We start from the raw sequence: 53739 nt of genomic DNA, 5'->3' as shown, positions 1-53739 counted from the left end.
GCCTGGGTGATCGAGCTTTCCAGACTGGAGAGCGCCAAGTAGGTATTGGCCGTGTGCTCGAACAGCTCGGCGAGCAGGCCGAACAACTCGAAATCGTAGGCGTTTTTAGCTCCCAGTTGCTGATTGGCCAGGCAGATTTCCTTCGCCCGCGCCATTTTCGGCAGGATCTCGCGCGAGGCGCTCAGGCGCTCAGCGTACTCGGTTTTCCAGTACGGGTCGTACTCGACATCGTCGCGGGGAAGGTCCGGGAGGTGGGTCTTGCCGACCTCTCCCCAGTGCCAGACTTTACGCTCGAACGAGCTCATGTAGAAATAGCTGGCCCGGTTGAGCAGTTCATATAACTCGCGCACATCGCTGCTTTGCCCGCCGTAGTAGCTGACAAAAAACTTGTCGGTAAACTCGTCCAGCCCGGGGTTTGCGCCGCTCCACGAGTACTCGGCGGCGGTGATGTAACGGAGCATCCAGCCCTGGTTGTGCACGCCGGAGCAGTTCCAGGACGTGGAGATCATCCCCTCGAATTTTCCGGAGAGCGCCGCCGGGGCGAGCCGCCCGTAGGACCTTTCCAGATGAGAGCCGTACTGGTTGTATTCTGTCTCGCGGTAGAAATAGGGCAGGAACAGGTGCTCGATCCCCGGGTTCGGGTCATAGATATAAAACGGGTAGCCTTTGGCGAGCGCTTCCTTGTCCAGTTCCTCATTGTAACCGCCCGGGGTCATCAATCCTTTCACCGGCTTCACTTTCTCCTCGGGCTGATACCCCCCGGCCCAGGAAAGGGGCTTTCGGCCCAGCTTTTTAACATAGGCGGCGATCCGGTTGATATAGATTGCCTTCAGCCCGTAGCGGCCGACCTCCTCCATTTTCGCCTTGCAGCCGCACTCCACTCCTTTACCCAGCACGTAGGTCTCATCGCAGCCGATATGGAAATACCCGGAGCCGGGCGTGGCCTCGATAGCCTCTTTGATCAGGTCGAACTCCATCTCGTAGGTGCCCTCGCGCAGCGGGCAGAACCCCCAGTTGTTGGCGGGCAGCTCGCGAAGGTGCCTGTTTTCGGGATGTTTCAGGATAAAGCTGACATGGCCCAGGCCCTGCACCAGCGGGACGATCTGGATATGGTACTGGCGGGCGTAGCGGGTAAGCTCCTGCATCTCCTGCTTGTTAAACGCTCCGGGCGCGCCGACTTCCGGGTGGCTTTCGTAGGCGAACTTGTCTTCCCACTCCCAGATCAGCATGTTGATTTTGTAGCGGGCCAGGGTGCGGATGAAATTCCGCACGCAGTCCGTTTTCTCCTGAAAATGCTTGGTGTCGTAGTGCACCGCCCTGAGCCTGATATCCGGCCAGTCGGTGATTTTCACGCCCTTCACCACCCAGCCATCGCGTGCGGGCTGAATTACCTGCGCCAGAGTCTGGACTCCATAGAACAACCCCTGCGGCGTATTGGCCCGGATCACCACGCTGTCGGCAAAAGTCTCTAACCGGTAACCCTGCTCGCCTAATTCGGCTGGCGCAGCGGAGGTTGTGAGGCGAACAAGCGGGCTGGAACCTGAAGTTGCCGTCTCAGCGCCGAACTCTTCGCGCAGGATGCGTCCCAGTTCCCCGGCGGCGAACCGGACCTGGCTGCCGGCATCGCTGTCAGTCGCGATATAGACCCTTGCGTCGAACTCGAAAGCAGCGCCCCCGGTTTCGACCTGCCGGGGATATGGGATCAGCGGGATACCGGACTGCCACAGTTCGGTTGATGACGCGCCGATGAGGCTGGAGAATGCGGTGAGAAGTACAACTGAAAGAGCGAGCAGAAGCCTGTTCATGGTTCACCTTCCTTTGGTTTATTGGATCTGAAGCACAACCTCCAGCTTGCGTCCCGGCTCGACCGGACCGGATTGCCAGCTTTCACCCCGGTAGTTGACCTCGATAGTATGAACTTCCGTACTCAGAGTCGTGAACGCGAACTTGCCGGTCTCGTCGGTCTGGGCCGGCAGCCAGCCATCGACTGTAACCAGCGCCCCGGCGATCACTCCCCCGCGTCCATCGCTGATCCGCCCGGCGATAACGCCCGACTGCGCGCGGCCGGCGCCGAAATAGCGGACAACGGCCTCGAATATCGACAGGGCTTCGGCCCGCTGACCCGCGGGGGCGGCCAGCAGCTTTTCCGCCACGGGGTCCTCCACCGATGCGGCCCGGACCCAGACAGCGGGAGCCGACACCTGCTGGATTATCCGCTCGTAACCCTGGACTGCGCCGGACCATGGCCGCCCGGCGAATCCCTTGAGCGACGACGCTATCTCGCCGGCCAGCCGTTGCCCGTTCACACTGCCGGGATAGTGGTGGACCACAGTCGGCGGGACCGTATTTTTGCCGGGCCTGCCGCCGTGATTGATCGAGATCAGGATATCGCCGTCGTGGTTTTCCGTGCGCCAGGCCCGTTCCCATGCTCCCGGCGAGTCCTCGCCGCCGCGGGTCAGGGCCGCCTCGGCTCCGGCACGGCGAACGTAGTCGGCCAGCAGATTCGCCACCGCCAGGTTGATATCGGCCTCGCGGGTCCCGTCGCGTCCGACAGCGCCCGGATCGGCGAGTCCGCCGGCGGGGTCGATCACGACTTTTCGGCCATGGAGCACACCACCCAGCGCGCGCTCCAGCGAGACCTGCACCAGACTGGTCCGGCCGGGAGTAAGGGCAACCGTCTCGGTACGGGGGACATAGCCCCTGCGACTGAGAGACATTTCAATTTCCCCGCTGTCGAAACCCTCCAGGCTGAGGTACCCGTCAGACGAGGTTTTATACATACCCGCACCATCAAGGCGCACGTTTACGCCCTCCAGCGGAGCATCTTCCGGGTCGGTCACCTGCAAGACCAGCACCGCCTGTCGCGGTTCGCCGAGGGGGACAGTTATATTCTCGCTGAGGTCGCCGCAGGATACCTCGACCGTGAAATCGCGGTTGGCCGCCGGGGTAACGACCACCGACGCCTGTCCGCCCCGGACCGGGACCGCGCGGGTGGGAACGTTGGGGTCGTTGAAGACGAACAGCACCTCCGTGCCCTCGGCCACCGGGCGGCCCCACATGTCCCCGACCACGGCGGTTATCCGCAGCGGGGTGAGACCATCGAGCGGGGCGCGGCTGAGACTGGATGTCAGCCTGATCCAGCCCGGCGGGACAGTGACGTAAAAATCTATTTCCGCCTGACGGGCGGCGTTGCCGCGAAGGTTGCGGGCGCGTACAACCGCCCGGTGACGGCCATTGGCCAGCGGCTGCGAGGGCCGGGCGCGCAGGGCGCCGCTGCGGAGATCATAGTCCGCAGGCACATCCCGGCCATCGATTTCCACTTCCACGCGCTGCGGGTCCACGCCGACACCGGTGCTCTGGTCGTAGACCCGGGCCACCAGCTGCGGCCAGGGGTCCTGGACCGGGCTGGAACCCTCGAACATCAGGCTGTCCACCATCGGTACGCCGCCGGAGAGGTAATCGACAATCCCCAGCAGATAGGCGTAGGCCTCGAGCTGACGGGCGTTTTGTCCGGAGAGTTTCTTTTCCACGCCCGGATGGCTTAGGTAGCTGGCCTCACCCAGGACCGCCGGGTGACGGTTGTTGCGCAGGACGTAGTAGTTGCCGGGCAGGATATATGAGCGGGGCAGGCCGACACTGCGGATCATCTGGCGGTGGATATAACGGGCCAGGTCCAGCGAGGGCCCCAGGTCGCCCATCTTATAGTAGATTTCTGTCTGGTTGTGTCTCGTATCGGGTGTACCGAGGTTGTTGTGATGGATCGAGATGAAGATCGCCCCGGAGGCGAGACTGTCAGCGACGGTAACCCGTGCGGCGAGATCATCGCGAAGGCTGCCGCCGCTCTCGGGCAGGAGGTCAATATCTCCGGTGCGGGTCATGACCACGCGTGCCCCGTAGCCGGCCAGCAGGTTACGCAACGTGTGCGCAACAGCGAGATTGACCTCTTTCTCGGTAAGCCCTCCCCGCCCCACGGCTCCTGTGTATTTGCCGCCGTGGCCTGGATCGAGCACGATCACCTGGCCCTCGAGGACCGAGAAATCCACTCCCTCGTAGCTCAGCCCACGGCCCTCATAGCCCGCCGGATCGCCTTTCTGGAGCAACGCGCAACCGGTTAAAAGCAAAACAAGCGCCATGCATACAACCAGGCTTGAACCGAAGAAGGTAAAAAGTCTCATTGTGGCTCCGTCAAGCGGGGACTCCGATCTTTTATTCATAAACAGAGTTTAAACTTAAGTCCGCCACTGTGGGGGTGCAAGAGATGGATTGAGCTAACCTTTCGTTTGCCGTATATTTCAGCAGTAACGTCACTCTGCGCGGAAAAGAACGGAGGCCGGTCTGCACACCGCGACAAACAGTAAAATTCGCAAATGGCTGGCGCTCAACCGCCCGGGCCTGCTGATCGCAGTTCCGGCGCTGGCGCTGCGGGTATGGTTCGTACTGGCCATGCGCGGCCACCCGCTGTTCGAGCCGCTGCTGCCGGGCTACGACATGAGCGTGTTTCACGAATGGGCGGTCAGGCTCTCCGGGGGTGCGCTGTCCGACGGGCGCGCATTCTACCAGGCTCCGCTGTATCCATATCTGCTGGGCGCGTTATACGCGCTTACCGGCCCGAATGTACTCGCGGCCAAGCTCTGCCAGGCCGTTCTCGGCTCGGCGACCGTCATGCTCACCTACCTGCTCGGTTGCCGGCTTTTCAGCCGGCGGGCCGGCCTGATCGCGGCCGGGCTGGTTGCGGTTACGCCGATTTTCCCGTTCTACGAAATTTTCCTGCTGCGCGCCACGCTGGTGACTTTCCTCAACGTTACGTTCCTGTTGGCGCTCTATCGTTTCGACCCGTCGCAGCCGCTGCGGACATCGGCTGTGGCCGGGGCGATATTGGGAATCGGTGCGCTGGCGCGGGCCAACATGCTGGCGCTATGGCCGGTGGCGGCGGCGTGGGTCTGGCTGGGGTCCGGGAACCGTCGGCGCGGTACGTTGGCCGCGCTTGCTCTGAGTCTGGCCGGCGTGATTGTTATTTCCCCCGCGACCCTGCACAACAGATTGATCGGCGGCAAATGGGCGTTGATCTCGACTAATTTCAACGAGAACTGGAAAATTGGCAACAGCTACGACTCCAGCGGCGGGTTCGGCTATCCGGCAAAAGAACTGGTGCCGGTGCTTTCAACGGATTTCGTGAAGCTTCAGGTTAAGAAGGCAAAAATTCTGCTCGCCGATTACGAGCAGCCGAACAATGTCAATTTCTATCAGCTTCAGGCTGACAACCCCTTGCTCGCTCTGGGAAACGTGCTGTCCTGGGGCTTTTATCTGGCGTTCGGCCTAGCGGGGATTGTGCTGACCCGCGGGCGCTGGCGGCAACTTTTTCCGCTGTACTGTTATCTTCTGCTCTACGGCGGCACGCTGGTGCTGTTCTTTATTACCAGCCGCCTCCGGGTGCCGCTGTGGCCGGTGCTGATTCTATTCACCGCGGCGGGCCTGGACAGGGCGGCGGAGAAGTGGCGGCTTAGAAAACTGCTGGAACCGTTGCTGGCACTGGCTCTGGCCGCAGTTCTCTCGACCGCTTTGATCCTTGCCAACCCCCGGACGGTCCAGCCCCATTACTGGGACAATCTGGCCGAAATTTTCGAGCGAAAGGGGGAGTGGGACCAGGCGGTGGACGTGATGCAAGCCAAGCTGCGAGTGCATCCTGCCGACCAGGCAGCGCTGTGGAAGCTGGCATACTACCTGCAGAAACAGGAGCGATGGCAGGAGTCGGCGGCGCTTGTCGAGCATTTGCTGGTTCTGGTCGACTACCGATCCGACATTCTCAGGGAAGCCGGTTTGCTGGATATTCGCTTGGGACGGAGCGCTCGGGGAGTGGAGCGATTGCGCAAATACCTCGCGGCCAGTCCCGCCGCCCCGGACAGCAACCGGATAGCAGATTTAATCATAAAATACGACTCAGCCAAAAAATAGGGAACGCACTCCTTTGCGCAACTTGCCGTTATTGCTCGCGCTGCTGATTGTATCAGCTACGGGGCTGCTCGCCGCCACCGCCGAACGGCCGAATATCATCCTGCTCACGGTGGACAGTTTCCGCCCCGACCGCCTGGGCTGCTACGGCTGCGCGCGCGCGGTGACGCCCAATATCGACAAGCTGGCAAGCCGGGGAGTAACGTTCACCAACGCGTTCAGCACGGCGAGCTGGACCAACGCCTCGCTGGTCAGCCTGCTGACCGGGCTCTATCCCGGAGTTCACGGAGTTCAGCGGCGGGGCCAGAGTGTGCCGCCGGGGCTGACCACACCGACCGAGCAGCTGCGCGAGGCCGGCTGGCTGGTGCCTCAGGTGAACTACATGTTCCCGATGCCCAACTACCTGAATCTCGGGTTCACCCCCAACAGGCGCCTTCACCTGCCCGAGTTCCTGGCCGAGTACGCGGACACGACTTTTCTGGCCTGGTATCACTACCACGGGCCGCACCTGCCCTACAACCCGCCGGATAAATGGCTGAGGACATTCCTGCCCGGCGGCGTGGACACCTCGGCCGTGACCGGGATCACCAGCAGCGTGGTGATGCCGTTCGGGGAAACTGAGTTCAGTGCCGAGCAGATCCGGATAATCAACGCGCTGTACGATGCCGAGGTGGCCGCCCAGGACGAGGAACTGGGCGAGGTGATCGCGGTGCTCGACAGCCTGGAGCTGTTCGACAGTTCGATCGTGGTCCTGACCGCCGACCACGGCGAGGAACTGTTCGACCACGGCTGGGTGGGCCACGCTTCCACCAGCCTCGAAGGCACTCTGTTCGACGAAGTGGTGCGGATTCCGCTGATTATCTGCCTGCCCGGCGGCGGGAGTGCCGGCAGGCGTTACGACGGGCTGGTGCAGACGGTGGACCTGATACCCACCCTGTTCGCCTGTCTCGGGCTCGAACCGGCCGCTCCGGTGCAGGGAAAGTCATTGCTCGATGTGCTCAGGGGCGCGGACGGCCCGGTACGCGATCACCTGTTTTTCGAGACCAGCACCTGCGGCTACCAGTGCCCGGACAGCGTGGAACTGACCTGGCTGCGGGGTGTGCGGACTGAACGCTGGAAGCTGATCCAGCGCCGCGAACCGGCTGCGGAACCAACCTACCAACTCTACGACCTGCGCAGCGACCCGTCCGAGCAAACCGATGTGGCCAACGACCGCCCGCAGGAGCTGGTCAGGCTCAAGGGTCTGCTGGCCGCCGACATATTCGCCAACCTGGCGGCGCTGGGGCAGGTGGAGAAGCAGCTTGCCCAAACCGGCGCCGGCAGCCGGATTGCACCCTCCGAAGCGGTGGAGGTGCTGTTCCCGGCTGAAAGCGATAGCCTGGCCCACGGGGATGACAGCGGGACGATCACGGTCCGCTGGAGCGGTCCGCCGCAGGCCGCCTACAGGATCGACTACGAGGTCGGGTCCGGCAGGTACCACCTGACCGGCTCGTTTATTGTCGAGGGCAATTCGCAGAGCTACGGTCCGTTCACCAGGATGTTCTGGCGGGCCTTCCCGCAGTACAACCCTTGGCGCTTCCGGGTGGTCCCGGTGGGGAAACCTTCTCTGGCCAGCCCGTGGCGGACATTCGCGTTCCGTTGAGACAGGCGGAGCGTTCTTTCATTCAGTGAGTGAATGATATATATTCCGGCTATCGACAAGGACTTAGCGCGCAATTCAACTATCCGGCAACTTACAGGTTTGAAAGGAATATTTGTTGAGCGGCAAACTTAAAATCGCGGCGGTGGTGGGTGCCCGGCCCAACTTCATGAAAATAGCGCCGCTGGCCGCGGAAATAGCAAAATACCCGGACCGGTTCGAGTTCGCGCTGGTACATACCGGGCAACATTACGACAACCTGATGAACGACGTGTTTTTCAGCGAACTGGGTATCCCCGAGCCGGACGTCCACCTGGGTGTCGGTTCCGGCAGCCAGGCCGAACAGACCGCCAGGATCATGCTGGAGTTCGAGAAAGTGGCCTCCGGGATCGCTCCCCACGTGGTGGTGGTGGTCGGCGATGTCAACTCCACGATCGCCGCCGCGCTGGTGGCCGCCAAGCTTGGTATCGCCGTGGCCCATGTGGAAGCCGGCCTTCGCAGCCGGGACCGCCGCATGCCCGAGGAGATCAACCGGGTTGTCACCGATGCGCTCGCCGATATCCTCTACACGCCCAGCCGCCTGGCCGACAGGAACCTGCTTGACGAGGGCGTGGCGAAGGAGAAAATCAGCCTCGTGGGCAACATCATGATCGACTCGCTGATCGGTTTCCTGGAACCGGCCGGCAAGCGCAAGGTGGCGGCTGAACTCGGCCTGCCCGCCGATGGCTACGGGCTGGTGACGCTGCACCGGCCCGCCAATGTCGATAACCGGGAGATTCTGGCGGAAATTGTCGCTGCGCTGGTCGAGGTCAGCCGCAGCCTGCCGCTGGTGTTCCCGGTCCACCCCCGCACGGTCAAGATGCTGGCGGAATCCGGACTGGATTCGGCGTTGCAGAACGCCGAGGGCATCAGCCTGATCGAACCCCTGGGTTACCTGGACTTCCTCTGCCTGATGAAATCCGCCCGGCTGGCGATCAGCGATTCAGGCGGGGTCCAGGAGGAAACCACTTACCTCGGAATACCATGTATCACCCTGCGCGAGAACACCGAGCGGCCCGAAACGATCCTGGAGGGCACGAACACGCTGGCCGGCCACAACCGCGAGTTGATTGTCCGCCTGGCGAGCGATGCGGCCGAGGGCCGGGGCAAGACCGGAGGTAACCTGGAGTTCTGGGACGGCAAGGTCGCCGGGCGGATAGTCGATGATCTGGAGCAGCGCCGCGCCTGGCTGATGACCCCGCATGACCAACGGGTGGACCGGGCCGCGATTCAGCTCGACGCTTTCAACCCTGTGTCCGGAAAAAATCAATGAGCGACGATTCAAAAAAATATTTCGCCCACGAAACCGCCTGTATCGATGATGGGGCGGTGATCGGCGAGGGAACCAAGATCTGGCACTTCAGCCATGTCATGGGCGGAGCGCGGCTTGGCCGGGACTGCAGCCTGGGCCAGAACGTGGTGGTTCATTCGACCGCGATTGTGGGCGATGGGGTGAAAATCCAGAATAACGTATCGCTTTACGACGGCGTAATTCTGGAGGACTATGTGTTCTGCGGCCCGTCGATGGTGTTCACCAACGTGGTCAACCCCCGCAGCCACACGCCGCGCAAGGACGAGTACAAGCAGACCCTGGTCAAACAGGGCACCACTATCGGGGCCAACGCCACCGTGGTCTGCGGCAACACGATCGGCGTCCACGCGTTCGTGGGCGCGGCCTCGCTGGTCACCCGCGATGTTCCCGACCATGCGTTGGTTTTCGGTGTTCCGGCCAGACTCCAAGGCTGGATGTGCACCTGCGGCGTGCGCCTGGAACTGGGAATCGATCCCGAAGGCGCCGAAGAGACCGTCTGCGCTGCTTGCGGACGGAGCTTTTCCCGCAAGGGTCGCGTAGTCCGCAAACAGCCCACGCGGGAAGCCGGGGAATAAACCATGTGCGGGATAGCCGGAATCGCCGACAGCAGCGGAGTGCCGATCGAGCAGCAACTGCTGGGTGCAATGGCCTCCGCGATTGTCCATCGCGGACCGGACGATGACGGTTTTTACCGTAACCCGGCCGCCGAAGGTACGGGTGACGGCGGAGCTTCGGCCGGCCTGGCGTTCCGTCGTCTGAGCATTATCGATGTTGCCGGCGGCCGGCAGCCGCTCGCCAGCGAAGACGGTTCGATCAAGCTCGTGTTCAACGGCGAGATTTATAACTACCTCCAGCTTACAGAACAACTCGAGGCCGCCGGCCACCGCTTCGCCACCCGCTCTGACGCCGAGACGGTTATCCACCTCTACGAGAGCCACGGGATCGACGGGGCCTGCCGCAGGTTGCGCGGGATGTTCGCCTTCGCGCTCTGGGACCAGAACCGGGGCGAGCTGCACCTGGCCCGCGACCGGGCGGGCAAGAAGCCGCTGGTTTATCATCGGGCCGGCGGCAGGATATCGTTTTCCAGCGAGCTGGCCTCCCTGCTGACCGACCGGCGGATCGAAAGACGGATCGACTGGAGCGCGATTTCCCATTTCCTGACTTTCATGTGCGTACCGGCTCCGCTGACCGCGTTCGATGGCGTATGCAAGCTGCCGCCCGCCCACTGGCTCAGCTGGCGCGACGGCCGGATCCAGACAGGCCGCTACTGGGAACTCTCCTACGGTCCCAAGCTGAATATCAGCCGCGAGGAGGCCTGCGAGGCAATCCGCGAGAAACTACTGGAGGCCACCAGTCTGCGGCTGATGAGCGAGGTGCCGCTGGGCGCCTTTCTCAGCGGGGGGATAGACTCCAGCGCCGTGGTGGCGGCCATGAGCCGGGCCGGCGGTGGACGGGTTAAAACGTTCAGCATCGGCTTCGAGGAGAAGAAGTTCAACGAGCTGCCGTACGCGCGGATGGTGGCACGGGCCTACGACACCGAGCATGAGGAGTTTATCGTCCAGCCGAAAGCCCTGGAGGTGCTGCCGCTGCTGGTCAGACACTACGGCGAGCCGTACGCGGACAGCTCGGCGATCCCGACATTCTACCTCTCGCGAATGACCCGCCGTCACGTGACCGTGGCTCTCAACGGCGATGGCGGAGACGAGTCGTTCACCGGTTACCGCAGGCACTACGCCATGCACATGGCCGACCTGTTCCACTCTCTGCCCTCTCCTGTCAGAAAACTGGGCAGCGGCGTGCTGGGGCTGGTCTGCCCCAGGGCGCACGAACGCACGAGTCTGGCCGCCGGCCTGCGACGGTTCGCCGAGGCCGCCAACCTGCCGCGCACAGAGCGTTACGCCCGCTTTATCGGGTTTTTCTCCGAGGACAGTAAACGGGAGCTGCTTAGCGCCACGGCGCTGGATGCCGCGGGAAGCACAAATTCGGTTGAGCTGCTGCGCCCCCTGTTCGAGCAGGCGCGGGAGCTTGACGGTTCCGAGGCGGCCGCGTTTGTCGACACCATGTTCTACCTGCCCAACGACTTGCTGGTCAAGGTGGATATCGCCACGATGGCCAACGGCCTCGAAGGCCGCAGCCCGCTGCTGGACCACGAACTGATGGAACTGGCCGCCCGCCTGCCGGCCGCCTACAAACTGCGGGGCCGCAAGCTGAAAGCGATCCTCAAGGAAGCGGTCAGCCCCTGGCTGCCGCCGGAAGTGCTGTCCAGGCGCAAGTGGGGGTTCGCCGTACCGATCGGGAGCTGGTTCCGCGGCGAGCTGCGCGAGTTCGTTGCCGACCATCTGCTGGGCGATTCTTTCGCCAATCGCGGATTTTTCAACCCGGAGAAAGTCCAGGCGCTGCTGGAGCAGCACTGGGAGGGGCGCCGCGACCGTGGCCACCACCTGTGGATCCTGCTGATGTTCGAGTTGTGGCTGAGGGAATTTTTCGACGGGCAGGACGGATGACTACCAGGGTAATGTATATTAGTTACGACGGACTGCTGGACCCGCTGGGCCAAAGCCAGGTCCTGCCCTATATCCGTGAACTCGCCCGCCGGGGTGTGAATATCCGGGCGATAAGTTTCGAGAAACCTGAACTTGCCGCTCCCCGGGCAATCGAAAAAACAAAAGCGGAACTGGCCGCGGCCGGTGTCCGGTGGCATCCCCTGCCCTACCATCGCCGACCAACCCTGCCGGCCACCGCCTGGGATATCCTGCGGGGGATTTCACTGGCCCGCTCACTGGCGAAACGCGAGAGCGTGGACCTGGTCCACGCCCGCAGCTATATCGCCGGGATAATCGCGCTGGCGGCCTGCCGCAGGACAGGCGCGAAATTTCTGTTCGACATGCGCGGATTCTGGCCCGATGAGCGGGTGGAAGGCGGCGGCTGGAAAAAAGACGGCCTTCTTTACCGCAGTTTCAAGGCAATCGAGCGCAGGCTGCTCGCCGGCGCCGACGGGATAGTCTCGCTGACGCGCCGGGGGGCGGATATCCTGGAGCGCGATATGCTGCCGGCCGCGCGCGGGGACTCTCCGCCCGTGGCGGTGATCCCCACCTGCGCCGATCTCGATCGCTTCCTCCCCGTGGAGAGGCAAAGATCCGGAGTTGACAACGTAAGGCTGATTTATCTGGGCAGCCTGGGAAGCTGGTACATGCTGGAGCAGATGCTCGCGTTCTTCTCCGTGCTCAGGAAGCAGGCGCCCGGCAGCACATTCCGGATCCTGACCGGTTCCGATCCCGGAATGGTGGAGCGTTCGGCGGAAGCCGCGGGGATCGGCCCCGATACGCTGGCGGCTGTCAGCGTGGAAACCGTGCCCCACGAGCGTGTGCCGGAGAAACTGGCCGCGGCCGACTGCTCCATCTTTTTTATCAGGCCGACATTCAGCAAACAGGCCTCATGCGCCACCAAGTTCGCCGAAAGCCTGGCCTGCGGCGTCCCGGTGGTGATCAACTCAGGGGTCGGCGACCATGACCGCCATGTCCGCGGCCCCCGTACCGGAGTAGTGCTCGATTCACTGGATGAAGAAACCTACCGCACGGCGGCGGTGACGCTTACGGAACTGCTGAAAGACCCCGACACGGCCTCGCGCTGCCGGACTGTCGCGGAGGAAAGTTTCTCCCTGGCCGGAGCGGTGGAACAATATTTAGGTCTTTACGAACGGCTGACCGACGGGAAGAGGCGATGAAAAATATCCTGTTTATCGTCCCCTACCCGCCCCAGGGGGCCAGTAACAGGTTCAGGGTACTTCAATTCCTGCCCGGACTTGAGAAGGAGGGTATCGGCGCCAGGGTCCGGCCGTTTTACAGCCAGGCCTTGTGGCGAATTCTCTACCGTGAGGGAAAAGTTTTCCGCAAATTACTGCTCGGACTCGGCTGCGCTGTCAACCGACTGCTTGATTTGTGGCGTGCATTGGCCTACGATATGGTATTCATCCACCGCGAGAGCTTCCCGGTGGGTCCGGCCTGGTTCGAACGCTGCCTTCGCCTGCTGGGCAAACCGTATATCTACGATTTCGATGATGCGGTTTTTCTGCCCAACGCCGCGCGCTCGAACCGTCTGTTCGCCCGGCTGAAATGCCCGGGCAAGACCGCCGCGGTTGTGCGGATGAGCAGCCTGACAATCGCGGGCAACAGCTACCTGGCCGACTTCGCCAGGCGCTCCGGGGCGGGACGTGTGGAAATTGTCCCGACAGTGGTTAATACAGAGGTCTTCCGTCCGGCGCGCAGCCGAAGCGCTCAGGAGGCGGTGGTTGTCGGCTGGATCGGCAGTGCGACCACGATCGATTTTCTGGCGCCGTTCATCGACATCTGGCAGCGGGTGATCGAACGTATCCCCGAAGCGCGGCTTCGAATCGTGGGGGGGAGCCTGCCCGAACCGTGGCCCGCCGGCGTGGAATGTGTTGCCTGGAGTATGGATACCGAGGTTTCGGAACTTCAGCGTTTCGATATCGGGATCATGCCGATGCCGGACAACCAGTGGACCCGAGGCAAGTGCGCGTTCAAGGCTATCGAATACATGGCCGCCGGCGTTCCGGCGGTATGCAGCCCTGTGGGCATGAATCTTGATCTGATAACCCACGGGAAAACAGGTTTTCTGCCCGGTGACGAAAACGAATGGACTGAAACTATTATCCGCCTCGCCGGTGATCCGGAGCTGCGCAGCGCGGTGGGAACCGCCGGACGCAGTGTGATCGAGGAGAATTTCAGCCTCCAGGCTGTCCAGCCACGATTGCTCCGGATTATCCGGGAAGCTGCCGGATAGCACTGGATAAATCGTGCCGGAATAGCCTTCAAGCTTTAACCTTGTCGGAGAGCCGCACCGTGAAACTGATCGACGAGAAGGGACGCCTGTTCGGCCTGATCAACCTGCTTGACCTGGCTGTTATCCTGGGAGTACTGGCCGCGCTTTACGTCGGCATTTCTTCCTGGGTGGCAATCAGCCAGCCCCGGTTGCAGGCGCTGGGAATCAGACCCGCAAAAATAAGCAGCGGCGCACCCGCAAAAGTCACAGTCAAGCTGGATAACAAGCGCTATCTGCTCAGTGCCCGGCTGCACCTGATCCCGAAGTCGTTCAAGGGAAAAACTGTTTTACTCGACGGCAAAATCCCATTCAACGTTCGTGACAGTGTCCTGTTCAACGTTCCGGCCGATCTCCAGGCCGGCACTTATGAAACAGTACTCGAAGCCGTTACCATGGATGTTTTCAGACGCCAGTCGACCTATACTCTCCCGCTGGCCAAGGGGGATTTCGTGGTCAGCTCGGTGGTCAGCTCAGCGCCAAAACAAAGGTTTAAGCCGTCCTACGGCGGCCAATGCTTCTGGTCCCTTGAATTTACTTCCCTGGTGCTGAGTCAGGGGAATGAAGGCGCCGGGCTGGAGCCGGGTGACAGCCTGTTCAGTATGTCCGGTCTTGCATTTACTGTCAGGTCAGTGGATCCTCAGGTTCCGGCGGAACGTCTGTCCGCGGTGCCTGAATCCCGGCGGACACAGGTAATTGCCTCAGCCGAACTGACTGTGTCCGCCGATTACGACCGGCTGGCTGAATTTCTTGAAAACAGCGGTTCCGCTATCACCGTGGAGCACCTGGGGCAGGAATACCGGATCATGCCCGCTGCCGAAACTTCTGTTGAACTTGATATGTTGTTCTACCTGAAGGAGCCGGACCAGGTGAGCCTGCTGGACGTTCAATCGATACTCTCCGGAGATGAGGAACTGCCTCGCGCAGTTGTCAAGGTCTCATACGGCGAGGCCGACAACCCCTGGTTCAGCCGCGGTTCGGTCGATCCCGGCGGCGACGTGCTGCATGCGTTCGAAGTCGCCCGTATCAGGCTCAGCTGCCGCCTTGCCGAGGGCGGCCTGTATTTCGGACGCTCCCGGCTGGAGCCGGATCGCCTGCTGAGATTCGATGTCGGGGGCACCCGCCTGACCGGTGGAATTCTCAGCAAATCCCAGCCGGAGTTGAGAGCTGTCGTCCGCGTAATGATAGAGGCGATGCCGGCCAGGCTTGTTCCACTGCTCAGGGCCGGATTAAAAGTCTCCGACTCTAAGGGCAGCGTACAAGCCGGTGAAATCCATCGTGTTCTTGATATAGATCCCCTGGGAACTCCCGCGGCTCTGTCATATCGCAGTCAGCCGGGGTTCGGCAGAGAATTCAGGCGTGTGATTCTGGACCTGGAACTTAACTGCACGGTGTCCGGCGGTGTTCCGCGCTTTTTTAATCAGCAGATCGATTTCGGGCGCAGCCTGAATTTTGCCCTGCTGGGCCAGCCGCTGAATGGAGTTGTTCATTACGCCGGTGAACTGCGGCCAGCCGGACAGCTTGTCTGGCAATCCGTCCAGGTTGAATTCAGGAACGTGCCCCAGGAGCTGGTGGCCTGGGTCAGGCCGGGTGAGCAGGAATATTCTCTCGAGAGACCGCCCTCCTGGAAAATAGAACGGATAATGTCCAACCAGCCTGCCAAAATTCTTTATCCCAGCCCGGACGGCCGTCAGGCCCTGCTCGCCGATCATCCTGCCAGCCGGGATATCCGCTGTCAGGTCAGCTTGCTGGTTTTGCAGGCCGGCGACGATATGTTTTATAACGGAAACCTGCTCAAAGTCGGTTCCGGACTTAGTTTCAATGCAAGGCGCTGGAGCTTCGGCGCGGCCCTGGTGGCGTTTTAGGCTCGGCGACAGGGGATAAAATCGTGTTCATACCGGATAAAAACGTGTTGCTGGATGGCTCGATCACCTGCAGGGTCCTGCAGAGCGTGGCGGCAAACAGCCGCTTTTGGAAGATTGCGGAACAAATGCCTGCTGCGCTTTCCCGGACATTCTGTTACAGCCTTCTGGTCATCTTTGTCCGGGAGCGAGTGATGCCTGTTTTCCTGGTCGGCGATTACCTCGACAAGCCGCTCCAGCTCGATTCCGCGACGCTGGAAAAGTCGTTTACCTGGACCTGGATCAGGGCAGCAAAGCAGCGCGCTGTCCGGCTCTGTTCCAGGCTGACCGACCTGACTGCCGTGTCAGGAAGCCGTCTGGCAGCCAACCTGCTGGCGATTCGATCGAGTGACAGGCTTGCGGTGCGGCGTCAGGCCACGGCGGTCATTCTGCTGTTTGTGAGCGCCTATTACCCGGTCAGGTTCATCCTGCTGGCGTTGTTTCCTTCGGCGAGCGCCTACGCCGGGATCGGCGCAGGCTTGGCGCTGGGCCTGATACTGTCGGCCCTGCTGCTCCTGGTATCAGGAAAATGAGCGACTCATGCTTAACGGCCGGGACATAATCTGTTTCTCCTCGATAGACTGGGATTTCAACTGGCAGGGCCACCAGGAAATCATGCAGCGCCTGGCGGCGGCGGGCAACCGGGTGCTCTATGTGGAAAACACCGGGGTTCGCGCTCCGCGGCCCTCCGATCTGGGACGAATGCGCCGTCGGCTGGTGAACTGGTGGAAAAGCTATCGCGGATTCCGCCGTCAAGCCGATAATCTCTATATTTTCAGCCCCCTGGTCCTTCCCTTGCCTCACAGCCGTATCGCCCGCTGGATCAACCGCCGGATGATGAGCGGGGTACTCAACTCGTGGTTCAGGTCGCAGCGTTTCAGCGATCCGATAGTCTGGACATTCCTGCCCAGCCGCCTGACCATGGAGGTTATCGAGCATATCCCGCACAAACTGCTGATTTATTACTGTATCGACAGTTTCCGCCATTCAAGTCCCGCCGCCGGCAAAATCGAAGCCAGCGAACGCGAGATGATCAAACTGGCCGACCTCGTGCTGGTAACCAGTGAAAAACTGGCCGCCCATTGCAGGCCACACAATCCTAATGTGCATAAATACCCGTTTACGGTGGATTATCAATTTTTCGCAGGAGTGCGTGAGGACCCTTCCTCGGGCACGCCGGAGGACCTGGAATCCATTCCCCGGCCGCGGATCGGCTATATCGGTGGTTTGCACCGCTGGCTGGATATCGATCTGCTGGCCTCCCTTGCCGAACGGCTGCCCCGGGTCCAGCTCGTCCTGATCGGCCCGGAGCAGGAATCGATGGCCGGACTCCGGTCCATACCCAATGTCCACCTGACAGGCGCACGTCCCCACGATCAGCTTCCGCGCTATCTCAAGGGATTCGATATCGGACTGATACCCTACCGGCTTACCGATTACACTCAATATGTCCACCCCACCAAGCTCAATGAATATCTGGCGATGGGGCTGCCGGTGGTAAGCACTCCGATTGAAGAGATGAAGTTGTTTGCCGGTGAGCATTCCGGCGTCGTGGAAATCGGCCGCGACGCCGAGGAGCTGGCCCGGCTGATCGAACGCAAACTCGCCGCGCTCTCGGGTGAAGAGGAACTGAAGCTTCGTCGGCGCCGGATTGAACTCGCGCGCGAGGCCGGCTGGGAAAACAGTCTGGAACAGATGTGCTCGCTTATCGAGCGGAGAATCGAAGAGGTCAGGCCAGGTGACGACACCGGCTGGCTGGAACGCCTTGCCGCAGTAAGCCACTCACGACGGCGCCAGTTTCTCACTATCGCCGCCTCCCTGCTTGTGCTCTGGCTGCTGATAACCTCCAGCTCGACTGTCCGCTGGCTGGGCGCTCCGCTGGTGGCCACAGGTCCGGTAACGTCCAGTGAGGTCATCCTTGTCTTCGGCGGCGGAGTCGGTGAAACCGGCAGTCCGGGCAGCAGCACGTTCGAGCGGGCGGGCTGGGCTGCCGAACTCTACGAGAGAGGACTCGCCGATAAAATCGTCTTTTCCAGTGGTTATCAGCAGCTCTCCCGCCGCGATGCCGAGGATATGCGCAAGGTCGCCTCTGCCCAGGGTGTGAGTGAAACCGATATTATCCTGGACCCGCTGGCGGCCAATAATTACGAAAACGTTCGGAATTGTCTGGAGATTATGTCCAAGACAGGCTTCAAATCCGCTCTGGTTGTTACCGGGCTGTACAATTCGCGCAGGACACGGCTGCTGCTCGACACTCAGCTGCAAAAGCTCCGCCTGCCCGGAGTCACTCCGGATTCACTGAGGGTTGTCCCGCCGCCGGAGAGTGTCTTTTTTCATCCCGACGGGGATCGGTTTTCCCAGCTTGGCGCTATCTTTCATGAATACGCCGCGATGTTAAAGTACTGGTGGAAAGGCTGGCTCTGAACCAAGTTGACACTGGAACTTGTTACCACACCCGGAGTGCGCTGAAATGGTCAAGATGGCCGAGAAACGCAAAATTAAAATCCTGAGGATAATCGCCCGGCTCAATATCGGCGGCCCGGCCCTGCATGTGATTATCCTCAACAGCGAGCTTGACCCGGCGAACTATGTCAGTCGGCTCGTGACCGGACGCGAATCGCCGGCCGAGGGCAACATGAACGACCTGGCCGAAGTGAAAAACGTCCACCCGATCGTGATCGAAGCCCTGGGGCGGGAAATCTTCTTCCGGGACGATATCAAGGCGCTGATAAATCTGATCCGGCTGATCCGCCGCGAACAGCCCGACATAGTCCATACCCATACCGCCAAAGCCGGAACTCTGGGCCGGATTGCCGCCAAGCTGACCGGCGTCTCCGTGATCATCCACACTTTCCACGGACACGTATTTCACAGCTATTTCGGCTACTTCCAGACCAAATTTTACTTGTGGCTGGAAAGGCTGTTGGCTAAATTCACCGATGTCATCATAACCGTAGGAGAGCATCAGCGGCGGGAAATAATCGACTATAAGATCGCCGATTCCGACAAGATTGTCTCCGTGCCCCTGGGGCTTGATCTCAAGCCGTTCGTGAAATCCGACGCAGAGCCCGATCAGTTGCACCGGGAACTTGAGCTCGAAACCGGTACGCTGCTCGTAGGTATTGTCGCGAGGCTGGTGCCGATCAAAAATCACGTCTGTTTTCTCGAGGCGGCCCGGATAATCTCTGCGAAAAACGAGCATGTCCGCTTTTTAATTATCGGCGACGGAGAGTTACGCGCTTTTCTGGAAAGAAAAACCAGGGAACTGGGCCTGGAATCCAGGGTTATCTTCATGGGTTTCCAGCATAATCTGACCAAGATTTATTCCGGTCTCGACATCGTTACCTTGAGTTCCTTCAACGAGGGACTTCCGGTGGCCCTGATCGAGGCGATGGCTGCCGGTAAACCGGTGGTCAGCACCGATGTGGGCGGTGTGCGGGACCTGATTCTCGACGGTGACAACGGCCTGCTGGTGCCGTCCAACGATCACCGGGCCCTGGCCGATGCCATCCAGTACCTGCTGGCAAAACCAGGCCGGCGGAAAATGATGGGAGAGGCCGGCCGCCGCAAAGCGTATCCCCTGTTCGACAAGAACAGGCTGCTGGAGGATATCGACAGGCTGTATCGCGATTTGCTGACAAAAGAGAAGGTGGGCCATTATCTGGATTAAACTCCTGACTCCGGTCATTTCGATGATCTCTGACCGGCAAGACCAGCTTTTCCGACCTCTCGGCTCCGGCCGCCTCCAGGGTGAGGCGGCAATCGCCGGACAGCCCCTCCCGGGCCATTCCTCAGCGCCATTTCAGAATTAATCAGGGAGAGCTTCGATGAGAGCGCTTGTTACCGGCGGCGCCGGGTTTATCGGGTCGCACCTTAGCGAGAAACTGCTGGAGTCGGGACATGAAGTTACCATTATCGACGACCTGTCCACGGGCCGGATGGAGAATATCACCCAGTTCAAGGGCCGCCCCGGCTTCACGTTCGCTATCGAAAGTATCCTCAATGAAACCGTGATGGACCGGCTGATCTGCGAGTGCGACATCATCTTCCACCTGGCGGCCGCGGTGGGCGTCGAACTGATTGTCAACCGCCCGGTGGAAGTGATCGAAACCAATATCCTGGGTTCGGAGATGGTGCTGAAGGTGGCCAACCGTTACAAGAAAAAAACCCTGATAACTTCGACCAGCGAAATTTACGGTAAAAGCGACAAGGTCCCCTTCGGCGAGGAGGACGACAGCCTGATGGGCCCCACCACCAAGAACCGCTGGTCGTACGCCTGCTCCAAGGCGATCGATGAATTCCTGGCCCTGGCCTATTACCAGGAGAAAAATCTGCCCGTCGTGATCGCCCGGCTGTTCAATACCGTCGGCCCCAGGCAGACCGGACGTTACGGGATGGTGATTCCCCGGTTCGTTGCCACCGCGCTGCTTGGTGAAACTATCCCGGTCTACGGCGACGGCACCCAGAGCCGCTGTTTCACCCATGTTGCCGATACCGTGGAATTCATGATCCGCCTCAGCGAACTGCCCGAGGCCGAGGGCCAGATCTTCAACGTGGGCAACACCCAGGAAATCACGATCGCCGACCTGGCCGGAAAGATCAGGGAGATGACCGGCAGCGAGTCCGAAATCCGCAAAATCCCCTACGACCAGGCTTACGCCGAGGGCTTCGAGGACATGCTGCGGCGTATCCCCGATATCTCGAAAGTCTGCCGGGTAACCGGCTTCGAACCGCGCCACGATCTGGATGAAATCCTGAGCAATGTGATCGACTATGTGCGTGAAGTCGGCCCCGAAACCCTGCTCTCTCCCAACCGGAAATGACACGAAGCGGAGGGAGCGAACCCCGTAACCGGCCCTGCAACCGGATCTGCCGATGATTTTCAGCCCGGACATCATGATTTCAGCGCTGAGTATCCTGGCCGGGGTGAGTGTCCTGTCCTATATCCTCGTTCTTATTTTCAAGCGGCTGGCCCTCGACGCCGGCGTTGTCGACACTCCCCGTAACGACCGCTTCCATGCCGAGCCTGTCCCCCTGCTGGGCGGCAATGCAATCTACATGGCGTTCCTGCTTGGCCTGATGATTCGCGGGATGGTGGATATCTGGGAAGCCCTGCTGATGTTCAGTGGCGTCATTTTTCAGCTCTACGGTATCGCGCGCCACCCGCGCAGGGTCTACCTGTTTTTCGTCATCGCGGCGATCTGGTGTACTATCGGGGGAATTATCGTCGCCGACGGGGACGGGGCTGACCAGGTGCTGGGGCTGCTGATCGGCGGGACGATCCTGCTGCTGGTAGGCAATGTGGACGACGCCAGGGGAGGGGTTATCCCCCACGTCAAGCTCGTCGGTCAGCTTATCGCCGGTTTCTTCCTGATCTATTTCGGAATCAGCGTCGCCTTCTTCACCGACATAGCCACCCATTGGGGCATGCCGTGGCTGATCTGGCTGGCCTATCCGTTCACCCTGTTCTGGATTATCGGCCTCACCAACGCTTTCAACCTGATCGATAACATGAACGGTCTCTCCTGCGGAGTGGCGGTCACCAGCAGTTTCTTTTTCGGCCTGATCAGTTTCGTCAACGGCCAGTTCGATCTCGGCTTCATCTTTTTTATCCTGGCCGGAGCGGGGGTCGGCTACCTGCCCCATAATTTCCCGCGGGCCAGAATTTTCATGGGTGACTCGGGATCCCTGTTCACGGGCTTCATAATCGCCGGCCTCTCAATTGTCGGTAGTTGGGGCACCGCGGCCGGAGTGCCGGGCGGCGGTCTCAAACTGTCGCTGGCTATCCCGATGCTGGTGCTGATCTATCCCATTTTCGACGTGAGCCTGGTGACGATCACCCGCGTGATCCGCCGCCGGCCGATATCCCTGGGCGGCAAGGACCACAGCAGTCACCGGCTGGTCCGCATGGGTCTCAAACCGACTGACGCTGTGCTGCTGATTTACGCCTTCAGCAGCTTCACCGGCTTCTGCGCGTTGTTTCTGACCATGATCGGCTACGAGCAGGCTATCCTGATGCTGGCCTTCAACTTCTTGTTCATTTTCCTGGTCGGTCTGCGCCTTGCCAGAATCGAGACAGATGAATAATATTTGCACCTGATGGACTCCCAGCACTATATTTGAGCCGTGTCAGTTACTCTCATTCTCAATCTTTGCAACGAAAGGTACAACTGAAAAATGCATACCAGAAACGACACCGACACAAACCCGGACAGGCTTTTCTTTCCGTCCGACGAGCAGCTCCGGTTGCTGCTGGAAAACCTGTTCGAACGCCAGCGGCTGATCGAGCTGGCCCACCGCTGCACTACCCGCGACGAAAAGTTCGATCTTCGCCAGGCGCGCACGCACGAGCTGATAGAGGTCCTGCTGGACGCCTGGAAGGCAGGTCCGCAGCGCTCCTCCGGCAGCCTGTGGGGAGCGATGGACCAGGAACTCGCCGGCCGGATGAAAAACTATCTCGGCCTCGGCGAATACAAGCTCCGCGAACAGTTGGAATCGCTCAAGTCGGAGGGTACGCTCGACCGCAAAACCGCCTGCATCCTGCTCTGGGTGCTGATGCACGAGAAGCACGGCACCCTGCTCGAAGAGTTCGAGACCATGCTCAGCCACGGGTTCCGCGACTTCGGGCAGAGCCTGCTGGCCCAGCGCCCCCTGTGCATGAGCAAATTGCACGCGCTGGAGGAACGTATGGAGGGAGTGGGCCGCGAACTCAAGGGCCTGCTGATCGAACAGACCAAGGAGATCGGGAGGCTGCGCAACCGTCTGGAGCAGCTCGAGGGCGGACCGCGTACCGAACATTACGGCGGGATGCCGGAAAACCGTCGCCTGGAGGATCTCCCCGAGGAAAATATCCGGGTCGGCGTGTTTATCGATGTGCAGAACATGTTCTACGCGGCCAAGAAACTCGACGGGGCCAGGCTGGACTACGAGTCTATCCTGGACAGGATCGTGGGCAGGCGCCGCCAGATCATGGCCCTGGCCTATATTGTCGAATCCCCGGATATCGACCAGAGCGGTTTTATCAGCCTGCTCAAGAAAAAAGGCTACCAGGTCCGCCGCAAGGAGCTGAAGTCGTTCTCCGACGGAACCGCCAAGGGTGACTGGGACATGGGGATCGCCATCGACATTATCGAGGCGGCGCCGGACCTCGACGTGGTGGCGCTGGTCAGCGGCGATGGCGATTTCGTTTCGCTGGTTCAGCTTGTCAAGCGACTGGGGCCGGTGGTCGAACTTTACGCGTTCAACCACAATCTCTCCGGCGAGCTGCGGGAAACCGCGGACAAGTTCAACGAAATCGGCAGCGAGATGCTGCTTAAGGAATATGGCAATAACGCCTCCGGCCATGGCGCACAGGAGCCGGTGAACGAAAACAGCGAGACCACCCAACAAGAGCAGTCCGCATGAAGGCGATTATCATCGGGGCCGGCGACGTCGGCTTTCAGCTCGCCAGCCGGCTCTCTCAACAGGGTGAGGAAATCGTGGTCATCGATGTCGACCAGACCAAGGTCGACCGGGTCGAAAACCATCTGGACGTGCTGGGCCTGCTGGGCAGCGGCGTCGATTTCCGCATCCTCGAACGCGCACAGATCAACCGTACCGACACCCTGATCGCTGTCAGCGACGACGACGAAGTCAACATCCTCGCCTGCCAGCTCGCCTCGCGCTACGAAGTCCGGACCAAGGTGGCCCGGGTGGGCGGAGACTACTACTACGGCGAATCTCCGCTGGCGCTCGCCGGCTCGCTGGGCATCGATGTGCTGGTTAACCCCCAGGAGGCCTGCGCCCAGGAAATCCAGCGCCTGCTCAAGTTCGCCGCCGCCACCGATGTGGTGGAGTTCGCCGATGGCGAAGTTGTGCTGATGGGAATGCGGGTGGGCGAGGGCTTCCTGTTCCGCGACCGGGCGCTCAAACAGATCGCCGGTGAATTCGAGAAGCGGAAGTTCCTTGTCGCCGCGATCAGCCGCGGCGAGCAGACCATTATCCCCCACGGAAATGACGCGATCCACGAAGGCGACCTGCTCTACGTGATCGGCAAGAGCGACGCCACCACCGATATGCTCCGCCTGGCGGGCTACGAGAACCGCAGCCTGCATCGCGTGATGCTGGCCGGCGGCACGGCCGTGGCGGTCCGGCTGGCACATTTGCTGGAAAGCCAGGGGGTGATCCCGATCGTTTTCGAAAGCGACCGCGCGCGCTGCGCCGTGCTGGCCGAGATCCTGGCCTCCAGCCTGGTGCTCCACGGCGACGCCACCGACCTGGAGCTGCTGGAAAGCGAGGGCGTGGATGGTGTGGACGGGTTCGTGGCGCTCACCGATGACGACGAGAACAACATCATCAGCTCCCTGGTGGCCAAGAACATGGGCGCCACCAAAACTATCTCCCAGATCAAGCGGCTCGAATATCTCAACCTCGCTACCAGGATCGGGGTCGACGCCTCGGTCAGCCCGCATCTGTCCACTGTCAACGCTATCCTGGCAGCCACCCACAGCGAGCGGCTGCTGACCCTGGCCACCCTGAGAGGCATGAGCGTGCAGTTCATGGAGATCTCGGTCCGCGAGGGCCTGCCTTATGTCGGTAAAATGCTCAGGGACCTCGAAATCCCCTCGGACTGCATTATCGGCTCGGTGGTCAGGGAGGGTAAAACCTTTATCCCCCACGGTGAGGATACTCTGTTGCCCGGGGATAACGTGGTCATTTTCACCCTGGCCCGTCAGTCCAAGAAAGTACACAAATTTTTCCTCTGACCTCAGCCGCAGCCAGGGGAATGCGCCTCCGTTTCACCCCGGGAGCACGGACCGCCGAAGATGAAAATCAGGCTTGTGTTATACGTGGTGGGCTTCCTGCAGGTATTTATCGGCCTGACCATGGCCCTGCCGGCCTGGTGCGCCTGGTACTACGGCGAAAGCACGTTGGGACCGATCCTGGAGGCGATGGCGATCTCGGTGGTCGGCGGCGCGGCGATTGCCTGGCTCGCGCGCAGTGACGACGATATCCGGGTGCGCGAGGGTTTCGCTATCGTCACCTTCGGCTGGATTTTCGCCGCCTTGTTCGGCAGCTTCCCGTACCTGCTCTCCGGCTCGATCCCCTCGTTTACCGATGCGTTTTTCGAGACTCTCAGCGGGTTCACTACCACCGGGGCCTCGATCCTGACCGATATCGAAAGCCAGCCGCTGTCGATCCTGATCTGGCGCAGCCAGACCCAGTGGCTGGGCGGGATGGGAATTATCGTGCTCTCGATCGCCATCCTCCCCTTCCTGGGCGTGGGCGGCATGCAGCTGTTCAAGGCCGAGGTCCCCGGCCCCACTCCCGACAGGCTGAAACCGCGGATCAGCCAGACAGCTACCCTGCTCTGGGCCGTGTACCTCCTGCTGACCGCCCTGGAGGTTCTGCTGCTTCACCTGGGCGGCATGAACCTGTTCGACTCGGTCAACCATGCTTTCACGACGATGGCCACCGGCGGGTTCAGTACCAGGAACCTCTCAGTGGGCCATTACCAGAGCCGGTACATCCAATACGTGATCGTCCTGTTCATGTTCCTGGCCGGGGCTAATTTCTCCCTGCACTACCGCTGCCTCACCGGCCGCGGCCTCAAAGCCTATTTCCGCGACCGCGAATGGCAGTTCTATGTCAGCATTCTCGGGGGAGCCACGATCGTGGTGTTCCTGGTCAACTGGATGCACGGCTCCGGCGCGAGCGAGCAGACCTTCCGCGACAGCATGTTCCAGGTGGTCTCGATAACCACCACCACCGGCTTTTCCACCGCTGATTTCGACGCCTGGGGACCGCTGAACAGGATGATGCTGCTGGCGCTGATGTTTGTCGGCGGGTGCGCGGGCAGCACCGGCGGCGGGATGAAAGTGATCCGGCTGCTGCTGCTGCTCAAGCACGGCAAGACCGAACTGAAAAAACTGCTCCATCCCCAGGCGGTGGTGCTGGTCAAGGTAAACAAGATCAGGGTCCGGCCGGAAGTGATGCTCAACGTGCTGGGTTTTTTCAGCCTCTATATCGCCCTGTTCCTCTTTTTCTCCTTCGTAATGGCCGGTCTCGGCATGGACATTGTCACCGCCACAAGCAGCGTGGCCGCCACTCTCGGCAATATCGGCCCCGGCCTGGCCGGAGTGGGCCCGATGCAGAATTACGCCGCTATCCCCGAACTCGGCAAATGGATGCTTTCGCTGTGCATGCTGCTGGGCCGTCTCGAGGTCTTCACCGTGATCGTCCTGTTCATGCCCGAGGTCTGGCGCAAGTTCTGATCAATCCTGCCATTGTACGGCTTTCCTTTTCATTTTTCCCGAATTTGGTTATCTTAGAGGATTGTGTCCAAAACGCTGTCGCGGGCCACAGTCTCTGTGAGGAATACCGGATGCAGCAAATACGCAACTTCTGCATTATTGCACATATAGACCACGGCAAGAGCACTCTCGCCGACCGCCTGCTGGAGTCCACCCACACCCTGGATCAGCGCGAGATGCGCGAGCAGGTGCTCGACAGCATGGACCTGGAACGCGAGCGGGGGATCACGATCAAGGCCCACGCCATCCGGATGGACTACGACGCAGCCGACGGCAAGCGCTACCAGTTCAACCTGATCGACACCCCCGGCCATGTCGATTTCAACTACGAGGTAAGCCGCAGCCTGGCCGCCTGCGAGGGCGCGCTGCTGGTGGTGGACGCTGTCCAGGGCGTGCAGGCCCAGACCCTGAGCAACCTCCTGCTGGCCATGGACCACAACCTGGCGATAGTTCCGGTGGTCAACAAGATCGACCTGCCCGCAGCCAGAGTTGATGAGGTCTGCGACGAACTCGAGGAACTGCTGAGCGTGGAGCGCGGGGAAATCCTCGCGGTCAGCGCCAAACAGGGGATCGGGATCGATACCGTGCTCGAGGCCGTGGTCGCCCGGATCCCACCACCTGTCGGCGACCCGGACGCCCCGCTCAAGGCGCTGATTTTCGACAGCTATTTCGACCAGTACCGCGGGGCCGTCCCGCTGGTGCGGGTGATCGACGGGCGCATGGGAGCCGGGATGACCCTGCGCATGTTCGCCACCGGAGGAGAGTACGAGGTGGACGAGGTCGGTATCCAGCAGCTCAAGCCCAAAAAGACCGACCGGCTCGAAGCCGGCGAGGTGGGCTACCTGATCGCCGGGATCAAGCGGCTGGACCATACCCGCGTGGGCGATACTGTCACCGACCGCGACCGCCCGGCCGACAGTCCCCTGCCGGGCTACCGGGAGGTCAAGCCGATGGTGTTCGCGGCCGTGTTCCCGGTGAACAACGACGACTACGACGGCCTCAAGGACGCCCTGGAGCGGCTGAAACTCAACGACGCATCGTTGAGCTACGAACCGGAAACATCCATCGCCCTCGGCTTCGGTTTCCGCTGCGGGTTCCTGGGTCTGCTGCACCTGGAGATTATCCAGGAGCGGCTGCAGCGCGAGTACGATGTCAAGATCCTCGCCACCGTGCCCAACGTGCGCTACCGGGTGCTGATGACCGACGGTGAAGTGCTGGAGCTCTCCAACCCCTCGCGCCTTCCCGACCGCGCCGGCGTGAAGCGGATCGAGGAGCCCTATGTCAAGGTGCGGATTTTCGTCCCCGCCGACTACGTGGGGCCGATCATGGAACTCTGCAACGAACGCCGCGGCGAGTACGGCGAGATGATTTATCTCGACCAGCGCCGGGTGGAACTGGTTTACGCCCTGCCCCTGGCCGAGATCCTGTTCGATTTTTACGACCGGCTCAAGACTGTCAGCCGCGGATACGCCAGTTTCGACTACGAGTTCTCCGGCTACCGCGCCAGCGAGCTGATCCGGCTCGACATCCTGGTCAACAGCGACCCGGTGGACGCGCTGAGCGCGATTATCCACCGCGACAAGGCCAGGCCCCGGGGTGTCAGGCTGATCGAGAAGCTCAGGGAACTCATTCCGCGCCAGATGTTCGAGGTGGTGCTGCAGGCCGCTATCGGCGGACGGGTGATCGCCCGCGAGGTGATCCGCCCGCTGCGCAAGAATGTGACCGCCAAGTGCTACGGCGGCGACATCACCCGCAAGCGCAAGCTGCTGGCCCGCCAGCGCGAGGGCAAGAAGAAGATGAAGCAGGTCGGCCAGGTTGAAATCCCGCAGGAAGCGTTCCTGGCCGTGCTGAAAATGGATTGAACCCGGCCGCGGCCTGATGGTATAACAATGAGACAGGTGTCAATGCAATGCCTTTGAGAGCGGACCTTCACATACACAGCGCTTACTCCGACGGCAAGATGAACGTGACCGAGCTGGTGCCGCTCGCCCGTGAGCGGGGCCTGCACGTGCTGGGGATCACCGACCACGATACGGTCGACCATTACGGGGATGCGCTGGCCTGCGGGCGCGAGCACGGGTTGACGATGATCTGCGGCACCGAGTTCAGCACCAGGCTGGGCGAGCGCGAACTGCATATCCTGGGCTACGGACTCGACCCCGCCGAGCCGCGGCTGGTCCGGCATATCGATGGAGTCCGGCAGCGGCGCAAGGAGCGCGCGCATGAGATACTCAGCCTGCTCAACGAGCGTAACGTGCGGATTCCCCACGACGAGCTCGACCGGGTGCCCCGTCTTAAAACGATCGGCCGGGTGCTGATCGCCGACCTGATTTACAACTACGGTTACGTGCGCTCGCCGGAGGAAGCGTTCGATGTCTACCTGGGCAACAACGGCAGCGCGTTCGTACCCTACAGCCCCGCCGACGCGCTGGAGGTGATCGAGCTGATCGGCGAGCTGGGCGGAGTCAGCGCCCTGGCCCATCCCTCGCGCGACGAGGTCGAGGATTCTGTCGATCTCCTCTGCGAGGCCGGCATGGACGGGATCGAACTCTGGCGTCCGGGGGTCTATCGCTCCACCGCCAACGCTATCCGCAACAAGGGCCGTCAGCACGACCTGGTGTTCACCGGCGGCAGCGACTGGCATTACGAGGGCGGCAGGTTCAACCTGGGTGAGTTCCATATCAGCACCGCCCGCCTCGCCCGGTTTTTCGACCTGCTGGGAGTCAAGCCGGAAAGGTCTGCCGATTGACGGCAGCTGCCCGAAAATAGATGAAACCAAATGCCCGGTTCGGTTGTCTAAACCTTATGCAAGCCGAACCTGAGACGAATCAAACGAATTTACCGGAGGATCCATGAATTACCGTGTTGCGGGCGTTGTGCTGGCCGCCGCCGTCCTGAGCCTGTCTTTGCAGGGCCGGTTGACGGCTGCGGAGCCAGCGGACCCGCCGGGCGAGATGGCCGCAGAGACGGTCCTGCCGGCGGAACAGATTCCTTTCTTCCACACATACAACCTTACCGCCCTGTTCCCGGTGGGAGCCGCCGCGATCGGTCAGGCCGGCTTCGGCGGCGAGGTGCTGACCCTGGACGATTGTATCGACTATGCGCTGGCCGGCAATCCGACCCATGCCAAGGCCAGGGAGAACATGCGGGGCGTGAAGCCGGCCATGCTGGTTGCCTGGGGCAACTACATCCCCACTCTCAGCTCCAGTTACGGCCTGAGCCAGAGCAACCGCACCTCCAGCTTCCTGGATCCCAGCGGCGTACTGCGTACCTCCGGCGGTATCAGCAAATCGAGCTACGCGTCGCTCAGGATGAACCTGAACATTTTCGACTCGGCCCGTCATTATTTCGATCTGAAAAACGCCCGGTATTTCCGCCGCCAGCGGGAAAGCCAACTTTCGGCAAGCGAGCTGAACCTGGTGGACCAGATGCGCCGGGCCTATATCAACGCCCTGCGGCAGCAGCAGCTGCTGACCGCCGCCGAAAGCCAGGCCGAAAACCGGCGCGAGCAGCTTCGTCTGGCCGAGGCCCGCCACTCGGTGGGTTCGGTCACCCGGCTCGACGTGCTCCAGGCCCAGGTGGATCTCAAGGACCAGGAACTGGTTATCATCCAGCGCCAGAACGATCTGGCCCAGGCCAAAATGCAGCTCAACCGTCTGATGGGCCGCGCCCTGGAAGCCGTGTTCGGAGTGGTCGACCAGTTCGATGTCGACCGGCTGGAACTGGACCTCGGCCGCATGATCGATTACGCCCTGGCGAACCATCCCGATATCGCCGCGATCGACTACCAGGTCCGCCAGCAGCGCAACAACCTGTGGATGGGACGGCTGGATTACCTGCCGACAATCAGTACCAGCTTGAACTATTCCCGTACCGATGAAGGGCTGGAGCTGATCCCCAACCGTGACAAGGGCCGCGGCTTGAGTTTTGGGATAAGCTGGAACATCTGGGATTCATTCCAGCGTTACAGCCGCAACCGCACCCTGGAGATCCAGCTCAACAACCTGGTCTACGACCTCGAAGCCGCCAGGATGGATATCGAGCAGGATATCCGCGCCTTCTGGCTCGACTTACAGCAGCTCTATGAGAGTCACCTGGCGCTGGCCGAAAGCCGCGACCTCCGTCAGCAGTCCCTGGAACTGGAACAGGAACGTTACCGCCTGGGTGCCGCCAGCCTTCTGGACCTTCGCCAGGCCCAGACCGATTTCTCGCAGGCCGAAGTCAACTACATCAATTCCAAGTACGAATTCCATACCGCGCTCTCGAATCTTTCCGGCAGCGTAGGCCGCCGTGTCGAATCTCTGGTGGAGGAGTTGCGCTAGCCCGGGTACGTACTACGAGCGGCTTCAAGCGTAGAAAAAACCCGGTTTTGCGCCGGGTTTTTTTTAACGAAAATTGCGGTGAAATCCAAGACATTTCGCATCTTATTGTATATCATGCGGTTAAGCGGTATTTGCTGTCCATGTTTCGCTGAGATTCGCGTCAAATAAGCACTTGACGGCACCCGAGGCACGCTTTATATATAATATGTACTTTTTGCCTCGGGTTCGGCCGGCAGGCTGATTTTTCTTCAAACCTGATGGCAAAAGAAAAACTTGAATCGACCTGTTGAGCTTGACAAAGGCTTTTGGAACTTTTATAGTCGTAAAGGAAAAGGATATTTGGGAATTTCTGTTCTTGAAGTGTTCGGACTGACCTGACAGTTCCCCGCCACTTTAACTCTTTTACCGGAGGATTTCTCCATGACTAAAGCCGACCTTATTGATGCCGTAGCCTCTGAAGTCGGTATCCCCAAGAAGGCCGCAGCCGAAGCGATCGACAGCGTGTTTGACAGCATCACAAAAACCCTTAGAAGGGGCGACAAGTACACGCATGTCGGTTTCGGCACTTTCGGCGTGACCAGGCGTGCCGCCCGTGAAGGCCGCAACCCGCAGACCGGCGCCACGATCCATATTCCTGCCCGCAACGTGGTCAAGTTCACGGTCGGCAAGGCCCTGAAAGAAGCTGTCAGCTAACCGGCTGTCCGGCATTATGAAATATTGATCTAAAAAAAACGGCGTGAACAATGTTCACGCCGTTTTTTCGTTCCAGGCGGCGCGCCGCGCATAACCCCGTCGGCGGACACGTCAGCTCCGCCGGTCAAACAACAGGAGCCGGTTCTGCCTGAGGCACTTAAAAGACACTGGATGCTGCCGGGAATCGGGCTGGCCTGCCTGGCCGGGTTCTTATTCCCCGGCGCCGGGGAGTACCTGGGCAGGCACCTGGCGCTGATGATCGGAGTGCTGATGCTGATGATGGGCGCCGGGATCGGCTTCCGGCGCGTCAGCTCCAGGATAAGCTGCTGGCCCCAGGTGGGGTTCGTGATGGCTCTGACCTACCTGGCCGCGCCGCTGACAGGCTGGCTGCTGGCCAACGCGTTTTTCAGCAGCCAACCCCAACTCTATACCGGCCTGATCCTGATCGCGACCACCGGCACGACACTCAGCACCTGCGTGATTTTCACCAGGCTCGCCGGCGGGGATGAAGCCCTGGCCCTGTGGCTCAGTGTCTGCTCCAGCCTGCTGGCCGCTGTTGTTTCGCCGGTCCTGCTCTCCATCCTGCTCGGTGAGGCGATGAATGTCCCGGTTGCCATGCTGATCCATCGGCTGCTGATTGTACTGTTTGTCCCGTTGACAGCCGGCATGGCGCTTCGCGCCCTGCTGGGCGAGCGCAGGGTTGCCCCGCTTGGCGCGGTGCTTACCAGCAGTTGCAGTCTTATCGTGCTGGCGGTGATCATGGTCGCCGTGACCAAGGGCCGCGAGGTGCTTTCCGGGCCGGGCAGCCTGAAAATACTCGCCGCGGCGGGAGCGTTCCACCTGACAATGCTGCTGCTGTGGAAACTTGCTTCCATCGCGGTACGTTTCAGTCCCGAGCAGCGAATCGCCACCCTGTTCTGCTCGGCTGAAAAAACCCTTCAGATACCGGCCTATCTGGCAATCAGCCTGTTGGGAACTCCGGCCGCCGCGGTGGTTCCGGTGGTGCACCACGTGGTCGAACTGGTGGCGGACTTGCTGATCGTTTCTTATTATAATTCCAGACGGGCCAAGCCGCCCGGCGAAAGTGCCGGAAAGCCACCTCAACTGAACCCGGAAGATCCATGACCGCACCTGTCGCCACGGGTCACGAGACTCTGATCAGAGTCGAAAACCTTTCTGTCACGCTCTCCTCGGGAGTCCGGGCAGTCGACGGGGTAAGTTTCGAGATCCGCCGCGGCGAGTGCGTGGCCCTGGTGGGCGAGTCGGGCTGCGGGAAGACGCTGACCGCGCTGAGTCTGTTGCGCAGTCTCCCGCCCGGTGTGGACAGGATCGAATGCGGAAGGATTGAACTCGGCGGCCGCCGGCTGGACCGGATGCCTCCCGGCGAGCTTCGCCGTGTGCGCGGCGGAGAAATCGCGATGGTGTTCCAGGACCCCACCACCAGCTTCAACCCGTTGTTCAAAATCGGTGCGCAGATTGTCGAGACAATCCGGGCCCACCGCCGAACGGGTCGCGGAGCGGCCGAAGAGACCGCTCTCGAAGCACTGGAGGACGCCGGTCTCGATGGTCCCTCGCGGATTTTCGACTCCTACTCCCATCAACTCAGCGGCGGACAGCGTCAGCGGGCGTTTATCGCCATGGCCCTGGCCACGGGTCCGAAACTGCTGATTGCCGATGAGCCGACCACCGCGCTGGACGTCACTGTCCAGCGGCAGATTCTCGATCTGCTCGCACGCCTGGCGGCCGAGCGCGGATTGTCCCTGCTGCTGATCACCCACAACCTGGCGGTGGTGGCCCACCTGGCCGACCGGGTGCTGATGATGTACGCGGGGCAGATCGTGGAGAGCGCCCCGGCCGCCGATCTGTTCTCGCGGCCCGGCCATCCCTATACCCGCGCCCTGCTGGACTGCCTGCCCCGCCTGGATGTTGTCCGCGATCAACCACCCACGATCCCGGGCAGCGTACCACGGCCGGGCAACTGGCCCGCGGGCTGCCGCTTCCGGGACCGCTGCGTATCGGCTGCCGCCGGCTGTGAAAATTCCCAGGAGCTGGAACAGTTGAATCAGGATAAGGGCGACAGGCTGGTCCGCTGCTGGCGGGCTGTGGAACTGAACGGCCCGCAGGCGGGTGCGGATGACTGACTGCGCCGGACAGATTATGGAATGCAGCGGGCTGGTGAAGAACTATCTCATCGGCGGGTTCGGTTCAACTCGCGGCGAGTTCACGGCGGTCGACGGGGTCAGCCTGAGTGTCGCCCCCGGCGAAACCCTGGCCCTGGTTGGTGAATCGGGCTGCGGCAAGAGCACCACTGGCCGCCTTCTGCTGGGACTCGAACCGCCCAGCGCCGGCAGAGTGTCGTTCGGTGGAACAGACTTGTCATCCCTCGGCGGCGCGGACATGCGCAGGCTGCGGCGGCGGATGCAGATAATTTTCCAGGACCCTTACGGTTCGCTGAACCCGCGGTTCACTGTCAGCCGCACGCTGGCCGAACCGCTGCGAATTCATCTCGGGCTCTCCGGGGCGGCATTGCGCTGCCGGGTGGAGAGCCTGCTGGAGTCGGTGGGTCTGGAGCCTGAGCATGCCGGCCGCTACCCCCACGAGTTTTCCGGCGGCCAGCGTCAGCGGGTCGCTATCGCCCGGGCAATCAGCGTGGAACCGGAATTCGTGGTGGCCGACGAGCCGGTCAGCGCGCTCGATATCTCGATCCAGGGCCAGATCCTGCGGCTGCTGATCGAACTCCGTCGGCGGCTCGGCATGGCGATGCTTTTTATTTCTCACGACCTGGCCGTGGTCCGTCAGATCAGCGACCGGGTGGCTGTGATGTACCGCGGCCGTCTGGTGGAGCTGGCCCCGTCGGAAGCCCTTTTCAAACGTCCGCTGCACCCCTACACCCGTCTCCTGCTGGATTCCGTGCTGCCACCCGATCCATCGTCCCGGGGGTTGTCGAAACAGGTGGAACAAAAAGATAAACCGGAGGATATAAATAATTGCCGAACCGGGTGCCGGTTTTACGGGCGCTGCCCGCGGCGGACAGGCTTGTGTCTTGAGCAGGCTCCCCGGCTGGTTGAAACCGGGGACGGGCATTACGTTGCGTGTATCCGGGCGGATTAATTGATTTCTGACATACCAAATGAAACAATTGGGGGCAAAGCAGCATTAATCAGGGTTGTATCCCCGGAGCAAAAAGGCAAATTCTGTTTGATCTTAATTGTTATAGCGTGTATAATTATGCCGTTCAGCACCGTAAGTATTGCTTTAATTGATTGCCTAAAAAAAACTTGACTTTCATTCGCTGGCGGGATAATTTGAAATTTCTCTTTCAAAGACGAAACTTAACTGTCCGGTTTTTTTCACTTTCCATCTTCGTGTGGAGGTCTTTGATCTATGATTAACTGGCTCATCTACAACGATTTCAGCCAGTGGTTTTTCAGCACGCCGCTGGGGGAGTTGACCTGGAACGGTGGTATCTGGATGATTCCGCTGGCCATCTGTTCCATCTGGGGCCTGGCCACCATCATTGTCAAGTTTACCACCCTGACGATGGCTTCGATCAAGACCAAGAAGCTGCTTACTCAGGTTAATCAGTTCATGGAAGAACAAAACATCCAGGGTGCGGTCAAACTCTGCGAGAGCACTCCCGGTCCCGTGGCGGCTATCCTGCTCGCCGGCCTGCGCAAGGTCCGCGAGGGCAGCGATCGCGTGCTCAAGGCGATCGAAAACACCGGTACAATCGAGCTGGCTTTCCTCGAACGCGGTATCATGGTGCTGGCTACTCTGAGCAACGTGGCCCCGATGTTCGGCTTCCTGGGTACGGTTACCGGTATGATCAATGCCTTCTCCGCTATTGAAAAACTGGGCGAGGTCAGCGCGCAGGCTGTGGCCGGCGGTATCAAGGAAGCGCTGATCACCACCGCCACCGGTCTGGCAATCGCTATCCCGATCCAGATCGCCCATAACTATTTCGTCTCCCGTATCGACAAGATGATCCTGGACATGGAAGAAAGCTCTCAGTTGATCGTCGAGGCGGTCATGGACATAGAAGACAAACAACGGAGCACTGCCACCGACGAGTAACAAGGACTCGCGCGAATTTGGAGCGATCTGCAACGATCGAAGCTTGACTGGCTACTTACAGCGACCTCCCGAAAAAAACCGGAGAGTTGTCTAGATGCTGATGAAGAGGAAAAACAAGGTTGAGGCGGAAATCCCGAGCGCATCGATGGCCGATATCGCGTTCCTGCTGCTGGTCTTCTTCCTCACCACCACGGTGTTCAACGAGGAAAAGGGACTTGAACTGCTGCTGCCCGAGTCCAAGGCTCAGGAAATACAGGTCAGCCAGAAGAACATGCTGCACATTATCGTGATGCCCGATGGCCGGATCACGCTCAAGAAGGGCAAAAACCCGGAAGAGCAGCCGATCCCGGTCGATGGGCTTGCCGAGCGCATGCGTCAGGAAATTTCGCTGAATCCCAAGATCATTGCCGCGGTAAAAACCGACCCGGACGCCACCTACGACCACATGGTCCAGGTGCTGGACGAGTTGCAGGAAGCCGAGGCCAGCCGTATCAGCCTGCAGATATTGAACAGGTAGAGCGGCTGCTTGCCGCCCGGGTGAGTCCCGGCGCTTGAATTGCTTACTGTTCCCAGCTTCTGCTGAAAGGAGTTCATTTTGGCGGTTGAATCGAAAAAGATGGGTGGGCTGCAGCGCAAGTCCCGCGTCGAGGAAACTATCCCCACCGCTTCCATGGCCGATATCGCGTTCCTGCTGCTGATCTTCTTCATGGTCACTACCGTAATGCGCAAGGAGACCCCGCTGAAGATCGCCTGGCCGGAGGCGCAGGCCCTGAGGAAAACCGAGTTCAGGAGGAAGAATATCCTCCACGTCTGGGTCAATCACGACGACCCGGCTACCGCCGGTATCAACGAGGAAGGCTGGGTTTACGTGGATGATGTGGCTTACAACCTGATGGACGGTTCGAAAACCAATATGCTGGTCGAAAAACTGCGCCAGGAGTACACCGAGCGTAAGGGTAAGCTCCTGATCGCCTTCCGCGCGGACAAAAATACCCCGTACAACAAGATCGACCGCGTGCTGGAAGCTCTCAAAGCCGCAAATACCGTCCAGGTAATGTTCGCCACCACCTTGGAACAAGAAGCCCTCGATCTTTCCCGTTAAGGAGGGATATATAAATGGTTGATAATGATCTTAAGCTGGCCGCGAGGTTCGAGGTTAGCGCGGCGACTCTGCGAAACAGCGCCAATTTTCTGTTCAAGCGGAAATACGGTAAGTATTTCCAGATGGCAATGCTGATCTCGCTGATCGGCCATATCGCCTTTATCCTGGGGATGCCGGCGATCAATCCGGATATTATCGTCCAGCAGGATACGAGCATGGAAGCTGTCATACTGCCGCCCGAGGTCGTGATCCCGCCGCCGCCCCAGCCGCTGGCAAAACCCAGTATCCCGCAGATGGCCGAGGAAGAGATTGACGAGGACATCACTATCGAGGAAACCACCCCGCCGCCGCCCGATCTGATCCCGGAAATGCCCGAGATCCAGCAGAATGAAAAAGGTGAGGAGTTCCTGACGGTGGCCGAGGTGATGCCTAAGTACAAGAGCGTCCCGCCTCAACCCAAGATGCCCTCCTATATCGCCAGGGCCAGGGTCGATGTTACCACTATCATCGATTTCTTCGTCCTCAAAAGCGGCGACGTCGATCAGGGCCGCACTCAGATAGCCACCTCCTCCGGCTATCCCGAGCTTGACGAGATCGCGGTCAACTGGGCCAAAAAGATCAAGTTCCACCCGGCGCTCAACCGCGGCGAACCGGTTAAGGTCCGCGTGCGCGTGTCCGTGCAGTGGAAATCGCGCTAACGGCCGGCTGAACTGAAACTGTGAATATAATCAAAGCGCCCCGCTCTCTTGCGGGGCGCTTTTTTATTCCGCCGGTACAGCAACTCTTCGCTGAGTTTGATAATAATATGCCAATCACTTGACTGCTCCGTCTGCTGTTCCTATAATGAATTAGAGCACTCCCACCCACTATTCCCATATCCTGCCTCTGACCGGGAGGTACGCGATGGCTGAGCAGGAAACTCCCTCATCCGCGATACTGATCCGCCTGAGCGCCAACTTCATTTTCAAGCGCAAGTACGGTAAATATTTCGGGTTGGCGATGCTGATCTCGCTGATCGGCCATATCGCCTTTATCCTGGGGATGCCGGCGATCAATCCGGATATTATCGTCCAGCAGGATACGAGCATGGAAGCTGTCATACTGCCGCCCGAGGTCGTGATCCCGCCGCCGCCCCAGCCGCTGGCAAAACCCAGTATCCCGCAGATGGCCGAGGAAGAGATTGACGAGGACATCACTATCGAGGAAACCACCCCGCCGCCGCCCGATCTGATCCCGGAAATGCCCGAGATCCAGCAGGGAGGAAAAGGTGAGGAGTTCCTGATGGTGGCCGAGGTGATGCCCAAGTACAGGCTCGTGCCGCCTCAGCCCAAGATGCCGGCCTATATCGCCAGGGCCAGGGTGAACGTGACGACCGAGATCGAGTTCTTCGTCACCAGAACCGGCGATGTTGACCCTCAGACAAAAATTGTCACCTCCTCGGGTTACCCGGAGCTGGATGAGATCGCGGTTAACTGGGCCAAAAAAATCAAGTTTCACCCGGCGCTCAACCGCGGCGAGCCGGTGGCCGTGAGGGTCCGGGTGTCTATCGAATGGAGATCCAGGTAATATCCGGCTTGAATATCTTCGGAAATAATGCAGCGCCCCGTCTCCGGCGGGGCGCTTTTTTGTATTCTCCGCAACAGGCGCGGGATTAGAAATTGATTGGCCGCGCAATCGATGCTTGACACTGCCAGCAGTGAATCGTACAATATCTCAACGCCCGATGCCGGCATCAAATAACGATTCAGCGAAAGTTTCCGATGAAGTCTAATCTTTTTCCGCCCTCGATAGCGTTCGTCCTGCTGACCGCCGCGGCCGCCCTCTCCCAGAGCACGGGCAAGATCGAGGGCGTGGTCACCGACAAGGAATCCGGTGCTCCCATGGCCGGCGCCCAGGTGACTGTCCAGAGCACCACGCTGGGCAATATCACCAATGCCGAGGGCTACTTCTTCATCCTCAATGTCCCGCCCGGCAGCCGTTCGCTGCGGTTCAACTTTACCGGATACGCGCCCGCCGTGGTCGAGGGAGTTCAGGTCCAGGCCGGCAATACGGCCAGGGTCAACGCCGCCATGGAGATGGCCACCTTCCAGATGGAGATGCTGGTTATCGAGGCCGACCCCGAGCCGATGGTGCCCCGCGACAATGTCCAGACCAAGCAGCGCCTGCAGAGCAATTTCGGCGAAAGCATGCCGGTCAACTCGCTCAATGAGGCGCTCTCGTTCAAGGCCGGTGTGGTCGGGGACGAGGCCGGGAGGTTCAGTATCCGCGGCGGCCGTCTGGGCAAGGAGGCGGTCTATATCGACGGGATCCTGGTGCGGGCCTACGCCGAGCAGTCCTATCTCAGCGACAAGGTGACCAGCGACAACAGCCCGCTGGTTGTGGGCAAGAACAGCGTGGAGGAAGTCAACGTAATCACCGGCGGGTTCAACGCCGAATACGGCCAGGCCCAGAGCGGGGTGATCAATATCATCAGCCGCGAGGGCGCCGATAATCTGGGCGGAGCAGTGCAGCTTATCTCTGATGGCGCCATGCCCCGCGGCAGCGATTTCGGCTACAACCAACTCTCCGGAGAACTCAGCGTTCCGGCTGGCCTGCCCCGGTTCTCCAGTCTGTTTCTCTCGGCGGAACTCAGCGGGATGGCCGATACCGGTCCGGGATGGAGCGACGGGGGTTTCCGCGGAATCGACGACCGGTTCCTGGGCCGGCTCAACGGCTACCTGGAGCAGTTGGGACTCTACGACCGGTCTTCGGTGGCCGCGCGCAAGGTGGGTGTGCTGGACGCCAACTCGGCCGAACCCGGCATCCAGCGCCTCGATTCCCACTCGTTCGCCAGCGTAGCCTGGAGCGACGGCAACGGGGACGGCCTGCCCGATGTTCGCACGCTCACCCCGGGCGATGATTTCGCCTCCGGAACCCGTCAGCTTAACGTGGGCGGTGTATTCAGCCTGCCCAATCCGGCCCGTCTGCCGGGCAACAGCGGCGATGTTTATTCGCTCTCCGGCAAGTTCATCTGGTACGTCGGCGACGGACTGAAGCTGCTGGCCAACCATATGGCCAGCCGTAACCAGCGGATCTACTACCGGCACGAGAATATCTTCAACGCCCCCGCGCGCCGTAACCCCGCCGAGCGGGTGAGAACCTCCAATACGATTGTGGGCGTGGACCTGAACCTGGCCCAGAGCGCGGAAACCAGCAGCAACCTGATCCTGCGCGCCAGTTTCTACACCAACAACCAGCATGGCGGGGTGCTGACCGCCGAAAGCTACGGCCGTTCCACGTTCGGCGGGTTCGGGTTCGGCAGACTGGAATTTATCGATGAGGATCGCACCGGGCTTGACCAGATTTACCAGGCCGGCGAGGGGCTGGAGCCGGACGGTGTCAACTACCCGGCCTACAACAGCGGCTTCCTCAACCCGTTCGCCAGCACGTTCACTCCCCTGCCCGGCCTTCGCGGCCAGGACAACCCGGCCAACCCGCTGCTGCTGTTCAACGAGAGCGGCCTGCCCCTTCGGCTGGTCAACGACCGGGAGAGCCGGTTGACTGTCAAGGGCGACTACGACGGCCAGCTCCACCGCTATATCCGTTTCAAGACCGGTGTGGAAATGCAGCGCATGGAGATCGACAGCCGCCACTTCTTCTATGTGGGCGGCCCGCTGCAGGACGCCTGGCACGTGGAACCTAAACTCTATTCCGGCTACGCCCAGAACCGCCTCGATCTCGGCGACCTGGTGCTCGATACCGGTCTCCGGCTCGATGCGTTCGATCCGGCCGCCGCCTTCCCCGCCGTGCCCGGCGAGTCGCTACCCGGCGACCCGCTCTATGAGCCCGGCATGAAGTTCGAGTTCAGCCCGCGCATCGAGGTCGGTTTCCCGGTCACCGACAAAAGCCAGCTACGGCTGAGCTATGGCACGTTCACCCAGGTCCCGGCGTTCAGCGACTATTACAGCCTGCTTTCCCGCGATGTCCAGCAGGACCTGGCCAGCGACAATATCAACAACTATTTCGGCAACGGCCGGCTCGATATCCCCCGTACTACCGCTTTCGAGGCTGGACTGACCAACCTGCTTACCGAGGATATCGTCCTGGATTTCGTCGGCTACAACAAGGATATCACCGGCAATGTCGCCTACCGCTGGCTGACCCCGGCCCAGCTGCTCGACCTCGCCGGCGACACCGGTCGCTCCAGCACCCGGTTCGGCAAAAACCTGCTTGTCGCCACCAACGGCGACCACGGCAACGTCAAGGGGTTCGACATCAGTTTCAGCCGCCGCCACAAGGGGTTCTGGTCGGCCACGGCCAGTTATTCGCTCACCTTCGCCCGCTCCACGGCCAGCGATCCGCAGGAATTCGCCCGCGCTTTCGGCCGGCAGATTATCCGCGACCCGATCACCGGCCAGGATAAAAACCCGGAACCGCCCAGCCAGCAGTCGCCGACCGACACGGACCAGACCCATTCGCTCAACCTCCAGGCACGGCTGACCCTGCCGCCGGATTTCCTCAATGATACCTGGGCGCGGGGGTACCTGGCCAATACCGATGCGTTCCTGACCTGGCATTTCCACTCGGGACGGCCCTATACGGTGGTGGACCGGCAGGGCGCCCTGCTCACCGGCGAGAACAACAACGGCCGGACCGCCAGCGTACGTTACGCCAACCTGAGAATCACCCGCCGTTTCCCCCTGGACGAGTACCGGCGTCTGAGCGTGTTCCTCGAGGTGATGAACCTGTTCAACGACCGGAATATCCGCGCCAGCCGGGTTAACCCCACAACCGGCCAGCCCGGAGTTGACCGCTATCTGCTGGGCGAGCTCGAGCGCACGCTGACCTCGTTCACCACCACGCCCGAGCCGGTGAGTGTGGCCATTGAAGCCGAGCGCGCCGAACTCTCGCCGGACCCGGCCGAGAGGCTGATCCTGGCCCGGATCAGGGACGTGGACGGCGACGGACTGGTGGAATACACGGAAACGTTCGCCCTGAGCACGGCCGCCCTGCTGGCGGCGATGGATAGCCCGCGCTCCTATATGCGCCCCCGCGAGATCAGGCTGGGGATCAGGCTGGATTTCTGAGTTTTATTATTGCGGGAGTGAGTACACACCCCGCCCGCTAGCGCGGGCACCCCTCTTAGCTAGAGGGGAATAAAAACGTTGGTGTCCGAGAACTGGTTAATGTTTGAGTCAGCGGCGGAAAAATTCCCCTCTCGAGAGGGGTGGCGGCGCAGCCGCCGGGGTGTGTAACGCGGGCACCCCTCTTAATAGGGGAATGGTTTGCGAAGCCCCGTAGGGACACGGCATGCCGTGTCCCTACAAGCGATATTAAAAAGACCGGTCGTAGGGGCGGACCCCATGCGTCGCCCGATACATTTGACGATTGGCAACGATGAAACACGGAACGTACATAAACCTTGCCCTCGCGGCCCTGCTGGCCGGATTGATCGCCGCTCCGCTCGATGCCGCCGCTCCCGCCAGGCCCAAGGCCAAGCGCATCGCCACCGCCCGTCTGGCCCGTTTCGAGGCGCGCCAGAGTTCGGGCAACAACGTGGCGTTCTACCTGTCCAACACCGGGTTCCTGGCGGTCAACCCCACCAGCCCGTTCGCACCTGGGGGGTTCTGGCCCTCCGGCTCCACCAACAACTATATCTACCAGAGCGGACTCAACATCCTGGGCGTGATCGACGCCGACGGCGACGGCGTGTACGGCGACACCGTCGAGACCAGCGCGGTCTACGACGCCGAGTGGCGCGAGGGACGCGCCGCCGGGTCAACCGGCGACCCGGACGCCGGGCTGTTTTTCTCCAGCAGCAGCACAGACCTGGATAACTGGCCCGAGGAGTTCCGCGCTGTCGATGACGATCCCGACAGCCCGACATTCGGCCGCAATGTCCCGCTGGTGATCGGCGACCAGGACGTGGTCGGTTTTTTCACCGACGTGGGCGGGCCGGTGTTCCAGAGCGCGGGTACGAACCGTCTGGGAATCGAGGTGGCCTGGCGGGCGGCGTTTATCAGCACCGGGGCCGAGCGGGACATATTGTTCGTTAACTGGACCATTACTAACGCCAGCGCCTATGTCGATCCAGCCGAGGTCCCCGGCGGAGTACCCTACGATATCCGCGCGGCGCTGGCCGACCTCAAGAGCGATTTCGATATCGGCTCGCCCACCGATGACGCCTCGGCGATCCTGCCCACCCGTCAGCTGGCCCTGGCCTACGACTCCGATTTCAACGAGGAAAGTTTCGGCCGTCAGCCCGCGATCAACGGCGTGGTGATCCTGCGCAGCCCAACCGAGGACGACGGTCTCGATAACCCGACCGTGCTCGAACCCGGCGGCAACGGCCTGGTGGACGAGACGTTCGGCGAGATCATGGACGCCGGGCTGACCCATCCGCTCACCGGCGAGCCGCTGACGTTTCCCGAATCCGTGCGCAGCCTGCCGGCCGAGCGTTTTTTCCTCTATACCATGTTCACCTTCGGCGACCAGCGTCCCGACCCGTTCAGCGACGCCGAGGCCTACCGGATTCTCAGCGCCCAGCCCGGCGCGGCCCTGCTGCCTGAGTTCGACCCCTACGCCGAGTTCCTGGAAGCGACAATTGTGGAGGATCTGCGGCAGAATATTGTCGTAGGGCCGTTTGAATTACCCGCCGGAGGAACCGGGCAAGAAATTTGGGCGGCGTACTTTTTCAGCCATGCAGCCAACGCTCCCGCCCTCAACGGCCGTCGCGCCGACCTCAGCAAGCTGACTCCCGCGGGCGAGTTCAGCCGCGCTATCGCCCTGGGCGAAGTTGCCCGGGTCACTTTCGAGGCCGGTTTTCTCAGGTCCCGGCCGCCGTCTGCTCCCGAGTTCCGGCTGATCCCCGGCGACCGCCAGGTGACAATCACCTGGGATGATTTCCCCGTGCACAATACGTTCGACGACTACGCCGGCACGCTGCAGGCCGAACAGCTCACGCTCCAGGACAGCCTCCCGCCGTCGTTCCCCCATATCGACAGCTACCGCGAGGAGGATTTCGAGGGTTTCCGGGTCTACCGTTCGCTGACCGGTGAGCGCGGCGACGCGGTGATGATCGCCCGGTTCGACCTGGACAACAATATCACCGACTACACGGTTACCCGCACGGTATCCTCGGGCGGCTTCACCGGCTCCGGGCCGCTGGTGCTGAACCTGGGGACCGATACCGGCCTGAGGTTCAGTTTCACCGACCGCGGCGAGGATATCGGCGGACTGATCAACGGGATCCCGCTGTTCTACACGGTCACCAGCTACGATTTCAACCCGTTCAACACCGGCGCCGAATCGATCGAGTCCAATATCGGCTTCAAGCGCCAGGACGAGTCCGGGCGGTTTATCCAGCAGGTCACACCGCGCTCGCAGACCAGCAGCTACCGCGCCGGGACGTACGACAACCTGCTGGCCGCCGGTGACGGTACGATGCTGGAGGCCACTTCGATCACCCTGGCCGCCGACACGATCGGCAGCAGCTCGGACACCGTGCGCACCGACCCGCTGGACCCAACCAACCGCTCGGTTTACCGCCATAATCTCGTGCTGGATATTACATCTCCGGCCAGGCCGCAGACAGGCGCGCTGGCTGCCGGCGATGTGGAGATCGTCTACGGCCGGCTGCTGCCCGACTCCGGCTGGCTGGAGATCGACAGTATCGAGGCCGCCGGGCCGGCCACGCGGCTGTTCAACCTCCATTACCACTGGGAAGATTCGCACGGGTATGTCGAAACCGGCTCCCTGCTCGAGAAAAGTTTCCCGTACGGGCGTACCGAAAGGATTTCGACCGTCCACTTCCACGGCCTCTCGGACACAGCCGGAGTTACGTATTCCGGGCAGGTCGAGCTGTACCGCGGCGGCCGCGCCGATGCGAAAGTGGCCCCGCTGAGGATCAACGGCTCGGCCGGGACAGTGCTCAGTCCGGGGATCACCTACCCGCACCCGCAGTACAGGTTCACCGCCCTTCCGGCGTCGGTGGGCTTCGCCGGCACACCGTTCGTGGTCTTTCAGCCAATGAATATCGATCAGCTTAACAGCGAGTACGTGGCCGGCGAGAGCGCCCGCACAACCAGCAACATGGCCTCATTCGCCCCCGGCGATATCGAGATCAGCTGGCGGAGCGACACCGAGATCGACGTCCGCGACCTGACCCACCGGGTGGATCTCCGCTTCAGCCAGTTCACCGACGATGGCTGGGGTTTCCTGCCGCTGGATACCCACGACCACGAGGACATGATCTGGCAGAGCCTCCACGTGCACCCCAAGACCGAGCGGGACTACAGGCTGCAGCCCAACGCGGTTTACGCCGCCCACCCGGAGAAGCCGGACAGTATCAGCATGGCGCTCTACGTGCGGGGAGTGGAGTTGTTTGTCACCGGTATCACTCAGCGGCCGAGGGCGGGTGATGTCTGGCTGGTGCGCTGCGAGTTCAACGACCCGTCGGGAGAACACACCAGTCCCGTTCCCGGCCAACGGGTGGTCTATCGTTTCCAGCGGGCGACCGACTTGCCGGAAGACGAGCGTTTGCAGAAAGTACGCGTGGTGCCCAACCCGTATATCGTCTCCAGCGCGCTGGACGGCGGACCCGGCGACAAGACCGTGTTATTTACCGGCCTGCCCCCGGAGGCCTCGATCCGGATCTACACGATCAGCGGCGTGCTGGTAAACGTGCTGGAGCACGGCCCCGGAGTGGCCGAGAGCGGGTTCAGCACGTTTGATTCCGGCGGGGGCACGCGCCGGTTCGACCTTCGCACCCGGTTCGGCCAGGAAATGGCCAGCGGGACCTACTACTACCACGTGGAAAGCAGACGGACCGGCGAGGAATACCTGGGCAAGTTTTCGATTATCAACTGACGGGATAAGCATGGCGCTGAAAACAACAAAATTATTCGCTACTCTTCTGCTGATGACAGCTTTAGGCCTTCGCGCCGCCGGAAGTGGCTCGTTCAACCCGGCCGACGGGATTCCGGAGGATTTCAGCGAGGCCGGTACGCGCGCGGCGGAGTTCCTGACTATCCCGGTAGGCAGCCGGGGAGTGGCGCTGGGAGGCGCCTACGGGGCCGTGGCCGACGAGATCAGCGCGATCTGGTGGAACCCCGCCGGACTGGGTTTCCTGACCGGCCCCGAGGTACTCCTCACGGTCTCCAACCAGCCGCTGGACGTAACCTACACTTACGCCGCCGCGGCCGCCCCCCTGGCCGGGGGCAAGCTGGTGTTGGGCGGGCTGATGGGCGTGTTGACGATGGGCGAGCAGGAGATTACCACGGTCAGCCAGCCGGGCGGCACGGGCGCAACGTTCGGCAGCTACAGCATGCAGGCCGGAGTGGCCCTGGCCTGGAATTTCAGCGACCGGGCCAGCGCCGGGATCAATGTCAAGGGGATCCACGAGGATATCGCGGGCAACTCCCAGAGCACGATTGCGTTCGATATCGGCACCAACTACCATACCGAACTGGCCGGCCGCGAGATCCGCCTGGCGTTCCTGATCCGCAATATCGGCGGTAATCTGGCTTTCAGCGGCAACGGACTCAAAATCGGAGTCGATCCCGAGGAACTCTACCCCGGCAGTAATATCGCGCGCCAGGACCGCGAGGGCCTGCTGCGGGCCACCAGTTTCAAACTGCCGACCAGTTTCCATATCGGGCTGAGCTATGTCCTCCAGCAGGGCGAATCCCACGCCTGGCTCGCCGCGGCCGAGGTCAACGAAAACAACAACATGCCAGTGAGCTGGAGTGTCGGCACCGAGCTGGCGTACAGGATCGACGACAACCTTTCCACCGCTCTTCGCGCGGGCTGGGAATTGCGCGGCGATGAAACCGGGCTCGAGTCCGCGGACCGCCTGCGCGGGCTGTCGGCCGGCGGCGGTATCGGTTACGACTTCATCCTCTTCCGCGGCCATATCGACTATGCCTGGCGCCACTGGGGACGGCTGAATGCGGTCCACCTGTTCAGCCTGGGGCTGGCTTTCTGATTGATATTCCGTAACTTTCCCGTAATAAATCAGGGTTTTCTGCTCCAGTTCATCTGAATCTCGTAGCCATTGCAGGGGAGGGTTTGAAATCTTCCCCTACAGGGCAATGCGCTACTATTGAAGATTTATGGAATTCTTCCAGGTGTGTTGAAATCACCAACAGGCGAACGATTTATTTGAGGTTTAAAACGGATTTCAATCCAGCCAAGAGGAATTTTGGGCGGGGAGAAAACGCGATGACTACTTCCTGTGCCAGGCCGAGCGCGGGGAGCGGATATTCTCCAGCAGCACTACCTGGCAGCGGCGGGAATCCTCGTCACCACCCGAACACAGGGGTACAACCAGCAGGCGGAACCGGTCGAGCCGGGTGGTGAACTGGGGCTCAGCTTTGTAAAGCCCCGCGTAGCGCTCGACCTCCATCATGGCTTCACTGAAACTCATATCCAGCTCGAGCGAACCGGAAGCGTTGTATTTATCGCTTAATCTGAAGTAGAGTTCCTCCAATTCCCGTTGCAGGCCAGCCTCGTCAACCGCGCCCTCGGCTAGCTGGTTGGAAATTTCACGGAAAGTGCAGATCAGCTCGATCGCCCTGAAATGGGGAAGTGACGTATCGTCCTTCTTGGGCAGCATGTGGTTCTCCAGCAGGACATGGAACAGCCGGTCGCTGAAAAGCTCGTCGATTGTTTTCTGCAGCAGGAAATTACGCTCCACCTCCTGCTGCCACTTATCGTCGCTGGTCAGGACCTGCGCCAGGATGACAGTCAGGTTTTCTTTGTCCATCCCGCGACCCTCCGGCCCGCCGGATATAATCCGGTAAACCTGCAAATTCGCGTAATCCGCTTTGCTCTTCGCTGCCCCGTGCAATATAATAACGGGCCGTCTTTGAGCAAACGCTTTTTACATCACCGGCCAGGCCAGTCATAACTGCCGCCACGTTAAGACTTGCATTGGAGCAGCGAACTGATTAGTGTAAATATAAGTTCGATGGCGGGTTGCGCATTTATTGGCTTCAGTTGCCAATCCATACTGTCCAATTCATTCAGTGAGAGAAGATGTCCGTGAGCCGAGGATTGTCAGCCGTGAGAACCGCGGTGGTGCTGTTTGCCTGCGCGGCGGGGACCCTGGCCGCCCAGCAATTGACCGTCGTGCAGGAGAAAGCGCCGATGTTCAAGGAGCCGACGATCTCCTCGCCGATTATCAAATATCTGGAAAAGGACAGCAGGGTCAACATGCTGGCCGTTGAGAACAGCTTCTACCTGGTCAGCTACGGCGGTTACGAGGGCTGGATGATCCCCTACAGCGTCACCGGCGCCGAGGGGCTTACCGGCGGAGCAGGCACAGAGCCGTCAGGTGGCGCCGAGCAGCTGGCCAGGCAGATCGGCTCGGGGCGATACCTGGTGGTGGCCAACGAATACGCCAACGTCCGGGAGGGGCCGGGACTCAACTACAAACGGATCGGCAGGGTATACAAGGGTGACCTGCTGGAAAAATTCATCAAACGCGGGCAGTGGTACAGGGTCAAGCTGCCTGACAACCGGATCGCTTTCATCTACGAGAAACTGGTGGCCGAGCCGGTCTTGCCCATGGCCGCCGGGACAGTTTCCTCCGCTCCTGGTTCCGGCGATGCCGGCGGTATCGATGAGCGGATAGCGCGGCTGGAGCGGGAGGTTGAAAGCCTGCGCAAGGCTCTGCGCGAAACCCAGGCTGCGCTGCTTGAAATGCAGCGCGCCGGCGGAGCGATTCGGGCGGGCGGCCTGATGGGTATCGGCTCATCGCTGCTAAACCAAAACGCCCCCACCGTGTATTCCGGCGAAGGCGCTTCGCAGACGATTATCGGCAATACGGCGACGAAAGTGTACCACCTGCCCGGCAGCGTATTCTACGATAAGATCCCGGAAGAGTTTCGCGTGATCTTTCGCAGCAAGGAACAGGCCCGGCAGGCCGGTTACGTCAAATCCATCAACTAAACTCAGGCGCTTTTACGCTCGCGGGTCCTGGGCTTGCCACCGCCCTTTTTCAGCTTACGGCATGCTTCTTCCTGGGACTCGTAGATGTCGAACCAGCGGTCGAGCTTGGTCTTGGTGAAGATCCGCTGGAGTTCCCGGTTGAGGCAACTCAGCGAAAGCTTCCCACCGTCCTTGTAGATACTACGGCTCAGGTTTACCAGCACGCTGAGACCGAATCCGTCGATGTACTCTGTCTCCTTGAGGTCCACCACGATAGCTTTCTGGTTGCGGGCCTCCAGCTCGCTGAACAGGTCCTTCAGCGTCTGAGTGTTCTGAAAATTGATCTGGCCTTTGACCTCGGCTATTGCGATGTCATCGACTTCGTGCGTGGTGATGGTCATCAGTCACTCCTCTGACTGTAGCGTTGCTTCAGATTAAACATTTGGTGCAAACATTTCGATATTATAACAGGGCGGTTCTACTGATCGGGGGCTAATCAGAGGCAGCGCCGAAAGAGATTGCTCCGCAAGCGAAGCCGGCTTTTCCCGTCATCGACTTTCGCTGATCATGGTTGAGCAAGTTCTGTACCACAAACGGAAAAGACGGGAAATATTTTTATGTGCAGCCGTTAACTTACTGAATATTATTGAGTTAAGAAACACGCACAGTTGATCTCCTCGACTCGGGCCGATGGCACCGAGCCGAGAGCTAGGAAAAGTTGCCCATCACTAACTGCCTGATCGGGTTTAATCGTGGCTGATAACGAAACAGACAACACCGCTGCCGAAGAGCCTGTCGAAGCCGACGGTGAAGATACTATCGACGGGGGCGGTGAGTCGCCGGAAGAGGCGGACGCGCCTCCTGCCGGCAAAGGCGGCGGTTTGCTGGCTTCCCTTCGCGGACAGAACCTCAAAGTTCTGCTGGCATTCCCCGCGGCCGGAGTACTGGCTGCCGCGGTGATCGGTTTTCTGATCTTCGGCGGCGGAGGTGAGGCTGAACCGGAGCAGGAAGCAACGCGTGAAACTTCCACTCCCCTGATCATGACCACGCGGGTGAGGGAGATCGCCGAGTTCCGCAGCAAACTGAGGCGATCCAACCGGAGTTCCCGCAATCAGCACCTCCGTAAGCGGCTCGGCGAGGACGACCTTTACAGGATTGCCGTGCGCGGCGAGCTGGCCTTGATCTCGGGCATGTTCGACCATTACGTTAACACCACCGCCCGCTTTTACGAGCTGTTCAGGATCATGGCCAACGAATACGTGGAGCAGCCGTCGCAGTTGAAGGAGATTTTCGAGAAAGAATTGCTGCCGGACTACAACGCGACCGAACGGCGGCGAAGGATGCTGCGGCGGCGGGTGGAGCACGATCCGGCCGTGGAGCTCTACAACCGGCTTGACTATATCGCCTACCACGACAGTATCGCGGTGCAGTCGTTCCATGAATTCCTGATCGATGGCGGCGCGCAAAAGTTCGCAACCACCTCCGACCTGGTAAGCGAGTCCAAATTCATGATCACGGACTTCCGTACCAGGCTGCAGGCCCGCCTGAGAGATTTCGACATGACCTACGAAATATCGGAGAACATGTGGGACAGATATTACGGCGCCTGGCCCTGGTAGCCCGTGGATGGCAACTGGCGATACTTGTTGCCGCCCTGCTGGCTGCGCTGGCCGGTTGCGGCGGCGGCGAGCAGGAAACGGCCGAAGACACGGAACAGGAGCAGCTGGCCGAAGAGGTGGAACTCAGCACGTTTATCCAGCGCACTGATTCGCTGAGGTGGCTTAGCTACCTCTCCTTCTCCCCGCAGGATACCGCGCTGGCCTATGTGATGGTGGCCGCCCTTTTCCTGTCCAATGAATACCCGCGAGCCGCTCTGCACTACCTCGACAGGGCCGCGCTTTACGACCTCGACCGGTCCGTGATATACCTCAACATGGGTTATGCCTACAACATGCTCGGCGACTTCGAGAAAGCCGCGGAGTCTTTCAGCATGTTTGTCCAGCGCGACCCCGGCAGTATTCTCTCCCAGGAAATTTTCCGCATTGTCGAAAAATACAGGGCTATCGCCAGCCAGCCCCCTCAGTAACCCGGGTTGACAAAATCCGCTCCGGATTGTAAACTCCACACTCCGGCTTCCGGCCGGATAAACACTAAGATATTGCCACTTGTTAACATACTGTAAATCTTCCATCCGGCAGGAGCGGAATGAATTCACCGCAAGCAGTTGAGGATAGAATATACCTCGATCACAACGCCACCACTCCTGTCTCCGAGCGAGTGCTGGCGGCAATGCTGCCCTGGCTGAAAGACGGTTTCGGCAACGCGTCGAGTATCCACGCCGAGGGCCGCGCCGCCCGATCGGCCGTGGATAATGCCCGCCGAGAGGTGGCAACGCTGCTGGGGGCCGCCGAGGAAGAGATATTCTTCACCAGCGGCGGGACCGAGAGCAATAACCTGGCGATTTTCGGCGCTGTCGAGTCATCCGGTAGAACCGGCGGCACGCTGGTCGGTACGCCGGTGGAGCACCATGCGGTCCTGCGCCCGCTGGGCCGGCTGGAACAACGTGGTTTCAGCCTGCACCTGCTGGAAGTCGACAGCGGCGGCAGGGTTGACCCGGACGCGCTGAAAGACCTGCTGGCCGGGCGGGACGACGTGCTGCTGGTCAGCGTGATCATGGCCAATAACGAAGTCGGCACGGTCCAGCCGGTGGATGAGCTGGCGGAAATCTGCCGCGGACGCGGGGTGTTATTCCACACCGATGCGGTCCAGGCGGCGGGCAAACTGCCGATCGACCTGACGGCCCTTCCGGCGGATTTGCTGAGTATCAGCGGCCACAAATTATACGGTCCCAAGGGTGTGGGGGCGCTGTTTATCCGTAAGAGAGTAAAGATCGCCCCGCAATTGCTGGGCGGCAGCCACGAACGCAAGATCAGGGCGGGCACCGAGAACGTGGCGGGAATCGCCGGGCTGGGCGAGGCCTGCCGTCTGGCGGCGGAGAACCTGGAACAGGGTAACCGCTCGCTGGCCGACCTTCGCGACCGGATGTACTCCGGGCTGCGCGGTAAGCTCGACGGCGTTCACCTTAACGGCCACGAACGGCACCGGCTGAGCAACACACTCAACCTCTCGTTCGAGGGCGTCGAGGGCGAGGCCCTGCTGCTCAATCTCGACCTCGCGGGTATCTCCTGCAGCAGCGGCTCGGCCTGCGCCAGCGGCTCGCTCGAACCCTCGCACGTGCTCACCGCCATGGGGGTCTCCCTGGAACTGGCCCAGGCCTCGGTCCGCTTCAGCCTGGGACGGTCGAATACCTCGGCGCAGATCGACAGGGCGGTGGACGAGATCGCCGGTGTGGTCACCCGCCTGCGCTCGCTGAAGTTTTCTTTCTGAATTCAGTTCGCTCTAGTTTATGAAAGAAGGTGTCCGTGCTGACCCTGGGTATCGAGACCTCCTGCGATGAGACCAGCGTCGCCGTCCTTCGCGGCGAAGATGAGCTGCTGAGCCACCTCGTGTTGAGCCAGCTGGAGCACGAGCAGTTCGGCGGAGTGGTCCCGGAACTCGCCAGCCGGGCCCACCAGAAAACCTTGCTGCCGATGGTCGAACGGGCGCTGGAGGAATCCGGCTGCGCTCCCGGCGACCTGGACCTGGTCGGCGTGACCGTGGGACCCGGGCTGATCGGCGCACTGCTGGTGGGCCTCTGCACCGCCAAGTCGCTGGCCCTGGCCCTCGATATCCCGCTGATCGGAGTCAACCACATGGAGGCCCATCTGATGGCCAACCTTCTGCTCGACGACCCGCCGGAGCCGCCGTTCGTGGCGCTGCTGGTCTCCGGCGGCCATACCCTGCTGGTGGAAGTCGACGGCTGGGGCGACTACCTGATCCTGGGCCGCAGCCGCGACGACGCGGTGGGTGAATGTTTCGACAAGGTGGCCAAGATGCTGGACCTGGGCTACCCGGGCGGCCCGGTTATCGAGCAGGCCGCCGAACAGGGCAATCCCGCCGCGTTCAATTTCCCCCGGCCGATGATCCGCGACGACTCGCTGGACATGAGTTTCTCCGGCCTCAAGACAGCGGTCCTGTACGAAACCCGGGACCTGGATCAGCGCGGCGAGCTGCGGAACGCCATTCCGGACCTGGCCGCCTCGTTCCAGGCAGCGGTGGTCGACGTGCTGGTCGACAAATCCCTGCGCGCCTGCGAGCGCTCCGGTTCGTCGTGTCTGATCGTGGCCGGCGGTGTCGCCCGCAACAGCCTGCTGCGCAGCCGCCTGGACGCCGCCAGCAACCGCGGGGGCTTCCGCGTGATTCTCCCCCCGATGGCGCTCTGCACGGACAACGCGGCCATGGTGGCCCGCACCGCTGTCCATTACCATCGCCTCGGCCGCAACGACGGGCTCGATATCGGCGCGTTCCCCACCGGAGCGCTGGACTGGCCCGTGGCGGAGTGACTCAGCTCTACCCCTCCCGCTTAATATTTTTCCAGGGTCTTTTGAAAAAGCCATTATGGTTCTGAGAAAGAAACTCGTACAAAATTATTGGCAAGGCTCCTAATAACCAACCAAGCAACGAAATAAACACCTACTCGCGCATAACTCCACTACCTACTCAAGGGACATTCCGCTTCTAAATTCCCCTTGACAAATGCCGATAAATATTGTACAATATGTACAGATGGTTCAACACGCACATATTCGCGGAGGGAGTAATGACTGAGATCAAGGCAACAGAGGCGCGGATACCGCCCGCCATTTTCAGCGCGGTCGCCTCTGGCGGCGAGCCGGTAAAGGTCACGCGGCACAAGCAGGCCGTGTATATCGTGAACGAAAACGCAATTCGCCTCTTGCAGTATTTGGAGGACCAGTACGATATACGGGAGGCGGAAAAAGCCGCCGCTGAAATCGAGAGCGGCAAAGCGGTTCTATTTTCCCTTGAGGATATAAAGAGAGAAGCGGGACTGTTGTGAGGTATGAGGTCCATATTCACCAGAAGGCCAGGAAGTCCCTTTCCAGGCTTCCGCTGGGAAAGCAGAAAGGAATAATCGCCCTCTTGGAGAGTATGGTAGAAAACCCTCGCCCGGATGGATGCATCAAACTTGGCGGGAAGCTTGACGGCCTGTACCGCATCCGCTCCGGCAACTACCGGGTCGTTTATCAGGTCAAAGATAAAGAGTTGATTGTATTCGTACTGCGAATCGGAAAACGGGGAGACATCTACCTAGGAAACATTGACGTTTAGGTGATTATATACCTAAGATCCCCATGGATATGTCAAGTATATAATCCCCTTTGGAACGGGTGGAAGCGGCCTCCCCCCTCGGCAAAAGGGGGTTCGAGAGGGATTTTAATCGGATATCCCGTGGCTTGCCGCGGGGTGGTTCATTTCAGCGGGAATGTCCAGTCGCTTCCTGATCTTGTTTCCAACTCCGCGTCTCCCCACTTTCGGCCCCATCCGCCATCGCTTATATTACTCTCCCTGATCGGTATTCCTTAACTCAGCCCGATAAGTCCGTGAAAATCATCATCGCGCCAGACTCGTTCAAGGGTACTTTCACCGCGTCGGAGGCCGCCCGCGCAATGGCCGGCGGTGTCCGTGATCTCCTGTCCGATGCCCAGGCGGTCGAGATTCCCCTGGCCGACGGCGGCGACGGCACGCTGGATGTCCTGCTGGGCGGAACCG

At 60.8% G+C, this 53739-nt stretch carries 43 protein-coding genes (1 of these 43 only partly in view); 39 read left to right on the top strand and 4 right to left on the bottom strand.

Features of this window, described 5'->3' with window-relative positions:
• Both FVQ81_03240 and FVQ81_03235 read right to left on the bottom strand, forming a co-directional pair.
• A protein-coding gene (locus FVQ81_03240; protein ID MBW7995590.1) for a family 20 glycosylhydrolase crosses the window boundary here: on the bottom strand, nucleotides 1-1805 show its 5' portion. It extends 121 nt beyond the left edge of the window; 1805 of the gene's 1926 nt are visible here — the first part of the coding sequence; it begins with the start codon at nucleotides 1803-1805; the stop codon falls past the left edge of the window.
• An 18-nt stretch (nucleotides 1806-1823) separates the two neighbouring features.
• Nucleotides 1824-4214: a hypothetical protein gene (locus FVQ81_03235; protein ID MBW7995589.1), complete on the bottom strand. Its 2391-nt coding sequence runs from the start codon at nucleotides 4212-4214 to the stop codon at nucleotides 1824-1826.
• 229 nt (nucleotides 4215-4443) lie between these two features.
• Here FVQ81_03235 and FVQ81_03230 point away from each other — a divergent pair, with 229 nt between their 5' ends.
• The 31 genes from FVQ81_03230 to FVQ81_03080 all read left to right on the top strand — a co-directional run bounded on the left by FVQ81_03230 (nucleotide 4444) and on the right by FVQ81_03080 (nucleotide 46123).
• Nucleotides 4444-5952, top strand: coding sequence for a hypothetical protein (locus FVQ81_03230; protein ID MBW7995588.1), 1509 nt, complete (start codon nucleotides 4444-4446; stop codon nucleotides 5950-5952).
• A gap of 13 nt (nucleotides 5953-5965) precedes the next feature.
• Nucleotides 5966-7591 (top strand): sulfatase-like hydrolase/transferase, encoded by a 1626-nt coding sequence (locus FVQ81_03225; protein ID MBW7995587.1) that lies wholly within the window; start codon nucleotides 5966-5968, stop codon nucleotides 7589-7591.
• 166 nt (nucleotides 7592-7757) lie between these two features.
• On the top strand, nucleotides 7758-8900 hold the full coding sequence (locus FVQ81_03220; GenBank protein MBW7995586.1) for a UDP-N-acetylglucosamine 2-epimerase (non-hydrolyzing): 1143 nt from the start codon (nucleotides 7758-7760) through the stop codon (nucleotides 8898-8900).
• The gene (locus tag FVQ81_03215; GenBank protein ID MBW7995585.1) at nucleotides 8897-9514 is read left to right on the top strand and encodes an N-acetyltransferase; all 618 of its coding nucleotides are present in this window, start codon (nucleotides 8897-8899) and stop codon (nucleotides 9512-9514) included. Before FVQ81_03220 ends, FVQ81_03215 begins: the two co-directional genes overlap by 4 nt.
• A 3-nt stretch (nucleotides 9515-9517) precedes the next feature.
• Nucleotides 9518-11443 (top strand): asparagine synthase (glutamine-hydrolyzing), encoded by a 1926-nt coding sequence (asnB, locus tag FVQ81_03210; GenBank protein MBW7995584.1) that lies wholly within the window; start codon nucleotides 9518-9520, stop codon nucleotides 11441-11443.
• Nucleotides 11440-12663, top strand: coding sequence for a glycosyltransferase family 4 protein (locus tag FVQ81_03205; protein MBW7995583.1), 1224 nt, complete (start codon nucleotides 11440-11442; stop codon nucleotides 12661-12663). The genes asnB and FVQ81_03205 overlap by 4 nt, the downstream gene beginning before the upstream one ends.
• Complete coding sequence (locus FVQ81_03200; GenBank protein MBW7995582.1) at nucleotides 12660-13739, top strand: glycosyltransferase family 4 protein; 1080 nt, start codon at nucleotides 12660-12662, stop codon at nucleotides 13737-13739. The genes FVQ81_03205 and FVQ81_03200 overlap by 4 nt, the downstream gene beginning before the upstream one ends.
• A gap of 59 nt (nucleotides 13740-13798) precedes the next feature.
• Nucleotides 13799-15640: a DUF4330 domain-containing protein gene (locus FVQ81_03195; GenBank protein ID MBW7995581.1), complete on the top strand. Its 1842-nt coding sequence runs from the start codon at nucleotides 13799-13801 to the stop codon at nucleotides 15638-15640.
• Between the two features lie 23 nt (nucleotides 15641-15663).
• Nucleotides 15664-16209, top strand: coding sequence for a hypothetical protein (locus FVQ81_03190; GenBank protein ID MBW7995580.1), 546 nt, complete (start codon nucleotides 15664-15666; stop codon nucleotides 16207-16209).
• Nucleotides 16210-16216: 7 nt separating this feature from the next.
• Nucleotides 16217-18100: a glycosyltransferase gene (locus tag FVQ81_03185; protein MBW7995579.1), complete on the top strand. Its 1884-nt coding sequence runs from the start codon at nucleotides 16217-16219 to the stop codon at nucleotides 18098-18100.
• A 46-nt stretch (nucleotides 18101-18146) separates the two neighbouring features.
• On the top strand, nucleotides 18147-19346 hold the full coding sequence (locus FVQ81_03180; GenBank protein MBW7995578.1) for a glycosyltransferase family 4 protein: 1200 nt from the start codon (nucleotides 18147-18149) through the stop codon (nucleotides 19344-19346).
• A gap of 157 nt (nucleotides 19347-19503) precedes the next feature.
• Nucleotides 19504-20499, top strand: a complete 996-nt coding sequence (locus tag FVQ81_03175; protein ID MBW7995577.1) for an NAD-dependent epimerase/dehydratase family protein — start codon at nucleotides 19504-19506, stop codon at nucleotides 20497-20499.
• Between the two features lie 52 nt (nucleotides 20500-20551).
• Nucleotides 20552-21763: an undecaprenyl/decaprenyl-phosphate alpha-N-acetylglucosaminyl 1-phosphate transferase gene (locus FVQ81_03170; protein MBW7995576.1), complete on the top strand. Its 1212-nt coding sequence runs from the start codon at nucleotides 20552-20554 to the stop codon at nucleotides 21761-21763.
• Between the two features lie 720 nt (nucleotides 21764-22483).
• Nucleotides 22484-23080, top strand: coding sequence for an NYN domain-containing protein (locus FVQ81_03165; protein ID MBW7995575.1), 597 nt, complete (start codon nucleotides 22484-22486; stop codon nucleotides 23078-23080).
• Complete coding sequence (gene trkA, locus FVQ81_03160) at nucleotides 23077-24420, top strand: Trk system potassium transporter TrkA (protein MBW7995574.1); 1344 nt, start codon at nucleotides 23077-23079, stop codon at nucleotides 24418-24420. Before FVQ81_03165 ends, trkA begins: the two co-directional genes overlap by 4 nt.
• 60 nt (nucleotides 24421-24480) lie before the next feature.
• A complete protein-coding gene (locus tag FVQ81_03155; GenBank protein MBW7995573.1) occupies nucleotides 24481-25929 on the top strand; it encodes a TrkH family potassium uptake protein in 1449 nt (482 codons plus the stop codon).
• A gap of 110 nt (nucleotides 25930-26039) precedes the next feature.
• Nucleotides 26040-27830 (top strand): elongation factor 4, encoded by a 1791-nt coding sequence (lepA, locus tag FVQ81_03150; GenBank protein ID MBW7995572.1) that lies wholly within the window; start codon nucleotides 26040-26042, stop codon nucleotides 27828-27830.
• Nucleotides 27831-27877: 47 nt separating this feature from the next.
• Complete coding sequence (locus FVQ81_03145) at nucleotides 27878-28717, top strand: PHP domain-containing protein (protein MBW7995571.1); 840 nt, start codon at nucleotides 27878-27880, stop codon at nucleotides 28715-28717.
• 103 nt (nucleotides 28718-28820) lie between these two features.
• Nucleotides 28821-30290 (top strand): TolC family protein, encoded by a 1470-nt coding sequence (locus FVQ81_03140; GenBank protein ID MBW7995570.1) that lies wholly within the window; start codon nucleotides 28821-28823, stop codon nucleotides 30288-30290.
• Nucleotides 30291-30710: 420 nt separating this feature from the next.
• Nucleotides 30711-30983, top strand: coding sequence for an HU family DNA-binding protein (locus FVQ81_03135; protein MBW7995569.1), 273 nt, complete (start codon nucleotides 30711-30713; stop codon nucleotides 30981-30983).
• A 171-nt stretch (nucleotides 30984-31154) separates the two neighbouring features.
• On the top strand, nucleotides 31155-32108 hold the full coding sequence (locus tag FVQ81_03130; protein ID MBW7995568.1) for a hypothetical protein: 954 nt from the start codon (nucleotides 31155-31157) through the stop codon (nucleotides 32106-32108).
• A complete protein-coding gene (locus tag FVQ81_03125) occupies nucleotides 32105-33124 on the top strand; it encodes an ABC transporter ATP-binding protein (protein MBW7995567.1) in 1020 nt (339 codons plus the stop codon). Before FVQ81_03130 ends, FVQ81_03125 begins: the two co-directional genes overlap by 4 nt.
• 16 nt (nucleotides 33125-33140) lie before the next feature.
• A complete protein-coding gene (locus FVQ81_03120) occupies nucleotides 33141-34094 on the top strand; it encodes an ABC transporter ATP-binding protein (GenBank protein ID MBW7995566.1) in 954 nt (317 codons plus the stop codon).
• A gap of 273 nt (nucleotides 34095-34367) precedes the next feature.
• A complete protein-coding gene (locus FVQ81_03115) occupies nucleotides 34368-35057 on the top strand; it encodes a MotA/TolQ/ExbB proton channel family protein (protein MBW7995565.1) in 690 nt (229 codons plus the stop codon).
• A gap of 94 nt (nucleotides 35058-35151) precedes the next feature.
• Nucleotides 35152-35574: a biopolymer transporter ExbD gene (locus tag FVQ81_03110; protein MBW7995564.1), complete on the top strand. Its 423-nt coding sequence runs from the start codon at nucleotides 35152-35154 to the stop codon at nucleotides 35572-35574.
• Nucleotides 35575-35652: 78 nt separating this feature from the next.
• Nucleotides 35653-36159, top strand: coding sequence for a biopolymer transporter ExbD (locus FVQ81_03105; GenBank protein MBW7995563.1), 507 nt, complete (start codon nucleotides 35653-35655; stop codon nucleotides 36157-36159).
• A 14-nt stretch (nucleotides 36160-36173) separates the two neighbouring features.
• On the top strand, nucleotides 36174-36857 hold the full coding sequence (locus tag FVQ81_03100; protein MBW7995562.1) for a TonB family protein: 684 nt from the start codon (nucleotides 36174-36176) through the stop codon (nucleotides 36855-36857).
• 205 nt (nucleotides 36858-37062) lie between these two features.
• Nucleotides 37063-37725: an energy transducer TonB gene (locus FVQ81_03095; protein MBW7995561.1), complete on the top strand. Its 663-nt coding sequence runs from the start codon at nucleotides 37063-37065 to the stop codon at nucleotides 37723-37725.
• 194 nt (nucleotides 37726-37919) lie between these two features.
• Nucleotides 37920-41225 carry a TonB-dependent receptor plug domain-containing protein gene (locus tag FVQ81_03090; protein MBW7995560.1) on the top strand — a complete coding sequence of 1102 codons (3306 nt, stop codon included), beginning with the start codon at nucleotides 37920-37922 and terminating at the stop codon, nucleotides 41223-41225.
• Nucleotides 41226-41535: 310 nt separating this feature from the next.
• Entirely contained in the window at nucleotides 41536-45006 is a 3471-nt protein-coding gene (locus FVQ81_03085; GenBank protein MBW7995559.1) for a hypothetical protein, read from the top strand.
• Between the two features lie 10 nt (nucleotides 45007-45016).
• Nucleotides 45017-46123: a PorV/PorQ family protein gene (locus FVQ81_03080; GenBank protein MBW7995558.1), complete on the top strand. Its 1107-nt coding sequence runs from the start codon at nucleotides 45017-45019 to the stop codon at nucleotides 46121-46123.
• A 240-nt stretch (nucleotides 46124-46363) separates the two neighbouring features.
• Here the strand turns inward: FVQ81_03080 and FVQ81_03075 are convergent, their stop codons facing one another.
• A complete protein-coding gene (locus FVQ81_03075) occupies nucleotides 46364-46903 on the bottom strand; it encodes a hypothetical protein (protein MBW7995557.1) in 540 nt (179 codons plus the stop codon).
• A 272-nt stretch (nucleotides 46904-47175) separates the two neighbouring features.
• Here FVQ81_03075 and FVQ81_03070 point away from each other — a divergent pair, with 272 nt between their 5' ends.
• The gene (locus tag FVQ81_03070; protein ID MBW7995556.1) at nucleotides 47176-48090 is read left to right on the top strand and encodes an SH3 domain-containing protein; all 915 of its coding nucleotides are present in this window, start codon (nucleotides 47176-47178) and stop codon (nucleotides 48088-48090) included.
• Between the two features lie 2 nt (nucleotides 48091-48092).
• Here the strand turns inward: FVQ81_03070 and FVQ81_03065 are convergent, their stop codons facing one another.
• Nucleotides 48093-48470: an STAS domain-containing protein gene (locus tag FVQ81_03065; GenBank protein ID MBW7995555.1), complete on the bottom strand. Its 378-nt coding sequence runs from the start codon at nucleotides 48468-48470 to the stop codon at nucleotides 48093-48095.
• A gap of 351 nt (nucleotides 48471-48821) precedes the next feature.
• On the opposite strand from FVQ81_03065, the gene FVQ81_03060 reads away from it, so the two are divergent.
• The 7 genes from FVQ81_03060 to FVQ81_03030 form a co-directional block, all read left to right on the top strand.
• Nucleotides 48822-49688, top strand: a complete 867-nt coding sequence (locus tag FVQ81_03060; GenBank protein ID MBW7995554.1) for a hypothetical protein — start codon at nucleotides 48822-48824, stop codon at nucleotides 49686-49688.
• The gene (locus FVQ81_03055; GenBank protein MBW7995553.1) at nucleotides 49655-50155 is read left to right on the top strand and encodes a hypothetical protein; all 501 of its coding nucleotides are present in this window, start codon (nucleotides 49655-49657) and stop codon (nucleotides 50153-50155) included. The genes FVQ81_03060 and FVQ81_03055 overlap by 34 nt, the downstream gene beginning before the upstream one ends.
• A gap of 119 nt (nucleotides 50156-50274) precedes the next feature.
• Nucleotides 50275-51456, top strand: a complete 1182-nt coding sequence (locus tag FVQ81_03050) for a cysteine desulfurase (protein MBW7995552.1) — start codon at nucleotides 50275-50277, stop codon at nucleotides 51454-51456.
• A gap of 29 nt (nucleotides 51457-51485) precedes the next feature.
• Entirely contained in the window at nucleotides 51486-52511 is a 1026-nt protein-coding gene (tsaD, locus tag FVQ81_03045) for a tRNA (adenosine(37)-N6)-threonylcarbamoyltransferase complex transferase subunit TsaD (protein MBW7995551.1), read from the top strand.
• A gap of 257 nt (nucleotides 52512-52768) precedes the next feature.
• Complete coding sequence (locus FVQ81_03040) at nucleotides 52769-53026, top strand: hypothetical protein (GenBank protein MBW7995550.1); 258 nt, start codon at nucleotides 52769-52771, stop codon at nucleotides 53024-53026.
• A complete protein-coding gene (locus FVQ81_03035; GenBank protein ID MBW7995549.1) occupies nucleotides 53023-53298 on the top strand; it encodes a type II toxin-antitoxin system RelE/ParE family toxin in 276 nt (91 codons plus the stop codon). Before FVQ81_03040 ends, FVQ81_03035 begins: the two co-directional genes overlap by 4 nt.
• A 272-nt stretch (nucleotides 53299-53570) precedes the next feature.
• The coding region (locus FVQ81_03030; GenBank protein ID MBW7995548.1) for a glycerate kinase at nucleotides 53571-53739 on the top strand (169 nt) is incomplete at its 3' end.

The sequence above is a fragment of the Candidatus Glassbacteria bacterium genome, assembly GCA_019456185.1.
Lineage (GTDB): Bacteria > Gemmatimonadota > Glassbacteria > GWA2-58-10 > GWA2-58-10 > JAJRTS01.
Note: the sequence above shows the minus strand (reverse complement) of the source record. Positions and strands in the feature narration are given on the sequence as shown.

What these genes read in the sequence shown, in the direction of transcription:
- FVQ81_03230 (MBW7995588.1), top strand. Translation starts at nt 4,444, where the DNA reads ATGCGCGGCCACCCGCTGTTCGAGCCGCTGCTGCCGGGCTACGACATG.
- FVQ81_03040 (MBW7995550.1), top strand. Translation starts at nt 52,769, where the DNA reads ATGACTGAGATCAAGGCAACAGAGGCGCGGATACCGCCCGCCATTTTC.
- FVQ81_03090 (MBW7995560.1), top strand. Translation starts at nt 37,920, where the DNA reads ATGAAGTCTAATCTTTTTCCGCCCTCGATAGCGTTCGTCCTGCTGACC.
- FVQ81_03120 (MBW7995566.1), top strand. Translation starts at nt 33,141, where the DNA reads ATGGAATGCAGCGGGCTGGTGAAGAACTATCTCATCGGCGGGTTCGGT.
- FVQ81_03235 (MBW7995589.1), bottom strand. Translation starts at nt 4,214, where the DNA reads ATGAATAAAAGATCGGAGTCCCCGCTTGACGGAGCCACAATGAGACTT.
- FVQ81_03085 (MBW7995559.1), top strand. Translation starts at nt 41,536, where the DNA reads ATGAAACACGGAACGTACATAAACCTTGCCCTCGCGGCCCTGCTGGCC.
- FVQ81_03200 (MBW7995582.1), top strand. Translation starts at nt 12,660, where the DNA reads ATGAAAAATATCCTGTTTATCGTCCCCTACCCGCCCCAGGGGGCCAGT.
- FVQ81_03155 (MBW7995573.1), top strand. Translation starts at nt 24,481, where the DNA reads ATGAAAATCAGGCTTGTGTTATACGTGGTGGGCTTCCTGCAGGTATTT.
- FVQ81_03080 (MBW7995558.1), top strand. Translation starts at nt 45,017, where the DNA reads ATGGCGCTGAAAACAACAAAATTATTCGCTACTCTTCTGCTGATGACA.
- FVQ81_03110 (MBW7995564.1), top strand. Translation starts at nt 35,152, where the DNA reads ATGCTGATGAAGAGGAAAAACAAGGTTGAGGCGGAAATCCCGAGCGCA.
- FVQ81_03095 (MBW7995561.1), top strand. Translation starts at nt 37,063, where the DNA reads ATGGCTGAGCAGGAAACTCCCTCATCCGCGATACTGATCCGCCTGAGC.
- FVQ81_03070 (MBW7995556.1), top strand. Translation starts at nt 47,176, where the DNA reads ATGTCCGTGAGCCGAGGATTGTCAGCCGTGAGAACCGCGGTGGTGCTG.
- FVQ81_03115 (MBW7995565.1), top strand. Translation starts at nt 34,368, where the DNA reads ATGATTAACTGGCTCATCTACAACGATTTCAGCCAGTGGTTTTTCAGC.
- FVQ81_03050 (MBW7995552.1), top strand. Translation starts at nt 50,275, where the DNA reads ATGAATTCACCGCAAGCAGTTGAGGATAGAATATACCTCGATCACAAC.
- FVQ81_03100 (MBW7995562.1), top strand. Translation starts at nt 36,174, where the DNA reads ATGGTTGATAATGATCTTAAGCTGGCCGCGAGGTTCGAGGTTAGCGCG.
- FVQ81_03075 (MBW7995557.1), bottom strand. Translation starts at nt 46,903, where the DNA reads ATGGACAAAGAAAACCTGACTGTCATCCTGGCGCAGGTCCTGACCAGC.
- FVQ81_03165 (MBW7995575.1), top strand. Translation starts at nt 22,484, where the DNA reads ATGCCGGAAAACCGTCGCCTGGAGGATCTCCCCGAGGAAAATATCCGG.
- FVQ81_03215 (MBW7995585.1), top strand. Translation starts at nt 8,897, where the DNA reads ATGAGCGACGATTCAAAAAAATATTTCGCCCACGAAACCGCCTGTATC.
- FVQ81_03205 (MBW7995583.1), top strand. Translation starts at nt 11,440, where the DNA reads ATGACTACCAGGGTAATGTATATTAGTTACGACGGACTGCTGGACCCG.
- asnB (MBW7995584.1), top strand. Translation starts at nt 9,518, where the DNA reads ATGTGCGGGATAGCCGGAATCGCCGACAGCAGCGGAGTGCCGATCGAG.
- FVQ81_03180 (MBW7995578.1), top strand. Translation starts at nt 18,147, where the DNA reads ATGGTCAAGATGGCCGAGAAACGCAAAATTAAAATCCTGAGGATAATC.
- FVQ81_03140 (MBW7995570.1), top strand. Translation starts at nt 28,821, where the DNA reads ATGAATTACCGTGTTGCGGGCGTTGTGCTGGCCGCCGCCGTCCTGAGC.
- FVQ81_03185 (MBW7995579.1), top strand. Translation starts at nt 16,217, where the DNA reads ATGCTTAACGGCCGGGACATAATCTGTTTCTCCTCGATAGACTGGGAT.
- lepA (MBW7995572.1), top strand. Translation starts at nt 26,040, where the DNA reads ATGCAGCAAATACGCAACTTCTGCATTATTGCACATATAGACCACGGC.
- FVQ81_03125 (MBW7995567.1), top strand. Translation starts at nt 32,105, where the DNA reads ATGACCGCACCTGTCGCCACGGGTCACGAGACTCTGATCAGAGTCGAA.
- FVQ81_03170 (MBW7995576.1), top strand. Translation starts at nt 20,552, where the DNA reads ATGATTTTCAGCCCGGACATCATGATTTCAGCGCTGAGTATCCTGGCC.
- FVQ81_03145 (MBW7995571.1), top strand. Translation starts at nt 27,878, where the DNA reads ATGCCTTTGAGAGCGGACCTTCACATACACAGCGCTTACTCCGACGGC.
- FVQ81_03130 (MBW7995568.1), top strand. Translation starts at nt 31,155, where the DNA reads ATGCTGCCGGGAATCGGGCTGGCCTGCCTGGCCGGGTTCTTATTCCCC.
- FVQ81_03065 (MBW7995555.1), bottom strand. Translation starts at nt 48,470, where the DNA reads ATGACCATCACCACGCACGAAGTCGATGACATCGCAATAGCCGAGGTC.
- FVQ81_03135 (MBW7995569.1), top strand. Translation starts at nt 30,711, where the DNA reads ATGACTAAAGCCGACCTTATTGATGCCGTAGCCTCTGAAGTCGGTATC.
- FVQ81_03220 (MBW7995586.1), top strand. Translation starts at nt 7,758, where the DNA reads ATGAAAATAGCGCCGCTGGCCGCGGAAATAGCAAAATACCCGGACCGG.
- FVQ81_03175 (MBW7995577.1), top strand. Translation starts at nt 19,504, where the DNA reads ATGAGAGCGCTTGTTACCGGCGGCGCCGGGTTTATCGGGTCGCACCTT.
- trkA (MBW7995574.1), top strand. Translation starts at nt 23,077, where the DNA reads ATGAAGGCGATTATCATCGGGGCCGGCGACGTCGGCTTTCAGCTCGCC.